The organism is Cohnella sp. SGD-V74, from assembly GCF_003001675.1.
Classification (GTDB): domain Bacteria; phylum Bacillota; class Bacilli; order Paenibacillales; family Paenibacillaceae; genus Cohnella.
In genome coordinates this window covers 346,029-401,271 of the sequence record NZ_PVYW01000002.1, presented here as the reverse complement: position 1 = coordinate 401,271, position 55,243 = coordinate 346,029, and the positions used below count along the sequence as shown (strand labels likewise).

The 55,243-nt window shown below is 59.2% G+C and carries 58 protein-coding genes and 2 riboswitches (2 of these 60 only partly in view); of the genes, 40 read left to right on the top strand and 18 right to left on the bottom strand.

All coding sequences use genetic code 11. The features are described from left to right. From B0G52_RS04330 to rnz, 8 genes are all read left to right on the top strand, one after another. Nucleotides 1-1,373: the 3' portion of a response regulator transcription factor gene (locus B0G52_RS04330; protein ID WP_094042282.1), read on the top strand. Its footprint begins 244 nt before the window's first position; only the last 1,373 of its 1,617 coding nucleotides appear in the window; the start codon falls outside the window, past its left edge; the stop codon is at nt 1,371-1,373. Between the two features lie 156 nt (nt 1,374-1,529). After that, nucleotides 1,530-3,200: a methyl-accepting chemotaxis protein gene (locus B0G52_RS04325; protein WP_233162385.1), complete on the top strand. Its 1,671-nt coding sequence runs from the start codon at nt 1,530-1,532 to the stop codon at nt 3,198-3,200. A gap of 241 nt (nt 3,201-3,441) precedes the next feature. Continuing rightward, nucleotides 3,442-4,299 carry a hypothetical protein gene (locus B0G52_RS04320; protein ID WP_094042280.1) on the top strand — a complete coding sequence of 286 codons (858 nt, stop codon included), beginning with the start codon at nt 3,442-3,444 and terminating at the stop codon, nt 4,297-4,299. Then, nucleotides 4,296-4,919: a hypothetical protein gene (locus B0G52_RS04315; protein WP_094042279.1), complete on the top strand. Its 624-nt coding sequence runs from the start codon at nt 4,296-4,298 to the stop codon at nt 4,917-4,919. Before B0G52_RS04320 ends, B0G52_RS04315 begins: the two co-directional genes overlap by 4 nt. 44 nt (nt 4,920-4,963) lie before the next feature. Then, nucleotides 4,964-5,602 carry a ThuA domain-containing protein gene (locus B0G52_RS04310; protein WP_233162355.1) on the top strand — a complete coding sequence of 213 codons (639 nt, stop codon included), beginning with the start codon at nt 4,964-4,966 and terminating at the stop codon, nt 5,600-5,602. Between the two features lie 179 nt (nt 5,603-5,781). After that, nucleotides 5,782-6,042, top strand: a complete 261-nt coding sequence (locus tag B0G52_RS04305; protein WP_094042278.1) for a hypothetical protein — start codon at nt 5,782-5,784, stop codon at nt 6,040-6,042. Between the two features lie 238 nt (nt 6,043-6,280). Further along, nucleotides 6,281-6,859, top strand: a complete 579-nt coding sequence (locus B0G52_RS04300) for a DoxX family membrane protein (RefSeq protein WP_233162354.1) — start codon at nt 6,281-6,283, stop codon at nt 6,857-6,859. 967 nt (nt 6,860-7,826) lie between these two features. Then, entirely contained in the window at nt 7,827-8,786 is a 960-nt protein-coding gene (gene rnz, locus B0G52_RS04295; protein WP_094042417.1) for a ribonuclease Z, read from the top strand. Between the two features lie 86 nt (nt 8,787-8,872). Here rnz and B0G52_RS04290 read toward each other — a convergent pair whose 3' ends face one another. After that, nucleotides 8,873-9,757 carry an AraC family transcriptional regulator gene (locus B0G52_RS04290; protein WP_094042276.1) on the bottom strand — a complete coding sequence of 295 codons (885 nt, stop codon included), beginning with the start codon at nt 9,755-9,757 and terminating at the stop codon, nt 8,873-8,875. 143 nt (nt 9,758-9,900) lie between these two features. Here B0G52_RS04290 and B0G52_RS04285 point away from each other — a divergent pair, with 143 nt between their 5' ends. From B0G52_RS04285 to B0G52_RS04270, 4 genes are all read left to right on the top strand, one after another. Further along, nucleotides 9,901-10,677 (top strand): phytanoyl-CoA dioxygenase family protein, encoded by a 777-nt coding sequence (locus B0G52_RS04285; RefSeq protein WP_094042275.1) that lies wholly within the window; start codon nt 9,901-9,903, stop codon nt 10,675-10,677. 122 nt (nt 10,678-10,799) lie between these two features. Next, nucleotides 10,800-11,642, top strand: a complete 843-nt coding sequence (locus B0G52_RS04280; RefSeq protein WP_094042274.1) for a phytanoyl-CoA dioxygenase family protein — start codon at nt 10,800-10,802, stop codon at nt 11,640-11,642. A 110-nt stretch (nt 11,643-11,752) separates the two neighbouring features. Further along, complete coding sequence (locus B0G52_RS04275; RefSeq protein ID WP_094042273.1) at nt 11,753-12,700, top strand: AraC family transcriptional regulator; 948 nt, start codon at nt 11,753-11,755, stop codon at nt 12,698-12,700. 88 nt (nt 12,701-12,788) lie between these two features. Next, nucleotides 12,789-13,793, top strand: a complete 1,005-nt coding sequence (locus B0G52_RS04270) for a phytanoyl-CoA dioxygenase family protein (protein WP_094042272.1) — start codon at nt 12,789-12,791, stop codon at nt 13,791-13,793. Nucleotides 13,794-13,869: 76 nt separating this feature from the next. Here the strand turns inward: B0G52_RS04270 and B0G52_RS04265 are convergent, their stop codons facing one another. After that, the gene (locus tag B0G52_RS04265) at nt 13,870-14,709 is read right to left on the bottom strand and encodes a phytanoyl-CoA dioxygenase family protein (protein ID WP_094042271.1); all 840 of its coding nucleotides are present in this window, start codon (nt 14,707-14,709) and stop codon (nt 13,870-13,872) included. A 153-nt stretch (nt 14,710-14,862) separates the two neighbouring features. On the opposite strand from B0G52_RS04265, the gene B0G52_RS04260 reads away from it, so the two are divergent. Then, nucleotides 14,863-15,750: an AraC family transcriptional regulator gene (locus B0G52_RS04260; protein ID WP_094042270.1), complete on the top strand. Its 888-nt coding sequence runs from the start codon at nt 14,863-14,865 to the stop codon at nt 15,748-15,750. Nucleotides 15,751-15,761: 11 nt separating this feature from the next. Here B0G52_RS04260 and B0G52_RS04255 read toward each other — a convergent pair whose 3' ends face one another. Then, nucleotides 15,762-16,634, bottom strand: coding sequence for an AraC family transcriptional regulator (locus B0G52_RS04255; RefSeq protein ID WP_094042269.1), 873 nt, complete (start codon nt 16,632-16,634; stop codon nt 15,762-15,764). A 68-nt stretch (nt 16,635-16,702) separates the two neighbouring features. Further along, entirely contained in the window at nt 16,703-17,458 is a 756-nt protein-coding gene (locus B0G52_RS04250; protein WP_158223578.1) for an RNA polymerase sigma factor, read from the bottom strand. A gap of 204 nt (nt 17,459-17,662) precedes the next feature. Here B0G52_RS04250 and clpP point away from each other — a divergent pair, with 204 nt between their 5' ends. From clpP to B0G52_RS04225, 5 genes are all read left to right on the top strand, one after another. Further along, nucleotides 17,663-18,295 carry an ATP-dependent Clp endopeptidase proteolytic subunit ClpP gene (gene clpP, locus B0G52_RS04245; RefSeq protein WP_255407489.1) on the top strand — a complete coding sequence of 211 codons (633 nt, stop codon included), beginning with the start codon at nt 17,663-17,665 and terminating at the stop codon, nt 18,293-18,295. Between the two features lie 161 nt (nt 18,296-18,456). After that, on the top strand, nt 18,457-19,461 hold the full coding sequence (locus B0G52_RS04240; protein ID WP_158223577.1) for an ABC transporter permease: 1,005 nt from the start codon (nt 18,457-18,459) through the stop codon (nt 19,459-19,461). Continuing rightward, the gene (locus tag B0G52_RS04235; protein WP_094042265.1) at nt 19,455-20,255 is read left to right on the top strand and encodes an ABC transporter ATP-binding protein; all 801 of its coding nucleotides are present in this window, start codon (nt 19,455-19,457) and stop codon (nt 20,253-20,255) included. Before B0G52_RS04240 ends, B0G52_RS04235 begins: the two co-directional genes overlap by 7 nt. A 19-nt stretch (nt 20,256-20,274) precedes the next feature. Next, a complete protein-coding gene (locus B0G52_RS04230; protein ID WP_094042264.1) occupies nt 20,275-20,685 on the top strand; it encodes a FixH family protein in 411 nt (136 codons plus the stop codon). 18 nt (nt 20,686-20,703) lie between these two features. After that, a complete protein-coding gene (locus B0G52_RS04225; protein WP_094042263.1) occupies nt 20,704-21,030 on the top strand; it encodes a hypothetical protein in 327 nt (108 codons plus the stop codon). Here the strand turns inward: B0G52_RS04225 and B0G52_RS04220 are convergent. Then, nucleotides 20,995-21,594 (bottom strand): TlpA family protein disulfide reductase, encoded by a 600-nt coding sequence (locus tag B0G52_RS04220; protein ID WP_094042262.1) that lies wholly within the window; start codon nt 21,592-21,594, stop codon nt 20,995-20,997. The two genes, B0G52_RS04225 and B0G52_RS04220, sit on opposite strands and share 36 nt — an antisense overlap. Nucleotides 21,595-21,877: 283 nt before the next feature. On the opposite strand from B0G52_RS04220, the gene B0G52_RS04215 reads away from it, so the two are divergent. The 4 genes from B0G52_RS04215 (at nt 21,878) to B0G52_RS04200 (ending at nt 26,188) form a co-directional block, all read left to right on the top strand. After that, nucleotides 21,878-23,218 carry an O-acetylhomoserine aminocarboxypropyltransferase/cysteine synthase family protein gene (locus B0G52_RS04215; RefSeq protein WP_094042261.1) on the top strand — a complete coding sequence of 447 codons (1,341 nt, stop codon included), beginning with the start codon at nt 21,878-21,880 and terminating at the stop codon, nt 23,216-23,218. A 97-nt stretch (nt 23,219-23,315) separates the two neighbouring features. Next, nucleotides 23,316-24,365 (top strand): ABC transporter substrate-binding protein, encoded by a 1,050-nt coding sequence (locus tag B0G52_RS04210; protein WP_143762515.1) that lies wholly within the window; start codon nt 23,316-23,318, stop codon nt 24,363-24,365. 85 nt (nt 24,366-24,450) lie between these two features. Continuing rightward, nucleotides 24,451-24,975: a carboxymuconolactone decarboxylase family protein gene (locus tag B0G52_RS04205; RefSeq protein ID WP_094042259.1), complete on the top strand. Its 525-nt coding sequence runs from the start codon at nt 24,451-24,453 to the stop codon at nt 24,973-24,975. Nucleotides 24,976-25,153: 178 nt separating this feature from the next. Continuing rightward, nucleotides 25,154-26,188 carry an LLM class flavin-dependent oxidoreductase gene (locus tag B0G52_RS04200; RefSeq protein WP_094042258.1) on the top strand — a complete coding sequence of 345 codons (1,035 nt, stop codon included), beginning with the start codon at nt 25,154-25,156 and terminating at the stop codon, nt 26,186-26,188. Between the two features lies 1 nt (nt 26,189). Here the strand turns inward: B0G52_RS04200 and B0G52_RS04195 are convergent, their stop codons facing one another. The 4 genes from B0G52_RS04195 to B0G52_RS04180 all read right to left on the bottom strand — a co-directional run bounded on the left by B0G52_RS04195 (nt 26,190) and on the right by B0G52_RS04180 (nt 29,021). Beyond that, a complete protein-coding gene (locus tag B0G52_RS04195) occupies nt 26,190-26,522 on the bottom strand; it encodes a DMT family transporter (protein ID WP_094042257.1) in 333 nt (110 codons plus the stop codon). Beyond that, on the bottom strand, nt 26,519-27,097 hold the full coding sequence (locus B0G52_RS04190; RefSeq protein ID WP_094042256.1) for a TetR/AcrR family transcriptional regulator: 579 nt from the start codon (nt 27,095-27,097) through the stop codon (nt 26,519-26,521). The genes B0G52_RS04195 and B0G52_RS04190 overlap by 4 nt, the downstream gene beginning before the upstream one ends. Then, complete coding sequence (locus B0G52_RS04185) at nt 27,094-27,507, bottom strand: DUF5360 family protein (protein ID WP_094042255.1); 414 nt, start codon at nt 27,505-27,507, stop codon at nt 27,094-27,096. Before B0G52_RS04185 ends, B0G52_RS04190 begins: the two co-directional genes overlap by 4 nt. 179 nt (nt 27,508-27,686) lie before the next feature. Further along, a complete protein-coding gene (locus B0G52_RS04180) occupies nt 27,687-29,021 on the bottom strand; it encodes an LLM class flavin-dependent oxidoreductase (RefSeq protein WP_094042254.1) in 1,335 nt (444 codons plus the stop codon). A gap of 174 nt (nt 29,022-29,195) precedes the next feature. Between B0G52_RS04180 and B0G52_RS04175 the strand changes: the two genes are divergently transcribed. The 4 genes from B0G52_RS04175 to B0G52_RS04160 all read left to right on the top strand — a co-directional run bounded on the left by B0G52_RS04175 (nt 29,196) and on the right by B0G52_RS04160 (nt 33,154). After that, nucleotides 29,196-30,233, top strand: a complete 1,038-nt coding sequence (locus B0G52_RS04175) for a LacI family DNA-binding transcriptional regulator (RefSeq protein ID WP_094042253.1) — start codon at nt 29,196-29,198, stop codon at nt 30,231-30,233. Nucleotides 30,234-30,252: 19 nt separating this feature from the next. Then, nucleotides 30,253-30,972 carry a ThuA domain-containing protein gene (locus B0G52_RS04170; RefSeq protein ID WP_094042252.1) on the top strand — a complete coding sequence of 240 codons (720 nt, stop codon included), beginning with the start codon at nt 30,253-30,255 and terminating at the stop codon, nt 30,970-30,972. A 22-nt stretch (nt 30,973-30,994) separates the two neighbouring features. Beyond that, entirely contained in the window at nt 30,995-32,095 is a 1,101-nt protein-coding gene (locus B0G52_RS04165; RefSeq protein WP_094042251.1) for a Gfo/Idh/MocA family protein, read from the top strand. A gap of 117 nt (nt 32,096-32,212) precedes the next feature. Continuing rightward, nucleotides 32,213-33,154: a DMT family transporter gene (locus B0G52_RS04160; RefSeq protein ID WP_094042250.1), complete on the top strand. Its 942-nt coding sequence runs from the start codon at nt 32,213-32,215 to the stop codon at nt 33,152-33,154. 20 nt (nt 33,155-33,174) lie between these two features. Here B0G52_RS04160 and B0G52_RS04155 read toward each other — a convergent pair whose 3' ends face one another. The 5 genes from B0G52_RS04155 to B0G52_RS04135 all read right to left on the bottom strand — a co-directional run bounded on the left by B0G52_RS04155 (nt 33,175) and on the right by B0G52_RS04135 (nt 38,678). Further along, nucleotides 33,175-34,728: a M23/M56 family metallopeptidase gene (locus B0G52_RS04155; RefSeq protein ID WP_158223576.1), complete on the bottom strand. Its 1,554-nt coding sequence runs from the start codon at nt 34,726-34,728 to the stop codon at nt 33,175-33,177. Between the two features lie 2 nt (nt 34,729-34,730). Continuing rightward, nucleotides 34,731-35,105, bottom strand: a complete 375-nt coding sequence (locus B0G52_RS04150) for a BlaI/MecI/CopY family transcriptional regulator (protein ID WP_094042248.1) — start codon at nt 35,103-35,105, stop codon at nt 34,731-34,733. A gap of 117 nt (nt 35,106-35,222) precedes the next feature. Then, entirely contained in the window at nt 35,223-36,398 is a 1,176-nt protein-coding gene (locus B0G52_RS04145) for a mannitol-1-phosphate 5-dehydrogenase (RefSeq protein WP_094042247.1), read from the bottom strand. 337 nt (nt 36,399-36,735) lie between these two features. Then, nucleotides 36,736-37,398 (bottom strand): HAD family hydrolase, encoded by a 663-nt coding sequence (locus tag B0G52_RS04140; RefSeq protein ID WP_094042246.1) that lies wholly within the window; start codon nt 37,396-37,398, stop codon nt 36,736-36,738. Between the two features lie 124 nt (nt 37,399-37,522). Next, nucleotides 37,523-37,665, bottom strand: a riboswitch (cyclic di-AMP (ydaO/yuaA leader). A gap of 113 nt (nt 37,666-37,778) precedes the next feature. Continuing rightward, on the bottom strand, nt 37,779-38,678 hold the full coding sequence (locus B0G52_RS04135) for a helix-turn-helix transcriptional regulator (protein ID WP_094042416.1): 900 nt from the start codon (nt 38,676-38,678) through the stop codon (nt 37,779-37,781). 148 nt (nt 38,679-38,826) lie between these two features. Here B0G52_RS04135 and melA point away from each other — a divergent pair, with 148 nt between their 5' ends. The 3 genes from melA (at nt 38,827) to B0G52_RS04120 (ending at nt 41,664) form a co-directional block, all read left to right on the top strand. After that, nucleotides 38,827-40,134, top strand: a complete 1,308-nt coding sequence (gene melA, locus B0G52_RS04130) for an alpha-glucosidase/alpha-galactosidase (RefSeq protein WP_094042245.1) — start codon at nt 38,827-38,829, stop codon at nt 40,132-40,134. A gap of 56 nt (nt 40,135-40,190) precedes the next feature. After that, nucleotides 40,191-40,234, top strand: a riboswitch (PreQ1 riboswitch). 384 nt (nt 40,235-40,618) lie between these two features. Beyond that, nucleotides 40,619-41,110 (top strand): preQ(1) synthase, encoded by a 492-nt coding sequence (gene queF / locus B0G52_RS04125; protein WP_094042244.1) that lies wholly within the window; start codon nt 40,619-40,621, stop codon nt 41,108-41,110. Then, on the top strand, nt 41,107-41,664 hold the full coding sequence (locus tag B0G52_RS04120) for a VUT family protein (RefSeq protein WP_094042243.1): 558 nt from the start codon (nt 41,107-41,109) through the stop codon (nt 41,662-41,664). The genes queF and B0G52_RS04120 overlap by 4 nt, the downstream gene beginning before the upstream one ends. Before the next feature lie 74 nt (nt 41,665-41,738). Here B0G52_RS04120 and B0G52_RS04115 read toward each other — a convergent pair whose 3' ends face one another. Next, a complete protein-coding gene (locus B0G52_RS04115) occupies nt 41,739-42,512 on the bottom strand; it encodes a Crp/Fnr family transcriptional regulator (RefSeq protein WP_158223575.1) in 774 nt (257 codons plus the stop codon). Nucleotides 42,513-42,813: 301 nt separating this feature from the next. Here B0G52_RS04115 and B0G52_RS04110 point away from each other — a divergent pair, with 301 nt between their 5' ends. The 3 genes from B0G52_RS04110 to B0G52_RS04100 are packed head-to-tail and all read left to right on the top strand — an operon-like array spanning nt 42,814 to nt 44,974. After that, nucleotides 42,814-43,242: a GAF domain-containing protein gene (locus tag B0G52_RS04110; protein WP_094042241.1), complete on the top strand. Its 429-nt coding sequence runs from the start codon at nt 42,814-42,816 to the stop codon at nt 43,240-43,242. 30 nt (nt 43,243-43,272) lie between these two features. Further along, nucleotides 43,273-43,932, top strand: coding sequence for a response regulator (locus B0G52_RS04105; RefSeq protein WP_094042240.1), 660 nt, complete (start codon nt 43,273-43,275; stop codon nt 43,930-43,932). 43 nt (nt 43,933-43,975) lie between these two features. Further along, on the top strand, nt 43,976-44,974 hold the full coding sequence (locus tag B0G52_RS04100) for a PAS domain-containing sensor histidine kinase (RefSeq protein ID WP_094042415.1): 999 nt from the start codon (nt 43,976-43,978) through the stop codon (nt 44,972-44,974). A 33-nt stretch (nt 44,975-45,007) separates the two neighbouring features. Here the strand turns inward: B0G52_RS04100 and B0G52_RS04095 are convergent, their stop codons facing one another. Further along, nucleotides 45,008-46,024, bottom strand: coding sequence for a YpdA family putative bacillithiol disulfide reductase (locus B0G52_RS04095; protein WP_094042239.1), 1,017 nt, complete (start codon nt 46,022-46,024; stop codon nt 45,008-45,010). 215 nt (nt 46,025-46,239) lie between these two features. On the opposite strand from B0G52_RS04095, the gene B0G52_RS04090 reads away from it, so the two are divergent. Next, nucleotides 46,240-46,773 (top strand): TQO small subunit DoxD, encoded by a 534-nt coding sequence (locus tag B0G52_RS04090; protein WP_094042238.1) that lies wholly within the window; start codon nt 46,240-46,242, stop codon nt 46,771-46,773. A gap of 81 nt (nt 46,774-46,854) precedes the next feature. On the opposite strand, the gene B0G52_RS04085 is transcribed toward B0G52_RS04090, so the two are convergent. Then, nucleotides 46,855-47,424: a PadR family transcriptional regulator gene (locus tag B0G52_RS04085; protein ID WP_158223574.1), complete on the bottom strand. Its 570-nt coding sequence runs from the start codon at nt 47,422-47,424 to the stop codon at nt 46,855-46,857. A gap of 118 nt (nt 47,425-47,542) precedes the next feature. On the opposite strand from B0G52_RS04085, the gene B0G52_RS04080 reads away from it, so the two are divergent. Together B0G52_RS04080 and B0G52_RS04075 are read left to right on the top strand one after the other, a co-directional pair. After that, complete coding sequence (locus B0G52_RS04080; RefSeq protein ID WP_094042236.1) at nt 47,543-49,000, top strand: DHA2 family efflux MFS transporter permease subunit; 1,458 nt, start codon at nt 47,543-47,545, stop codon at nt 48,998-49,000. Between the two features lie 148 nt (nt 49,001-49,148). Further along, nucleotides 49,149-49,829, top strand: a complete 681-nt coding sequence (locus tag B0G52_RS04075; RefSeq protein ID WP_094042235.1) for a queuosine precursor transporter — start codon at nt 49,149-49,151, stop codon at nt 49,827-49,829. 182 nt (nt 49,830-50,011) lie between these two features. On the opposite strand, the gene B0G52_RS04070 is transcribed toward B0G52_RS04075, so the two are convergent. Next, nucleotides 50,012-50,794, bottom strand: coding sequence for an MBL fold metallo-hydrolase (locus B0G52_RS04070; protein ID WP_094042234.1), 783 nt, complete (start codon nt 50,792-50,794; stop codon nt 50,012-50,014). A 128-nt stretch (nt 50,795-50,922) separates the two neighbouring features. Between B0G52_RS04070 and B0G52_RS04065 the strand changes: the two genes are divergently transcribed. The 5 genes from B0G52_RS04065 to B0G52_RS04045 all read left to right on the top strand — a co-directional run. Beyond that, nucleotides 50,923-51,354, top strand: a complete 432-nt coding sequence (locus B0G52_RS04065; RefSeq protein WP_094042233.1) for an Lrp/AsnC family transcriptional regulator — start codon at nt 50,923-50,925, stop codon at nt 51,352-51,354. Nucleotides 51,355-51,396: 42 nt separating this feature from the next. Next, on the top strand, nt 51,397-52,026 hold the full coding sequence (locus B0G52_RS04060) for a sigma-70 family RNA polymerase sigma factor (protein WP_369827007.1): 630 nt from the start codon (nt 51,397-51,399) through the stop codon (nt 52,024-52,026). Further along, complete coding sequence (locus tag B0G52_RS04055) at nt 52,004-52,342, top strand: hypothetical protein (RefSeq protein WP_094042232.1); 339 nt, start codon at nt 52,004-52,006, stop codon at nt 52,340-52,342. The genes B0G52_RS04060 and B0G52_RS04055 overlap by 23 nt, the downstream gene beginning before the upstream one ends. Then, nucleotides 52,326-54,557: a carboxypeptidase-like regulatory domain-containing protein gene (locus B0G52_RS04050; protein ID WP_233162379.1), complete on the top strand. Its 2,232-nt coding sequence runs from the start codon at nt 52,326-52,328 to the stop codon at nt 54,555-54,557. The genes B0G52_RS04055 and B0G52_RS04050 overlap by 17 nt, the downstream gene beginning before the upstream one ends. A 173-nt stretch (nt 54,558-54,730) precedes the next feature. After that, nucleotides 54,731-55,243 carry the start of an MFS transporter gene (locus tag B0G52_RS04045; RefSeq protein WP_233162351.1) on the top strand. It continues 747 nt past the right edge of the window, so only the first 513 of its 1,260 coding nucleotides appear in the window; it begins with the start codon at nt 54,731-54,733; its stop codon lies off the right edge, out of view.

The following is a 55,243-nucleotide window of genomic DNA, read 5'->3' as shown; positions in this document are numbered from 1 at the left end:
TGACGTGCCATTCCGAATTCGCGTACGCGAAGGAGGCGGTCCGCCTCGGCAGCCTGCAATACTTGCTGAAGCCGGTCGTCTACTCGGAGCTGGAGCAGGCGCTGCTGGCGGCGATCGGGAAGGTGAACGAGCGAAGAAGGCTGAACGAAGCCGACGAGCAGTACGGCAAAATCGTCGAGCTGTGGAACAGCCGCAAGCCGCTTCTGATCGAGCGCTTCTGGCAGGATGTGCTCGAACGCAGAATTTCTCCTTCTCCCGTATCGGTCGAGCGGGCTCTATCCGCTTACGGCATGAATTTGAACGAGTTGAGCGTGGTCAGGCTCATTCTGATCAGCGTCGAAGGCTGGGACAAACCGCTGAACGAGCGGGACGAGCTGATTATGGAGTTCGCCTTGCGCAAGGCCGCGGAGGAGGTGCTGCTGCCGGGGGTGGCGGGCAACGTGATTGAGGATCACCGGGGCAACATTCTCGTCGTGCTGTACGAGGGGGAGCAGGAGGTTTCGGTGGAGGAGCTCGAAGCTCGCTGCCGCGAATATTTGGAGGCTTGCAGGCGGTATTTCTTCTGCCGGGTATCCTGTTATGTCGGAGAGACGACCGCGCTGGCTGATGTCCTGAACGGCTATTTGAGCCTGCTGGACCGGGAATACCGCAACGTCGGCGTCGCCAATGCCGTCATTCGGGGCGCTGCCCCCGAAGACGCGGCACAGCCGGGAGTCGTGCCTAGCCTGACCGAGCCGATGCTGGATTGGGCGGATCTGCTTGAGCAGGGCTTAACCCGCGAATTCGCGCTTGGGCTGGACGAATGGCTGGGGCGTCTGGACGCCGGCACGGCGACGGTCGATACGCTGATCTCGTCTTACCATTCTTTGCTTCAGGTCATCTACTACGCGATGCACCGCAAAGGGCTCCAGGCCAAGCAGCTGTACGAGATCGCCGACTGTCCGGGAGCGGACGAGGCGACCCGGTCGGTAGCCCGGTTCAAGGAATGGGCCGGTTGCATCGCCGGGGCCGCGGGCAAGCTGTTCTCCCATTTGCAGGCCGAAAGCCCCGTCATCCAGAAGGTCAAGGCGTATATCGCCGACCATCTTGAGGAGGATTTGACGCGCGAGCAGCTCGCTTCGGTCGCTTTCGTCAATCCGGCGTACTTGTCCCGGCTGTTCCGCAAGGAGACGGGCACCGTGCTGACCGATTTCATCCTGCGGGAAAAAATGCGCAAAGCGGCCGAACTGCTCGCCGCAACGGACGACAGCGTCAGCGAAATCGCGGACCGGCTCCATTACGGCAACTTCTCGTATTTCGCCAGATTGTTCCGCAAAGTTCACGGCGTCACTCCCCACGATTACCGGAAGTCTTTTCGCAGAGCGGGATTGTGAATGGGGGTGGCTTCTCTCGCTTAACGATATAGTCACGATTTTATCGGAACGGGTCACAAAAAGAGCAGAGCGCGCAGCGCCTTCGGCAGTACAATGATGGCGGGCACTTAGGTGCGAACGAACGTCATTGGACGGGGGGCTGCCACTTTGGCGCATATGACGATCATCCGCAAATTAACGTTGCTCTTGCTCGCGCTGTTGCTGATCAGCACGCTGACGGGGGCTGCGATTCTGCGCGCGAACGGCCAAATCCGCTCGCAGGCCAAGGAGAGCGAGACGCTCGGCCGGTTGGAGCGGGAGTATGAGAGCTTGATGATGACGTATCATGAACTGAATACGATCTCCTATCGCTTCCTGAGCGAAGGGTACGAGAAGAAGCAGGCCCAGGCTTATACGGACAAGCTCGAGAGCCTGCGGACGACGGCCGGCAAGCTGTCCGCCGAACTGGAGGGCAGCGCCGAGCTGGGCTCCTATCTGAACTGGTTCGCCAAGCTGAACACCGATTACGAAGCGCTCTACGCCGACCATTTTACCGGGACGTTTCTTCCCGAATCTCTGAACTCGGCCGCGATCCTTCAGTCGCTGACGAATCAGACGACTGCTGCCGGAAGAATTGATCGGGAGCTGAAGGATATATTCGGCGGGCTGAGAGAGGAGCGCGCGACACAATTAGGCGATACGCTGGCGAACAGCTCAAGAACCGCGATCTGGCTGACGATAGGCACCGTCGTTCTGTCTGTCGCGCTGGCTTATCTATTCGGGCGGTCCGTCAACCGGGGCGTGGGGATGCTCATCAGGCGCATCGAGGCCTACCGGGAAGGCCGTCTCGACTACAACTCAAGCGTCGTTCGCAGCGACGAGTTCGGCCGCGTCGATCTTATCCTGGCGCAGATGGGCGAGAGAATTCGCGAGATGCTGGAAGCCAACCGGGACACGGGGCGCAAGGTGGTAAGCTGGACAGGCAGTCTTCTCGAGAAGTCCCGAGATAACCGGGAAGCTTCCGACTCCATCCAACGGCTGGCGGAAAGCTGCCAAGTCCGGATCGAATCGCTGCACGAGGCGACCGCGTCGATATCTGCGGTCGTGCAGCAGGCGTCGGCGGGTTCGGAGCAGCTGCGGGAAGCGGCGGGAACGCTAAGAAACTCCGTAGAGAAAACGAACGGCTATGCTCAAGAGGGCAAACAGGCGGTGCTGGAATTGGCCGCTTCCTTCGAGCGGACGAGCGAGGAACTGGTTCGGCTGGGCGGCCAAGTCGGTTCGATCGCCGAGCGGATGGACGACGCCCTGCGGTTCATGTCGGGTATCGGAGATCTCGCTTACCGGACGAATCTGCTCTCTCTGAACGCTTCTATTGAAGCGTCGAGAGCCGGAGCCCAAGGCGGCGGTTTCTCGGTCATTGCTCGGGAAATCCGTAAGCTTGCGGGGCAGACGGAGAGCTTCGCGAAGCAGACGAGGACGCTGATGGACGCGATGAGAAGCGATATGGAAGGCATGTCCGGCGGCTTCACCCAATTTACCGTCCGATTGGAGGAGACCAAGCATAAGTCCGAATTGGCTGTCGGTTCGTTCCTCGACATTGCCGGAGAGAGTCAGACGCTGGCGGTCGGGACGGAGGAATGGAGCAGGGCGGCTGCCGAGGTCGCCGCCGGACTGGACGAGATCGTCGTGTCCGTCGCCCGGCTGGTCGATTCCTCCGCCGATTTGCGCGACGGCGTGGTACGCGTGTCCGGTATAGCCCTTCGGCAGGCTGATCTGTCCGGGCATCTGCTTCAGGCCGCGGACGAGCTGGCGGAAGTATCCGCGGCATTGCAGAGGGATGAACAATAACGCGAAAACCGTTTACCGTTTCCTCCGAGGAAACGGTTTTTCTTTGACTGCCAGGCCCTCGACTGATGCCGATGCACGATTCTTTAGAACAACGCCTCTCGTGAAGAGCTCAAAAGCATGTGTCCATGGGCGCGAATGGGGCAGTCGCAGTTTTTTTCGCCTGTCCGAGGAACTCTGAACCGATTGTCGCGTTATATGTATAGCTGATGATATAGAGGGAAGATTCGGGAAGGAGAAACCGATGAGAGCCAGAGCCGTTTACCTGATCGCTGCGGCGCTGATTGTGGCCAGTTGGCTGGCTAATTACGGTTATTACCGGTACTACCGGCTGCCTGAGCCGGGATTTCTCCGACATTATATCGAGACGACGTATACGCCTTCGGTCGCCTTCGACCTGCTGTACGTCGCCAACAAGGACGACAAGCGTAAACCGGTGTCCGCGACGGCCGAAGGGCTGGAGGCGCTGAGGTTCTACCCTGTGCAGGTGCATCAGGAGCTGCGCCGTCAGACGATCTACGCCTTGCGCGGATATTTCGACGAGAACAGGATGCAGGAACGCCAAGAGGGCGAGCCTCTCCGGTTAAACGCATTGAAGGTACAGTATAGCGACGGCAGCGTGCGGGAGGAGAACGTGGGAGAAATTATCGCGTACCGCCCGGCCTGGCCGCCGGATAAGACCAAGGAGCCGCCGGTTCGTTTCAGTTCCGGGAGGGGTTCGAGCGACAACAGCGGATCGGCCGCCGTGACGGCGGTCCGGCCGGCGACGCTCTCCGGCGTCTCTTCCGCGTGGCTGGAGAAGCTTGGAGGGGCGTTCCGGTACGAGATCAAGGCGAACGATACGCACGGAATGCCGCAGCAGCCGAGCAGTGCGACCGTTCCTCTGGAGATGGACACAGGTCAGATGCTGTCGCTCGATTACCGTTTTCAACTGAAGGAAGCGGCAGACGTCTTGTCCGTCTATAACGTGCAGTTAAGAGAGCATTTCACAGAGCCGGACGGCAGCAAGTACGACTATATCGTGTTCGCGAACTATACGCCATATCCGACCGACGCGCAAATGCGGGCCTACGTCCGAGAGATGAGGGGGAGGGCGGAATGAAGATAGCGTTTTCCCGGATCGCTTGGGGGCTGGGGCTGGCGCTGATCGACATTACGATTAACGGGTTCGATCTGCTGCCCGATGTCGTCGGGTACGGATTGCTGATGGCGGGCTTAGCGAAGCTTGTTTCTAGGAATCGCATGTACAAGCTCGCCTGGAACGCGGCGGCCGTGCAGCTCGTTCTGTCCGTTCTTGCGCTGCTGGGACTGACGCGATCGGGTTTCTCGCTGACGGGCGGCATAGAGCCCTCGCTTAACGCGCTTGCGCTGACCGCGGCGGGACTTGCGATCGAATTGGCGATGCTGTACGGCTTGTGCGAGGGAATCCGTCTGGATGCGCTGGAGAGGAACAAGGAACGGCTGGCCCAATCCGCGAGGAACCGCCGGCATTTCGCCTTCGCCTCCGGAGCCGGAATGCTGTTCCAGCTTCCTTTTCAACTTAACCAATCTTTGCAGGAGATGCTTCCTTTCGTGATTGTGCTGGCCTTGTGCGTGCTGTTTGCTTGGCTGTCGATTCTGGCGCTGGCGCGGCAAGCCGGAAGGGAAATCGCGGGCAACCCGGGCAGCGGTGGCGGGGGGCTCGACGGCGGAGAAGGTTCGTTGATGGATGTGCGGGTGTAAGGGAGCCTGGCTTTCTTAATAGGTACACAAGAGGAGCGATGTTCATGGGAAATGAAATACAAGCTTTGGCGCTGGGCAATTATTCGGACGCGATCTACCATCCGTTCGCAGGAGTGGACGAGGAGCTGCGGCAAATTTTCCGGGAACGGATAGACGTCAGGTGCACCGGGGATTACGGGATGCTGAAGGAGGAATATTTGGCTCCTTACCGGCTGTTCATATCGTATACGGAGTTTCTGGAGGAGAAGCTGCCGGCCGAGCGTACCGCGGCTCTGCTGTCGTACGTGGCGAGAGGCGGCGGCTTGCTGGCCATTCACAACGGCATTTCCTTGCAGAGAAATCAGGAGCTGGCGGCGCTGCTGGGCGGCAAGTTCATGAGCCATCCCGAATTTACCGCGCTTCCGATCCGGATTCGCGAACCGAACCACCGAATCATGGACCGCGTCGAGCCGTTCACCGTGGAGGACGAGCCTTACCGCTTCGAATTCAATCCGCATATCCGCACGACGATTCTGGCCGAATACGAGCATGACGGCGCGTACTGGCCCGCTGCCTGGACCCACGATTACGGACTTGGCAGAGTCGTCTATCTGATGCCCGGCCATCGGGTGGACGCGTTTCGGACGGAGAGCTATCGCAAGCTGATTCTGAACGCCGGCCTGTGGGCCGCCAAGGCGATGTAGCCCGGAGCCGACGGACCCGGGAATCGAACAACCGCACACCCTGAACCCGCCGAAAGTTCCGTCCCGCTCTGTCACTCGAGTCATGCATGACGCGGCACGTGTCCGCCGTCACTAAAAGACGCTCCCTTTTTCGGATACACTGGGGTTAAGATTTCACGTATGCAAAAGGAGAGGTTCGAATGAAGGGTTATCGGACAGCGGGTCGGGACGGCGTATTTAAAGCTTTGTTGACGGGGGCGGCCTTGCTGATTTTGATCGGAATCTGGTCGGTGTTCGTCGCGTGGAGGGCGGATGTGACGCCTTCTCCCTCGACGGAGTCCCCCGTTATGAGCGCGGGGAGTTCCTCCGCCGATGGGGAGCAAGAGGGCATTCAACTGGCGAGACGGATCATCGTTTACGTGACGAACGCGGATTCGGAAGGGGATACCGCAGAGGGTTAAGCAGGGAGCAACGGCCGCCGATACGGGCGGCCGTTTGTGTGTGTACGCATGTTTTGAGCTTCGGTCAGGGCGGCGGCGAACTAAAGCCCCGCTTGGCACTGATTCGAGGAAAATTGTGGTTTGTTCCTAAAAAATTGTGTATGATTAGGCTGAGTTGCCCAAATGAGAAGTTGTTTACAGTTTACGCAAATCATCTGTGGTAAGGTTTGGAACATAAGCCTAAGAGGAGATGAAGACTGTGACGATCAAAGAAGAATTGAAGGGCAAAAACATCATCATCCCCGATAATCCGGTATCGAACTTTCTGTTCAACAACACGAGGTCGGGACTGCTGTGGCTGGTTATCCGCCTTTACTTGGGTTACGCGTGGCTGATCGCCGGATGGAAAAAGGTGACTAACGAGAAGTGGGTCGGAAGCGAAGCCGGGGCAGGGTTGACCGGGTTCGTGAAGGGAGCGATCGGGAAGGCGGAAGAGGGCAAAGACGTGACCGGCTGGTACGCTTCGTTCCTGGAAAACGCCGTGCTGCCCAACGCCAAGCTGTTCTCGTACGTGGTCGCGTTCGGCGAAGTGCTGGTCGGTCTGGGACTGATTCTCGGTCTGCTTACGGGGATTGCGGCATTCTTCGGAGCATTCATGAACGCGAGCTTCCTGTTCGCGGGCACGCTTAGCACTAATCCGCTGCTGTTCATTCTCGCCACGTGGATCGTGCTCGGCTGGAAAGTAGCGGGCTGGTACGGGCTGGACAGATGGGCGCTGCCGCTGCTCGGTACGCCGTGGAACCGCAAGAAGTCGTCGGATTCGAGCGTATCCGGATAAATAGAAGCAATAGGGAAGAGGCTGCGCAGCGCGCAGCCTCTTTTTAAGTGTCGATACAGAATTTATAAGCTTCGCTCTTCATTTCTTCCAATGAGACGAGAAGGCTGTGCGGTTTGCCGCCGGTTCTGGAACAGGAAAAGATAACTCCAATCGTAATAGAAGCGATGCAGCTCGGAGGAACCCAAACATGTTGTCAGGATAAGCAATTATAGCCCCAACTGCCCCAGGTATGTACTGCCAAGGCACTTTATTGGCTTTCGCGTAATCGAGGCCGCTGCTCCGAGGCACCTTTTTGGCCTTGGCATTCTCCGCTCACTCCCGACCTCTCAACGTCAAGGTACTTTCTTGGCCCTCACGGAATCGGGGCCGCTGCTCCGAGGCACCTTTTTGGCCTTGGCATTCTCCGCTTACTCCCGACCTCTCAACGTCAAGGCACTTTATTGGCCTTCACGTAATCGAGGCCGCTGCTCCGAGGCACCTTTTTGGCTTTGGCATTCTCCGCTCACTCCCGACCTCTCAACGTCAAGGCACTTTATTGGCCTTCACGTAATCGAGGCCGCTGCTCCGAGGCACCTTTTTGGCCTTGACACTCTCCGCTCACTCCCGACCTCTCAACGTCAAGGCACTTTCTTGGCCCTCACGGAATCGGGGCCGCTGCTCCGAGGCACCTTTTTGGCCTTGGGGCCTCCCGGCGCTTAACCTGACAACATCCTTTTTTTGTTTCAGGCACTCCGGAGCACGATGGAGATCTTCGTGATCAATGCGCAAGTTTCGTGTAAATGCGTCTGAACGTTTCGTTGCATGATCGCGATACAAATGAATCACTTGAAATGGCGCGCATTGCAGTGTCGTAAAGAACACTTGCGCTTCAACACTTGGCTGTCTATATAGGTTGAACCAAAGATCAACAAACGCCGGTTAAACGGGGAACAACCCGTCAATGCTGACTGAGGAAGGAGGCGAGCGCGTGGAAATCTGGTTTATGGGAACGAGCGCCGGCATGCCGATCGCGGAGAGGAACGTGACGTCCGTCTTGCTGAACCTGACCCGGGCCAAGGGGACGTTCTGGATGTTCGACTGCGGGGAAGGGACGCAGCATCAGCTGCTCAAAGCTCCGCTGAAGCTGAGCCGGCTGACGAAGCTGTTTATTACGCATCTGCACGGCGACCATCTGTTCGGCGTACCCGGCTTGCTGAGCAGCAGATCGTCGCTGGGAGGCTACGAGCCGCTTGACGTATACGGTCCTCCGGGCTTGCGCGAATTTATCGATGCCGCGATGAACCTGTCCGGCACCCATCTCGATTATTCGCTTAATGTGCACGAGATCGAGAAGGAAGGCCCGCTGTTGAATTGCGAAGGATATACCGTCGAATGCGCCATGCTGGATCACCGAATCGCCTGCTTCGGATATCGGGTCGCGGAGAAGCCGCGCTCCGGCGCTCTTCGCGTCGACGCTCTCGCGGCGGCGGGAGTTCCTCCGGGACCGGCGTACGGCAGGCTGAAGGCCGGGGAAGACATCGAGCTGGAGGACGGTACGATCATTCGCGCCGTCGATGTGCTGCATGACCCGATTCCGGGCCGCGTCGTCGCCGTGATGGGAGACACCCGGCCTTGCGAGGGGGCGATACGTCTGGCAAGAGGAGCCGACGCCCTTGTCTACGAGGCGACGTTCGGCGCCGATCTGGCGGAGAAGGCCGACATGTACGGCCACTCCACCTCGGTGCAGGCGGCTGAAATCGCCAAAGCCGCGGGCGTCTCCCGGCTGCTGATGACGCATTTCAGCTCGCGATACGGAAGAGAAGACCTCATCTTGCTGGAGGAACAGGCCCGAAGCGTGTTTCCCCGATCGGACGCGGCGTTGGAGCTGGTGCCGTATCCGGTGCCCGCCTCTTCGAGAGGAGAACGCAGCCCCTCCTCCGGCGCATAGCCTCAGCCGGGCGCTGGCTGCCGCGGCGAATCGCCCAACCGAGCGCCGTCGCAGAGGCGAACAGCTCGGGTCCTCGGCTTCCGCGGCTAATTCGGCGAAGCTCCGGCGTGTTTGCGCCGGAACTGGCCTGGAGCCACCCCCTTCTCGCGAATAAATACGCGCGTAAAGTAGTGAACGGACGAGAAGCCCGTCGCCTCGGCGATTTCCTTGATCGCAAGATCGCTTCCGGCGAGCAGCTCGGCCGCCCTTCGAACGCGCTCGCTGCGAACGTAGTTCGTGAAGTTTTCCCAGATGCCTCCCGAGAACAGGCGGGAGAGATGGCGCTCCGAGACGTTCAGGTTGCCGGCAATCTCCCGCAGGCTCAGATCGCGGGACAGATTGTCCCGGATGTACAGCTTGGCCTGGCGCAGCAGGACGTCCGAGCTTCCCGACGAACGTGCCGGGGAGGAGGCTTCGCTGCCGAAGAGGCCGGGGAAGCTCAGCAGCAGAGCGCCGGCGGCTGCCCGCAGGGCATCCGGAGACAGACGGCCTCTGCCTTCCTCGCGCAGCAGCAAGCTCTTCCATAACAGCGAAGACGGCAGATTTCCTTCGTCGTCGTGAACGCACGCTTCCCCGTATCCGGCCAGGGCGTGGAACGGTTCGATCGCCGCGTCCCGCGAACCGCGCTCATCCGCCTCGAATGCGACGTACAGCAAATACATGCCTTCCAGCGAACGGATCTGATGGTCGATGCCGGGCCTGGAGCAGAAATGGGTTCCCGCCCGTAAGGGATAGTCGACTCCCCTCTCCGAATACTCGCCTTCTCCTTCCAGAACGTAGCAAATTTCGAAAAAGGAATGCCTGTGCACCGAATTGCTTAAATGGCGGGGGTTGACTCCCCAGTAATGAATTTTCAAATCCGTCCCGTTCCCCGTCCGCACGTTCGCCGCCAGCTCGTTCAACAGCGCCTGCGTCTCATTGCCGAGCTCCATTTTTCTCCCCCGTTCCGATCTTTATGTCCTTATTGTGCAAAAAACGGTCGCCTGCGGTCAAAGACCGTATCTGTCCGATAGCTATACAATAAAGCCGAAACACCAAACAATTCAAGCTCATCGTTGCCTAGGGAGGAATCGGCATGATACGTGCGGAGGATGCGGAATTTTACAAAGATAACGGGTATTTGCTGGTCAAGGGCGTCTTCAATTCGGAAGAGGTCGCGCTGATGCGCAAAGCGGTGGACGGCATTATTCAAAGGGCGGCCGAGGCCAACCGGGACGAGAACGCGGCCTGGCAGGGCGACTTCCTGCCTCCGGAGCAGCTGAAGAAGCTCGTGCTGAAAGGCTTCCATGACGTTCATTATCACGATGCGGCGTTTATGCGCGCGGCGATCCATCCGAACATGGCGTCGGTTCTGACGAAGCTGATCGGTCCGAATGTGCAGCTGCACCATTCCAAAATGCTCGTGAAGCCGCCGGAGAACGGCGCGGCTTTCCCGATGCACCAGGACCAGCCTTATTTCCCGCATGAGAAGCATACGATGCTGGCCGCCAGCATCCATCTGGACGACGCGGACGAAGAGAACGGCTGCCTCAGGGTCGTCCCGGGATCGCACAAGCAAGGCCCGCTGCCGCACGTCGGCAGGCACTATCTCGATCACAAGACGTATCCGATCTCGGACGGTACGATGTGCCAGGCTGAAGCCGGAGACGTGCTGTTCTTCAACTACTTGACGATTCACGGCTCGGCGGCCAACCGGAGCGAGCGGACGAGAAGGAACGTGCTGTTCCAGTACCGCGATCCGGCCGATTTTCCGACTGAGAACGTGCACTTCGATTGGGGCATGGGCTTGATGATCAGCGGAGAAAATCCCAACTTCGACAAGGTGAAGCCGGACTATCGAATTGTCGGCTAGCCGGCCGAAGAGACAAGAAAAACGCAAATGAAACTTGGTTTATCGGAAATACATCGGAACCCGAAACTCTTATGATGAAGCCATGGATCACAAATCCGAATAGAGCTGGGGAGTTGAGTCCGATGTTGAACGATAGCCAATTGGCCGAATTCGAACGCAACGGTTTTCTGAAAGGCGGAGTTGTGTTAAACGACGACGAGGTGGAAGCGCTTCGCGAAGAGCTGGAGCTGGTCATGGCGGGGAAATCGGTGAAAAAGCCCGTTCTGGCCCACAACATGCTGGCCGACGGAGAAGAGGGAGCGACTCCCTACGACGGAATGAAAATGATCGTGAACGAGAAAGTCATTCAGATCGTCAACATCTGGATGGCCAGCGACGCGTTCTTCCAGCATGCCGCGAACAAGACGATCGTCGAGGAGATCGCCCAGCTGTGCAACACCGATACGGTGCGCATCTGGCACGACCAGATCCAATATAAGCCTCCGGTGACGGGCGGACCGACCGCCTGGCATCAGGATCATCCGCTCTGGCCGATCATTCAGCCGGCCGATCTCGTCAGCGCCTGGGTCGCCCTTGACGACGCGGTCGTCGAGAACGGCTGCATGTGGATGGTGCCGGGCAGCCACAAGTGGGGCGATCAGCAGAAATATTTGGCGAGCGACAAGGATTTCATGCCGTACCATCGCCGCCCGGAGCTGCTGCCGGAAGGCGCGGAGGTCAAGGCGGTGCCGTTCGAGATCAAGAAAGGGCAGGTCGGCTACCACCACAGCCTGACCTGGCACGGCAGCCCGAACAACCGGTCCGAGAAGAAGCGGCGGGCGATCGCCGTCCACTACATGCCGGGCCATACGAGGTACGTGCCGTCGAACGACCATGTCATGCTGTCTTATGTCGGCGTGAACAAAGGCGATATTTTGCAAGGGCAGCACTTCCCGGTCGTCTATTCGGCCGTCGGCGCGAGCTGATTGCAGCCAGGAGCCCCCTCCTCCCGCTCGGGACGGAGGGGGTTTGCCGTTGCGGGAACAAGCTGCATTCCTTACGATAGAGAAAATAGAGAGAAAGGGGCGCTGGCGGGATGGCGGAGGAAAACGGGAACGGTAACGGGGAAAACAGCCGGGAGCGGGAGGAGACGATGCCGGGCGGATGGCCTTTCGTGCACAGCGTGGGAGACGTATGGGCCGCGGCGGGGTCAGTCCTCGGAGAAAGATGGCTGACCGACTACGAGCTCGTCTACTTTCCGGACGGCTCGGCGACGATTTACGAAACGGGCGGCGAGACTTACAGGCTCGACAAGCCGTGCTTTATTTTTACCCGGCCGGGCGAGCGGCACCGGTATCGCTTCGATCCGGACAAGAACGTTCGACATCTGTTCGTTCACTTCGATTACGGGGAACTTCGGCAGGGCGACGCGCGCTTCGAGTCGCTGCTCGCCGGCTCTCCGCTGCTTCCGGTGAGCGGCAACAGCTTGCTGCCCGCGCTGCTGGGGCAGATGATGAGAATCGCCGACTTCCGGTTGGCGCATTGGAAACGGAGGCTCGCCGTGCTCCTGTCGTCGGCGCTGGAGGAGCTGTGCGCTTCCGCGGACAACGCGCTGGAGGAGCTCGCCCGGCCGCTGCCGCTGCCGATATCGCAGGCGCTGACGTATATGGAGGAGCATCTCGAAGAGCCGATTACGATCGAAGCGATCGCCCGGCAGTCGGGGTGGTCCCACGAGCATTTCACGCGCATGTTCGTCGCTTCCGTCGGCCTATCGCCGAAGCGGGCATTGCTCGAACGGAGATTGCGGCGGGCGGAGCTGCTGATGCTGAGCGGCCGGTGGACCGTCAAGCAGATCGCGTACCGGGTCGGCTTTCGGGACGAGCACCATTTCTCCAAAATGTACAAGCGTCTGCGGGGGATGACGGCCTCGTCCTATATCGAGCGCTGCGAGAATTCTCTGGCCCGGCATGCACTGCCGGCTCCCGATACGGTCGCTTCCGTATCCGCCAACCGGCATGTCCTCGTGAACGAACAGATCAAATAAACACCCCGAAATCGAGGTTCCGTCCATTGAGGGTCCGTGCGCCATATTGCACAATAAAGGCAACGACGATCATGGAGGGTTTGGGAAAATGGGGATTCCTTATACGCCGAAGTCGCGCGAGCACGACAACCGGCATTTGGTCAGCGTGGACGATTACGTTCATTATCATCGCAACGGCTACTTGATCGTAAGGGGCTTGCTGTCAAAAGAAGACATCGCGGAGCTGTACGACTTGGCGGAACGCACGCGGCTCGGTTCGGCGAAGGCGGAGGCGGAGGCGGAGGGAGCGGCCGCCAGGGACGACGATCCGCTGAAACAAGAGTTCGCCGAGCAGACCCGGGTTCACATGGTGTCGAGACGGGACGCCGCGGCCGAGAGAGGGATGCTGCACCCGCGCATCCTCGACGTGACCGAAGCGCTGATCGGGCCGGACGTGTACGCGCTGCAATCGATGATGTTCCTGAATCCTCCCGGACGGGGAGGGCAGGGCTGGCACCAGGATTCGTACTACATCAAGACGCATCCCGACACGATGCTGGGGGCATGGATCGCCCTGGAGGACGCCGACGAGGAGAACGGCTGCCTGTGGGTCGTGCCGGGTTCCAACCACGAGCCGATCTATCCCCCGGAAGGGCAATATTCGGGCAGCGTTCACGCCGTCGATGCGTTCAAGGATCTGCACGGCGTGGAGAACGTCAGCCATCTCGACGACGAGGCGAATACGCTGTCGCGCGTCGTGGCGAAGTACCCGCCTCCGATTCCGGTGCCGCTGAGTCCCGGCGACGTGCTGTTTTTCCACTCGCACTTGCTGCACCGCTCGTACCCGAACCGGACGGCCGATCGGTTCCGCCGCTCTTACGTATGCCACTATTGCAACGCCCGTTCCTGGATTCCTTGGGACCACGACGGCTATGAGGGCGAGTCGGGCAACTACCGGCACATTCTGGCCCGCGGCCGCACGCACTTGCCCTGCGCGGAGCCGGCCTTCGGCACGGAAGTGTTCTTATCCGAGGGCGAGGAGGAAGGAGACAGCGTCCGCATGATGGGCATGGAGGACGGCATGATGATGCCAGTCGTTCAGAAGAAGGAGTAACGAAGAGAGCCCCGGACCTGCCGAATTGGACGGCGGTCTCGGGGCTTCAAAGGTTTTAAATAAGGTGAGGATTCGGTCAGGTTCGGGTTGCAGATTTGTAGACGAGCGGATTGAGGGGACTGGAGACGAGGTCTCCGGGTTGCAAGCCTGGCAGCCATTGCCCCAGATCGCTCCTGCGCGCGTTGCTGTCCGGTTCGGCTACCGTCGTTCCATCCGCGACGTAGATGATCGTCATCACTTTGCGCATCAGCTCCGTAGGATTGCCCGGCGCGCTATGGATCGTCCAGCCGCTGTGGAAGGTTGCGTCGCCCGCTGCCAGCGCTCCGTAAGATACTTTCTCAAACCCCCGCCCGTCGATGAATTGTCCGAGAGTGCGATGAGATTCGTCGGATATTTGCATTTTGTTGATGTAACCGAGTTTGTGGGACCCGGAGGCGAACGTCATGGAGCCGACCTGTTCGGGCACCGGAACGAGCGGCATCCACATCGTAATCGTCTTATCGGTATCGAGAGGCCAGTAGATTTGATCCTGATGCCACGGCGTATGTCCGCCTCCCGGTTCCTTGTACAGAGCTTGATCGTGGTAGATTCTAACCCCGTCTACGCCCATCAACTCCGCAGCGACTCTTGCGAATCTTCTCGCGAGCGTGAAGCGGGCAAGCTCATCGTGTTTCTCCCACAGATTTCCGATTTGTATAAAAGCTTTCCCGTAAGTGTCCCTCTCCTCCAGCGGTTTATCGTGGTTGTTGAGCCGTCTGACCCAGTCGCTGATAAGCGGCTCGTAGATCGAGACCTCCGCTTCGCTAGCAAGCCCGCGGACGACAGCGTGCCCCCGTTCTTCATACTGCTCCCGCTGTTCTTGGGAAATTTCATAATCATCGTTCAAAGACGGATAAACGGAAGTGGATTCGGCCATGCGGTTGCCTCCCGACAGATGAAATGCGATACAGGAACATCTTATCGGCTAAACGATGTTTCGGTCATTGTCAATCTTTCTTTTGTTTTTGTATAAATCAATTGATAAGCTGAAAGGCAGGATGATTTCTTCTGTTGAAGGGAGAGAGCGACGATGGCGGATCTGGAGGAGCTTCTGGAGAAGAACCCGATCGTCCCTTATATTCGCGAGAGCGATTTTGCCGTACGCAAGCCATGGAGGTCGGCTGCGCGCCGGTTGCTGGACTATCTGTTCATCGGCGTAAGGGAAGGGGTATTGCAGGTTGAAGCGGATGGCCGCGAGTATCGGTTCGAATCGGGCCAGTTCTGCCTGATTCAACCGGGAAGCGTTGTCGTTCTGGAAGGAGTGACGGACACGATTACTCCTTTCGCGCATTTCGATATGTTCTATCGGCCCGACAGGGCGGACAGCTTCCCCACCAAACCCGGTCAATTGGACTTGACTCCCTATGGGCATCTCCTGCAGCCGAGCTTGCTGGAGGCGTTCGGGCTATCCGTGCCGGTTCGGATCGAAGCAGCCCAGCCCGCCAAATTGATGGATACGCTGATCATGACCGTCGAACGATGGCAGCAGCGCGATCCGATCATGCAATTGAGGGCGTGTCTGTCGATGCACGAACTGATCGTCACGATTCTGGAAGCGTACCTGCACAGCGGGGGTTCGATGAGGGCCGGACGGGATCCTTTGAAGTGGATCGTTGCTCATTTCTCGGCGAATCTGAGCGAGCCGCTATCGCTCGAAGCGATGGCGAAACGCGCGAACCTATCGGTATCGAGATTCAGCGTTCTGTTCAAATCGAGGTACGCCGTTACGCCGCATCGGTACTTGTTGAACATGCGGCTGGAGCATGCGAAGGAACTGTTGGGCAACACGGATCTGTCCCAGGAGCAGATCGCGCAATATTGCGGATTCTCCGACGTTCACCATTTCTCTAAGGCTTTCCGGGGCACTTACGGACTTACCCCGGGCGAATGGAGAAAAGGTTTCCCGCAAGGCAGTTGATCCTGCAAGCGTCAAATAAGAAGATTCCCTTGCATCCGGAACTCGGTCGGAGTCAGCCCGGTCAACTTCTTGAACTGGTGGCTGAAATAGTGGATGCTCGTGAACCCGAGGCGTTCGGCCAGCGACTCGATTTTCTCGCCTTGAAGCAGCGCCCGCTTGGCCTGCTTGACCCGCTCTCCGATGACGTACTGCTTCGGGAGCAGGCCGATTTCTTCCTTGAACAGCTTGGAGAAATGAATCGGGTGGTAGCCGCACAGGGCCGCCAGCTCGGCCACCGTCCAGTTTCTGCCCGGCTGCTCCTGCATCGCCGCGATGGCGGGTTCGATCTTGCCGCCGGCGGTAGACGCGGCGCGGACGTTCAGCAGCTGTCTGAAGACGTGCGTCAATGCCTGGGTCATGAGCCCCCGCAGGGCGGCTCCGTATCCCGGCTGCTCCAGCTCGTACTCCTTGACGATCCTCGTCAAGATCGGCTCCAGCCCCGAGACGGTAAAATGCGTCGGCAGCGCCGAGGGACCGTAAGGCGGAATGTCGGGAGCCGGCTGGATCGGCTGTCCGTCCGGGTCCTCCTCACTGGCGTAACGAATCGACAGCCCCGGATGGACCGGAGCCGTCGATTCGTGCCGCCAATGGAAATGAATGCTGTAGTAGTCGGTCCGTTCCGCCGCGAACAGCTCGTGGGGACATTCCGGGCCGTAATGCACGCACTCCCCGTTTCTGACCTCGTACGTTTTTCCTCCGACAGACAGCTCCGCGTAGCCGGAGACGACGTAGAAGAGCTGGCTGTCCGGAATAATGCGCCTGCCCCACTTCGAATCGGCGGACGTCGTCGCCCTGCTGGCGAAATTAACGGTAGGCATAAGCTCGTCAAGCGACCGGATCGTCATGGCGTTTCCTCTTTCGTTGTCGATAATTATCCTTATAGCAAGGAAGAAAGGAGCCGTCCGGCATCGGATTACGCAGCGAACGACATGAGAGACGGCATAGGAGCGTTCCCTCGAGGAGCTTCCGCCCGGCGAGAGACGGCCGACCGAAGCCGTCGCGAATGCAGCAGGCCAATGGCCGGTGCCGGCTCGGAGTCGATCGCGGCGAACGACGCCAGCATCGCCTCGACGTCGCCGGCCTCGTAGGCGGCCGCGATCGCCCGCGCATAGGCGGCCAGTCCGGATTGATCGGCGGCAGTCCCGCCTTCTCCGCTCTCCAATTCCTCCCGTACCCGCGGAAGATTCCGCCTTGCCCGGTGCAGGGCGGCTTTCGCCGCTCCTTCCGTCACCCGCAGCAGCTCTGCCGTCTCCGCGCTCGAATAGCCGAGTACGTCGCGCAGCAGGAACGCCGCTCTCTGCAGAGGCGGCAGATGTTCGGCCAACGCACGGAAGGCGGCTTCCATCTCCAGGGCGCCGTCGCCGGCCGCTTCTCCCTCCGGCGGACGCACGGTCTTCAGAATGCGCGACAGCTTGACGCCGCGGCGGGCGCGGTCGATCCAGGCGTTCTTCGCGATCCGCAGCAAGTAGGCTTCCGGATTCGGATGCGCGTCGAAGCGGGGACCGCCGAGCGCCTTGAGCCAGGCGTCTTGGGCCAGATCCTCCGCCTCCCAGGCGGATTCGGCCAAGGACAGGCAATATTTTCGCAGCGCGGCGTGAAGCTCGGCGACGTCCCGTATTGCCGTCGACGCCTCCGTCTCGCGCGCGCTTTCGGTGTGGTTTGCGTACATGGTATTCCCTCCTCGCATGCACAGGCGGAATTCGTCTTGCTATCGTAAACGAACGAAGCGCGCCAAAGGATACGCGCCAGCGCCGAAAAATCGAACTTTCTTTTTTCCTTACAGTGTATTCGATTTTCGCCGCGGAGCAAAGACGAATTCGCCGGACCGCCCGTATCTTTCCGAAGCTTTCGTTCGTCTACGGGGTGAATTGCGATTCCCAATACGAACAGGAAAACGGAGGAACGAACAATGACGAATTACGTGCCGTACGTCGTGGAGCAGACGAACCGGGGGGAGAGATCGTACGATATTTATTCCCGTCTGCTGAAGGACCGCATCATCTTCCTGGGCTCGGCGATCGACGATCAGGTGGCCAACAGCGTCGTCGCCCAGCTGCTGTTCCTGGCGGCGGAGGACCCGGACAAAGAGATCAGCATGTACATCAACTCGCCGGGAGGCTCGATCTCGTCGGCGTTCGCCATGTACGATACGATGCGGTTCATCAAGCCGGAGGTTCATACGATCTGCATGGGAATGGCCGCGTCCGCGGGAGCTTTCCTGCTGCTGTCGGGCGCCCAGGGCAAACGGTTCGCGCTGCCGAACAGCGAGGTCATGATTCATCAGCCGAGCGGAGGAGCGCAGGGACAGGCGAGCGACATCGCGATCACCGCCAAAAGGATTTTGCGGACGAGGGATAAGCTGAACCGGATTTTCGCGGATCATACCGGCCAACCGCTCGAGCGGATCGAGAGGGACGTGGAGCGGGATCATTACATGTCCGCCGAAGAGGCGCTGGAATACGGCATAATCGACCGCATCATCTCGGCCGCCGATCTTCCCGGTTGACAGCTTCGCCCATCCATGTTAATGTTTAACCAATAAAACCTACCTATATAGTTGGTTTATTGGAAAAATCAAACATGGATGTCCACCGGATTTACCGGAGACCCCTGCTCCTGCCATGGAGAGGGGTCTTTTGTATTCCGCGGACCAGGAGGCTGAACGACTTGGAAGTTGCGGAACGAATCGGGGTATCTGCGGACGCCAAAGCGTCGATCAAACTTTCGCCCGCCGACATCGCGAAGCTGGCGCTGCCGGCCGCCGCGCTCATTATTTCGCTGCTCGTGCACGCGTTCGTCCCCGACGTGCAGATCGTCGCGTCGAAGAGCGAGTACACGGTGATCCTCCTCATCGCCTTGGGGCTGTTCGCGGCATGGGCGATCGCCGGGCTTTATCGCCGGAAGCTGCTCGCGTCCCTGCTCTATTTCTCCAACATTATCACGCTTATCATCGGCTTGCTCGTCGTGTGGGAATTACTGACGCTGAAGTCGGGCGCGCTTCCGCTTCCTTATTTTCCGTCTCAGGTCAAAATACTGGACGCGCTGATCGGCGACCGCGAGAAGCTTCTCGTCTGCATTCTGTACTCCGTGCGGCTGCTCTTCATCGGCTACGTGATCGGGGCTGTCTTCGGTCTGGCGACGGGCGTGCTGATGGGCTGGTATAAGCATTTTCAGTACTGGATCAACCCGTTCCTCCGCTTCATCGGCCCGATACCGGCCACCGCTTGGATTCCCGTCGTGCTCATCGTGTTTCCGAGCAGCTTCACGGCGAGCATTTTCCTGATCGCGCTCGGGACATGGTTTCCGGTGACGGTCATGACCTGGTCCGGCATCGCCGGCGTGAACAAGTCGTTCTTCGAGGTTGCGCGGACGCTTGGGGCAAGCGAACGGTATCTCGTGCTTCGCGTGGCGTTCCCCGCCGCGTTCCCGCTCATTTTCATCGGATTGTTCATGGGGCTCGGAACTTCGTTCGTCACGCTGATCGTCGCCGAAATGATCGGAGTGAAAGCCGGTCTCGGCTTCTATATCACCTGGGCGCAGGCCTGGGCGGAGTATTACAAGGTGTACGCGGCGCTCTTCATTATGGCGGTGCTGTTCTCGACGATCATTACGATTTTGTTCAAAATTCGCGACCGGGTGCTGATCTGGCAGAAGGGGTTGATCAAATGGTAAAAACGGCGGAAGGCGGGCGGATCGCGATCAACGGCGTGTCACGCGTGTTCGAGGACCGGACGGACGGGGACCAGGCCGTTATCGCGTTGAGCAAAGTCGATCTGGACATTCGAGAGGGAGAGTTCGTCTCGCTGATCGGGCCGAGCGGCTGCGGCAAGTCGACTCTGCTGAGGTTGATCGCGGGCATCGACAAGCCGACGGGCGGGCAGCTGAAGCTGGACGGGGAGCCGATCGACGACGCGCATCCGAGCCGGGGGCTCGTCTTCCAGGACCCGACGCTGTTTCCTTGGAAGACGATCTGGAAGAACGTAGCGACGGGGCTCGAAGCGCAAGGGGTGCTGAAAGAACGGAAGGAAGAAGTGGACAAATTCATCGAGCTGGTCGGGTTAAAAGGGTTCGAGAAGGCGTATCCGCATCAGTTGTCCGGGGGAATGGCGCAGAGGGCCGCATTGGCGCGGGCGCTGATCAACCATCCGAAGGTGCTGCTGCTCGACGAGCCGCTCGGCGCGCTCGACGCCTTCACGCGGATGAATCTGCAGGATGAGCTGCTGCGCATCTGGCAGGAGCGGGGCACGACGATGGTGTTCGTCACCCACGACATCGACGAGGCGGTCTACCTGAGCGACCGCGTCGTGATTATGACGCCGCGGCCGGCCCGGATCAAGGAGACGATCCGCATCGATCTGCCGCGGCCCAGAGTGCGCAACAGTCCTTCGTTCTTCGAATATCGTTCGCGCATTCTGGAGTCGCTTCAGCTTGTGCCGGAGATCGGCCAGCCGGAGTATATCGTCTAAGGAAGGAAGGGGGCGAACGATGAGAAGACGCAAACCTTGGCTGGGAGGAGCGATGCTGCTGCTTGCGGCGATTGCGCTGGGCGGCTGTTCGGACGGCGGAGACCGCTTGCCGGAGGCCGGTTCGGGCATCGGGACGCTGGAGCTTCGGTTTTCCACGGAGCCGGCGAAGCTGAGCGGCAGCGGGAGCTCCACGCTGAATCTGAACGTGAAGCACGGTTCCAAGCCGGTGAAAGGCGCCTCGGTCGTCTTCGAGATTTGGCCGAAGGGAGAGCAGCAGCACGCTCAGCTATCCGCCAAGTCGGAGGAAGACGGCAAGTACTTCGTCAGGGGAGAGTTCTCCCAGGCGGGCGATTACTATTTGCTGGCGCACGTCACGACCGCGGAAGGCTTGCATGATATGAAAACGTTCGAGTTCAGCGTGCATTCGTAAGAGAGAGGAGGGAGAGCGATGAGAAGCTTGTTCGCAATCGGGGCGGCGGCGCTGCTGCTGGCCGGGATGGTCTGGGGGGCCGGGTCCGCAGCGGCGGAAGGCGCCAAGGAGGAGACGCCGGCTTCGTTCGCGAGCGGGTTTCCGGCTTGCCATGCGATGCCCGGGGACGATGGCAAGCCGATCAAGCTCGCGTCGGTATCCGGCGGGGGTGCGGCCGGGAGCGGAGAAGGGCCGGGAGGCTTGTCCGGCCTGGGCATCGCCGCGGGCGCGGCGGCGGTCGTCGGCTCTATTGCGCTATTCGCGGGATATTTAACTTTCCGAATCGGTCGCAGACGGTTCCAGTAGCGGGAGGACTCGTTCGTGCAGCAGATCCCAATTCAGCGCGCCGAGAACGCCGTCGGTGATGACTCCCCGGGAATCGACGAAGATCGTCGTCGGAATCGGTCGAATCTCGTACTTGGCCGCGACCGCGCCGTCCGAATCGAGCGGAATCGGGAACGTGAATCCATAGCTCTCCGCGAACTCGCGCGCCGCTTCCGCGCTGTCGGTCGCGGTCAGATTCACGGCGAGGATGCTCAGCCGCTCTCCGTACTGCTTGTGCAGCTTCGTGAACAAGGGAGCTTCGTCCCGGCACGGCCCGCACCACGAAGCCCAGAAATTCAGCACGACCGGTTTGCCTCTCAGCGCTTCGAGAGAGTAAGTGCCGCCGTCCAATCCGGTCAGCGAGAAGGAAGGGGCGAGATAGCCGATCTCCGCCTTCTCGGGAAGAGCCGCTGCATTGCCGTTGCCGGTCAGTCTGGCCGCCTGCCGCTCCGGTTGTCCGCGATCGGAGAACGATTGCTGGAACAGAATGATTCCGCATAACAATGCGGCCGCCGCCACGATTATCCAATTGCGCCATTTGCTCATCCGCGATTCCTGCTTTCTGCTTCAAGGTTAATTCCAATAATTCCAATTGGTTTTAATAAAATTAACTTGTTGATTTCCGATTTGTCAATAGTTGAGAGTAAAATAAAAATTTGGAACGAGGATTGACAACGGCGAACATTCGGAGGTATCATAACCTTATAATTCCGGTAATGTTACTATGAATTAATGGAATTAGCCTGACAAAGTTGACCAGACCTCTGGAGACTGGCTTTCCCTCGGGAAAGCGCGGTCTCTTTTTTGATTCGAGACGGGAGGAACGAAGATGAGCGAGCAACAGGCATCCACAGAAGGCAACGGTTCGAAGAAATGGCGTTTCGACACGCTGCAGGTGCACGCCGGTCAGCAGCCCGATCCGGTTACCGGAGCGCGGGCGGTGCCGATCTATCAGACGGCCTCGTACGTGTTCAAGAATACGGAGCATGCGCGCTCGGTCATCAACTTCGAGGAATTCGGCCACACTTACACCCGCGTCGGCAATCCGACGAGCGACGCGCTGGAGCAGCGGATCGCCGCGCTCGAGGGCGGCGTCGGGGCGCTGGCCGTGGCGTCGGGTTCGGCCGCAGTCACTTACGCGATCTTTAATCTGGCGGGCTCCGGAGACGAGATCGTCTCGGCGAGCGCGCTGTACGGCGGTACGTACAATCTGTTCGACGTCACTTTGCCGAAGCTGGGAATCACGACGAGGTTCGTCGATTCGGACGATCCGGAGAACTTCAGGCGCGCGATCACGGACAGGACGAAGGCGCTGTTCCTCGAATCGATCGGTAACCCCGGGCTGAACATTCCGGATATCGAGCGTATAGCCGACATTGCGCACGAGAACGGCATCCCTCTCATTGTTGACAATACGTTCGGCACTCCATACCTGATTCGGCCGCTCGAATACGGGGCGGACATCGTCGTGCACTCCGCGACGAAGTTCATCGGCGGACACGGCAATTCGATCGGCGGGCTGATCGTCGACGGGGGCCGATTCGATTGGACGAACGGCAAGTTCCCCGGATTTACCGAGCCGGACAAGAGCTACAACGGACTTGTCTACGTGGAGAAGTTCGCCGAGCTGGCTTTCATCACGAAGGTGCGGGTGCAGTATTTGCGGGACATCGGCGCTTCGATCAGCCCGTTTAACAGCTTCCTGCTGTTGCAGGGACTGGAGACGCTCTCGCTCAGGGTGGAGAAGCATCTGGCCAATACGGCGCGCGTCGTGGAGTACTTGAGCCGGCACCCCGACGTAGCCTGGGTGAATTATCCGACGCTGGAGGGCAGCCCGTATCGGGCGCTGGCGGCCAAATATTTTCCTAAAGGGCCGGGCTCCATTTTCTCGTTCGGTCTGAAGGGCGATCCGGAGACGGCGAACCGATTCATCGACGGCCTGGAGCTGTTCTCCCATCTGGCGAACGTGGCGGACGCGAAGTCGCTCGTGATCCATCCGGGCAGCACGACGCATGCGCAGCTTACGCCGGAGGCGCAGCTCGCGGCGGGAGTGAGGCCGGATCTGATCCGTCTGTCCATCGGCATCGAGGATGCCCAGGATCTGATCGACGATCTGGAGCAGGCGATCCGCAGAGCCGTCGCGGCGGCAGCCGAGCCCAGCGGCGTCTAAGCGAAAGGAGACGCCGTTTCGGAAGGAGGGGGCGCTGAGGAGAAGCGAATCGTTGCGGGACAGAGCGATCATTCATTCGGAAGGATGGAAAGCGGAAATGAAAAATCATTTGGCCAAGAGCAAGTGGATCTTATCGGCTGTCGCCGTCACGATGGCGATCGCCGTCTTGAACGGATGCGGGAAAAACGACAACGAGGCAAGCCCGGCGGCGGTATCCCCGTCTTCGTCGAATGCGGGTTCGGGCGACAAGTCGTTGAAGAAGGTGACGTTCGCCTATGCCGGGGGTACGTGCGAAGCGCCGATCTATACGGCGATCGAGAAGGGCTTTTTCAAGGAAGAGGGGCTCGACGTCGAATTGGTGCAGATGGACTTCGAGACGCTGAAGTCCGGCATCTCTTCCGGCAAAGTAGACGGAACGGTCGGCAACTTCGCCTGGTTCAAGCCGATCGAGCAAGGACTCGACGTCAAGGTGACGGGCGGCCTTCACGCGGGATGCATCCAGTTGGTCGCGCCTAAAGGCAAGGGCATCTCGACCCTGCAAGACTTGAAGGGCAAGAAGATCGGCGTAGACGTCATTGGCGGCGGACCGCAAATTACGCTGTCGATCGCGCTGAAGCAGAATGGAATCGAGCCGACCGACATCGACTGGAGAGCGTATCCTTCCCAGCAGCTGTCGACGGCCGCCGACAAGGGCGATATCGACGCGTTCATCGTATGGGACCCTGCGGCGCAGCAAGCGCTCGACACGGGCAACTTCGTCCGACTGCTCAGCAACGGGCATGACGAGCCGTTCAAATCCGGCTACTGCTGCTACTCCGTTGTAAGCGGAGCCGTCACGAAGAAAGACCCGGAGAAGGCTGCGGCGATCACGCGCGCGCTGTTGAAATCGGCGGAATGGGTCGGCAACAACGCGGCCGAGACGGCTCAGATCGAGACGGACAAGAAGTACGTGCCGGCCGACGCGGCGACGAACGAGAAGCTGCTCAAGTCCTACCACTGGAAGCCGGGCGTGATCAACGCCAAGAAGAACGCGGAGTTCTTCATCAAGGAACAGAAGGCGCAAGGCATTCTCGATGCTTCCACCGACGAGAAGGAACTGCTGGATCGCCTGTTCTTCGAAGCGATTCCGGACTATAACGGCAATTAATACATTTCGGCAATACGGACTGAAGCGCCGGACCCTGAACGGGTCCCGGCCCTTCAGTCGTTTCCATATGAACGGAGGGACGATGATGATCGCGGTCATTAAACCGATTGCGTACGAGAACGCTTCGCCCGAAGCGCGCGCCGAATACGAACGCCAATACCGGATCAACGGCACGGTGACGAACGCGAAGAAGACGCTGCTGCACCATCTGCCTTCGTACCATGCGTACGAGGAGTGGCACAGACTGCGCGAAGCATTGCTTCAATTTATTAGCCATAGGGCGTTTATCGTGTTCTGCTACGCCATTTCCCTGGAAGGGGGCAGCTTGCTGAACTCGACGTACTTCCGCAAGTCGCTCACCGATCGGGGAGAGAATCCCGACGAGCTTCTGCTGGACGACGAGGAATTGGCGCTGGAGCAGTACGGAAGGCATCTGGCGAGCAAGCCGAACGCCGTGCCGAACGCGCTGTTCTCCCATCTGGGCCAGTATTATACGCCCGAGCAGATCGTCGCTCTGACCGCGTTCGGCGGGCAGATGATCGCGACGAACGTATTCAACAGCGCGCTTCGCATCGAACTGGACGAATATTTGCTGCATTTTACGACTTAGGGCGTGTATGCAAACCCGCTCAGAGGCATCTATCACCGCCTTTTCGCCCCCTGCTGCGTCACTTTTGCTTGACGTACCCCCGGTACGCCTTCACAAAAGTTCCTTGCATGGAACGAAAATTCGGCCATATCTGCGATCCTCGGAGTATGCATACACGACCTAGAGGAGGCTGGATTTCATGGGAATTCGACTGAGCATACTGGACCAAACTTTGATTAACAAAGGGGAAGATCCGACGGAGGCGTTCGAGCATACGGTAGAGCTGGCGAGGAAGGCGGAAGCGTGGGGGTACTATAGATTCTGGGTATCGGAGCATCACGATTCCGACCTGGTGGCGGGTTCTTCGCCCGAGGTGCTGATCGCCCATTTGCTGGCCAAGACGGAGCGCATCCGCGTCGGCTCCGGCGGCGTCATGCTGCAGCACTACAGCCCGTACAAGGTAGCCGAGAACTTTAACGTGCTCGCGTCGCTGAACCCCGGCCGGGTCGACCTGGGCATCGGCCGCGCGCCGGGAGGACTGCCGCATTCGATCCGGGCGCTGCAGGCAGGCAAAGCCGATCAGGCGACGCTTCCGGAGAAAATCGCCGAAGTGCTTGCCTACACGCGTGACCGGTTGCCTCTGGATCATCCGCTCGCCGGACTGAAGGCCAGTCCGGTGCCTCGCGTGCCCGCGGACGTGCTGCTTCTCGGGGCGAGCGCATCCAGCGCGGCGACTGCCGCGGAGCTGGGATTGCCTTACGTGTACGCGCTGTTCATCAACAACGACGAAGAGGAGGCGGCGAGGGCGTTCGAGGCTTACCGCTCCGTCTTCCGTTCGGCAGAGGGGAGGGGGCCCGAAGCTTTGCTGGCCGTTCCCGTCATCGTCGCCGACACTGACGAGGAAGCGAGGAGCATCGCCGAGCAATGCCGGATCGTCAAGATCCACCTGAAGAGCGGGCGAACGATCACGGTGGCGACGGTGGAGCATGCGGAGGAATACGGCAGGCAGGCGGAGGAAGAGTATACGATCGACGCCCGGCAAGCTTACGTTGTCCATGGCTCCAAGGAGACCGTGCGCGCGCAGCTGCTGGAGGCGGCGGCCAAATACGGCGTGGAGGAATTTATCGTCATCTCTACGATTCGCGATGCGGCGAAACGGCTGCGTTCCTACGAACTGTTGAAGGAGGCGTTCGCCGAGACGCCGGTCGCGGGGAAAGCCGTTCAGACCCCGTGAGTCAATGCGCTCCGGAGCCCTTCAGGTTCAAGACGACGACGCCCGCGACGATGAGGACGAGGCCGAGCGCCGTCGTCAGGCTGGCCGTCTCTTTCCAGACGACGATGCCGATGACGGCGGTCAAGGCGGTGCCGACGCCCGACCAGATCGCGTAAGCGACGCCCAGCGGAATTTGCTGCAGGCTGAGCGACAGCGAATAGAACGCCAGCGAGAATGCCGCGATCGTAGCGATGCTGGGGTACAGCCTGGAGAAGCCTTCGGACGCTTTGAGCATCGAAGTGCCGAAGAGCTCGCTGACGATGGCGAGCGCAAGGAACAGATAGGCTTTGGTCATCGGAGTTTCTCCTCTCTGTCGTTCGCGATGCCATAGAGCAGCAGTTCGACCGTGCTTGCGAGCGTCTCGCCCAGCGAGCGGTCGCCCTGCCCGGCATCGGCGGCTTCGCGGTCCATTAATCGATAGATCGCGCCTACGTACGCGTTAATGAACAGATCGACGTCGAAGGGGCGCAGCGCGCCTTCTTCGATGCCTTGCCGGATAAGCTGGCGGATATTGTCCCAGCCCTCGTTCATATACTCGTCGATCACGCGCCATTGCGCCGGGTAGGCGTTCTTAAGCTCGTTCAGAAGCCGGGTGTCGCTGAAAGCGAATGATCGGGGCACGATGATCAGCGTCTCGTACAGCTTGCGGAGCAACGGCGTTCCCGCATCCTTCATCACCTCGGCTTCGTGATCCCTCATGCCGGCGATGGACAGCTCGACGAGATCGGCGATGAGCAGCTCTTTGGACGCATAATGCTGGTACAGCGTCTTCGTGCTGATTCCCAACCGGCTCGCAAGCTCTCTTACCGAGAACTTTAAACCTCTCTGCCGAATTTCTTGAACGGCCGCTTCCCGAATTCTGTTTCTCATGGCGTTCTCCCTTCCGCGCCGGATTGCGAGGCCTGAATCAAGGCGGGCAAGAAAAACAACGGATAGAGCAGCAAAAACAGATTAGGCGCCCACCACATCCAATCGAAGTCGGACCGGATCGACCAGAAGGCGATTGCCTGCAGTCCCGAGCAGAAAGTCAGGACGAGGGAGACGATGCACAAGGGGCGCCAAACCGGGTTCCGCGCGCGAAAGTACCTTAGGCTCATCAGACCGGTTGCGGAGATGAGCAGATCCAGCGGCGCGAAGGAGACGTTCCATGCGGCGAGAATCTCGTTGTCGTAGTCTTTGTACCGGTATTCCGGAGGAATGAGTTCCATCCAGATGACGAACCAATAAAGGATAAAACCGATGTCGGTCAGCCACATCATCGCTTTGAGCGTACGGCTCATATCCGGCCTCCATTGTCTCAAGATGAAGAAAACATGGAAAACGTAATGATTTCTTTGTTTTCCAGATTATAAACCGAAGAAGAGTCAAGGTCAATGGGCGGTTGTCACCGGGCGGATGCAGGAAAAAGCCTTCGGACCCCGGGACGTTTTCCCGTAGGCCCGAAGGCGGTGAAGAGGCGTTATTCCGTCTGGGCGAAACGGTTCGGCGGCATCGGCAAGCCGATGTGCTCCCGAAGCGTGCTGCCTTCGTAGTCCTCGCGGAACAGTCCGCGTCGCTGAAGCAGGGGGACGACATGCTCGACGAAGTCCTCCAGGCCGTCCGGCAAGACGGGCGACATCAGCATGAAGCCGTCCGCGGCGCCTTCCGTGAACCAGCGCTCCAGCGTGTCGGCGATCTTGTCCGGCGTGCCGACGAAGCCGTCCCCGCTGAAGGAGCCGGTGAGCAGGGAGTAGACCTGGCGCAGCGTCGGGTTCTCCCGGGCGATGACAAGCTGGTGCTTCTTGTAATCGGACTTGCCCTCGTCGAGCTGGCCGAGTCCGAAATCGTTCGCCCGGTGGTCGAGCGTGTATCCGGTGAAGTCGACGCTCTTGAAGTAGTCCGAGAGAAAGCCGATTCCCGTCTCTTCCGTAATCAGGGATTCGAGCCGCTTCTGCTTCTCGCGCGCTTCCTCCTCGGTCCGCCCGATAATCGGGGAGATGCCCTGCAGCACGTACACGTCGTCGGGGTTTCGGCCCGCTTCGGCGACTTTGGCCTTATAGGAACGGTAGAAGTCTTGCGCATCCTCGATATTGTACTTGATGGAGAAGATGACCTCTCCGACCTTGGCGGAGAAATTCTGTCCGGATTCCGAATTGCCGGCCTGCACGAGCACCGGATGGCCTTGCGGGGAACGGCCGATGTTGAGCGGTCCCTCCACCGAGAAGAAGCGGCCCTGATGACGGATGCGGTGCAGCTTATCGCGGTCGAAGAAGCGTCCGCTCTCTTTGTCCTGGACGAAGGCGTCATCCTCCCATGAGTCCCACAAACCCCGGACGACTTGCAGAAACTCCTCGGCCCGTTCGTATCGGAACGAATGGTCCAGATGCTCCTCGGCGTTGAAGTTGCGGGCGGTATTGCCCGACAAGTCCCTTGTCGTGACGATGTTCCAGCCGACTCTCCCTTTGCTGATATGATCCGCCGACATGAACAGCCGCGCCAGATTAAAAGGTTCGATATACGAAGTGGACGCCGTGGCGACGAGTCCGATCTTCGAGGAGGAGCCGGCCAGCGCGGAGATGAGCGTAATCGGCTCGAAGCGGTTCAGAATGTTCGGGTGGGACTGCTCGTTGATCGCCAGGCTGTCCGCCAGGAAGGCAATGTCGAACTTGCCCCGTTCCGCGGTTTGGACGAGCTTCCGATAATAATCGATATCGTGGCTGGCGTCGATGGGCGCTTGCGGCAGACGCCACGAAGCGACATGCATGCCCGTGCCGACCAGATAGGCGGACAGCTTGATTTGTCTTCTTTGGGTCATCCTCTCTCCACTCCGTTCAATTACAAGTATTTAAATGAGAATAGTGTGAATAAAATGTAACATTTTAGAAAGAGGCGGTCAATGGCCCGGTATCGCGCTGCGAATTTCACTTGACGCTCCCGTCTTGTCGTGCCATAATGTACACGCGTACATTAATTGTTTTCAGACAGGAAGATGACTTTGACGAATCGTAAAGAAGTCGCCAAGCTGGCCGGCGTGTCCGAGGCGACCGTGTCCCGGGTGCTGAACGGAATCGGGCCGATGAAGGAGTCGACCAGAGAGCGGGTGCTGCAGGCGGCCAAGCAGTTGAACTACGAGCTGAACGCGGTGGCGTCGAGCTTCGCGAGAGGGCGAAGCGGCAACCTCGGCGTCGTGCTGCCGCATGTGCCGAAAGTTCACTTGTTCTCGACGTACTACTTTTCCGAGCTGCTTGGAGGCATCGGGGAGGCCGTTCACTCGCGCGGATACGGGCTGCTGCTGCTGTTCAGAGATCCGACCTCCGTATACGACTATGTCTCTCTGTATCGGACGCAGCGCGTGGACGCCTGCATCATTCTCGGCTCCAGCGCCGCCGAAGAGGAGAAGCAAGCCGTCCATCGGCTGGCGGACGAGCGGCTGCCGTTCTGCGTCATGGACCAGAGATTCGACCATCCGCTGCTGAACATCGTAGCCGCGGACCATGAACAGGGGAGCTACGACGCGGTCAAGCATCTTATCGGCAAAGGTTACAGAAGAATCGGTTTTCTCAACGGCGCTCCGCAGTATTCGAACAGCCGCGACAGAATGGCGGGATACCGGAGAGCGCTGCTGGAGGCCGGCATCGCCGAGGACGACACGCTCGTCTACGAGGGCAATTACAGCCGGACGAGCGGCCGGAGGGCGGCAAGCCTGGTGCATCGCGATCTCGGCCGGCTCGACGCGATCTTCGTCGGCAACGACCGGATGGCCATCGGGTTGATGCAGGGACTCAGAGAGCTGGGCTGCAGCCTGCCGGACGATCTGAAGATCGTCGCCTACGACGATTCCGACGCGGCCAGCTTTACGGAGCCTCCGCTGACGACGGTGAGGGTTCCTTTTTACGAGATGGGCAGACTGGCGGCGGACCGCCTGCTGACGCAGCTTGCGGACAAGGATAAGTCCGACGCTCCGGCGGCGCTCATTCGCGAGAAGCTGCCGACCGAGCTCGTCATCCGCAAATCGAGCGGCAACTAATTCAACGGGAGGAAGACGGATGAAAAAGGCATTGATCGTATGGGGAGGCTGGGACGGGCATCAGCCGAAGGAAGTGGCGGAGATTTTCCGCGGCCAGCTGGTTGAGGAAGGCTTCGAGGTCGAGGTGTCGGACACGCTGGAAGCTTTCGCCGACGGGGAGAAGCTGAAGGGGCTGGACCTGATTGTGCCGGTATGGACGATGGGGCGCATCTCCCAGGAATGGGTGAACAACGTGTCTGCGGCCGTGCAGAGCGGAGTCGGACTTGCCGGCTGTCATGGCGGGATGTGCGACGCGTTCCGCGAAAATACGGACTGGCAGTTCATGACCGGGGGACAGTGGATAGCGCACCCGGGCAACGACGGCACGGAGTACACGGTGGAGATCAAGGCGGGCTCCAGTCCGCTGGTCGATGGCATCGAAGATTTCACAGTGTCGACGGAGCAGTATTATCTTCACGTCGATCCGGCGAACGAAGTGCTTGCCACGACGCGTTTTCCGGTGGCGCCGGGGCCGCATTCGCCTAACAAAGCCGTCGATATGCCGGTCGTCTGGACGAAGCGCTGGGGACACGGGCGCGTGTATTACAATTCGCTCGGACATCAAGCGAACATCATGGGAATTCCGGTCGTCAAGGAGCTGATGCGCCGGGGCTTCAACTGGTGCGCGGAGGGCAAAGCCCTCGCTCCGGCGGACGAATCGGCTCAGGCATACACGGGCATGCAGGACAACCAACTTTAATTCCGGGAAAAGAGGAAACCTCGTGGAGAAAATCAAAGTCGGCATTATCGGCACCGGGAACATCAGCGGCATTTATTTTCAGAACGGCAAGAGGTTCGAATCGATGGAAGTCGTCGCTTGCGCCGATCTGGACGTGGAGAGGGCCAAGGCGAGGGCGGCGGAATTCGGCGTCCGCGGCTGTTCGGTCGAGGAATTGCTGGCCGATCCCGACATTCAGATGGTGATCAATCTGACGATTCCGCTCGCGCATGCTTCGGTCTGCTTGCAGGCGCTGGAGGCGGGCAAGCACGTCTACGTGGAGAAGCCGCTGGCGGCAACCCGCGAGGAAGGGCAGCAGGTGCTGGAACTGGCCCGGCGCAAGGGGCTGCTCGTCGGCAGCGCGCCGGATACGTTCCTCGGCGGCGGCATTCAGACCGCAATCAAGCTGATCCGGGACGGATGGATCGGCACTCCGATCGGCGCGACCGCGTTTATGACGAGCGGCGGCCACGAGAGCTGGCATCCCGCGCCTGAATTTTATTACCAAAAGGGCGGCGGACCGATGTTCGACATGGGACCGTACTATTTGACTGCCTTGATCGCGATGCTGGGACCGATCACGCGGGTGACCGGTTCGGCTCGCATCTCGTACCCGGAGAGAACGATTACGAGCCAGCCTAAGTTCGGACAGAAGGTGAAGGTCGAAGTGCCGACGCATGTCGCCGGCATTATGGACTTCGCTTCGGGGCCGATCGGCACGCTGCTGACGAGCTTCGATACGAAGGGCGGCTCCACGCTGCCGCGCATCGAGGTGTACGGGAGCGGCGGCACGCTGCTCGTGCCGGACCCGAACGGTTTCGGGGGTACGGTCAGCATCTGGCGCGCGGGCTCCAAGGAATGGTCGGACATTCCGCTTACGCACGGCAAAGCCGAGAACGCGCGGGGCGTAGGCGCCGCGGATATGGCCCGCGCGATTCAGACGGGACGCAAGCATCGCGCGAGCGGCGAGTTGGCCTTCCACGTGCTGGAAGTGATGCACGGTTTCCATGACGCGTCGGAACAAGGCGCTCACTACATCCTGAAGAGCTCGTGCGACACTCCTGCTCCGCTGCCGCTCGGATTGGCCGATTTCGAATTGGACTGATCCGTTCGGGTTGCGGATGTGGTACAATCGATGCGGAATGAGGGAGGCGGCGAATTCGGCCGCCTCGCTTGCGCATCATGACGCCTTGGCGTGAGAACGGAGACGAGACACCACCAGATGGACAGTAAATGGAAGTATTATGCCGGACTCGTTGCGGTATCCGTAATATGGGGAGCGAACTTCGGCGTTTCCCGGAGCGCGATGGAGACGTTTGACCCGGCGCTGTTTGCCTTTTTGCGGTTCGGCTTGGCCGTTCCGTGTTTTTTTCTGCTGCTGAAATGGAAGGAAGGCAGCGTTGGCCTGCCGTGGAAAGCCGTGCTTCAGCTTGCGGGGATCGGGCTGGTCGGGGTGACCGGCTTGGAGATCGCGGTTATGTATTCGATCAAATACACGACGCTGGCGAACGCGTCCTTGCTGAACGTGGCTCCGTGGCCGATCTTCGCCGCCTTGTTCGCGCCGTTGTTCGTGAAGGAGAGCTTTACCCGACGTCTGGCGGTCGGAGGGGCGGCCGCGATCGTGGGCGTTACCTTCATCATTCTGGGCGGCAAGGAAGGCTTCGACTTGTCTTCCGACCATATGATCGGCAATTTGCTCGCGTTCGGAGTCAGCGTGGTCGGCGCGCTGTTTAACCTGAGCTGCATGTCGCTGATGAAGCGTTATTCTTCCTTGCGCGTAAGCGCCTGGTTTATTCTGTTCGGCAGCTTGTTCATGATTCCGTTTACGCTGGGCGGCTGGGGCAAGGTGGATTGGAGCGGTCTGGGAGCGGGACATTACGCGGCGATCGCTTATAACGTGATCGTCTGCACAGTCGTCGCGTTCGTCGTCTGGAACGCCAGCATGTTCAAGATCGGCGCGGCTCGCGCCAACTTCTTCCGCTACGTCGTGCCCGCGGCGGCCGTCATTGCCGGGCTGCTCTTCTTCGACGAGTCCATCTCGGGCTGGCAGATCGTCGGAGCCGTCTGCATGGCGGCGGGGCTCGTCTGGATCAGCATGGAGAAGAGGCGCGAACCCGCCCCCGTTCTGACCCGCATGGAAACGAGAGAAGGAGTTGTCCCTTGACGGGGGCAACTCCTTCTCTGTCATTTCGCTTCGGTGCCGATTACGGTTACGGACAAGGGATCGACGTATTCTCCTTCTTTAAGCGTCGAGTAATGCAGATGGGGACCGGTGGATTCCCCGGTGCTGCCCATCTGTCCGATCACATCGCCGGACTTCACTTCGTCCCCGGCTTCGACCGCGAGCTTGTCCAGGTGTCGGTATTCGGTGACCCACGCTTCGCCGTGCTCGATCTTCACCGTCAAGCCTTTGGCGGAGTCGTATTCGGACAGCGCGACTTTACCTGCGCCGGCCGCGAAAATATCCGATCCGGCTTTGCCGGCGATGTCGATGCCGTCGTGCAGCGATTTTTCGGACGTTACCGGATGGATGCGGTAGCCGTAGCGCGAGCTGATTTTAGCGTCTTTCGGTATTTTGAGCCGCAATTGGATTTCCTTTGCGCTGTCGTTGTTTGTTTCGGCGGCTTGAGCGGCGGGCTGCGGATTCGTCCGCGGCTCGTTCTTGTCCGCCGCAAGAGCGGACGGCAGCAGTAAAGCTCCGGCCAGAATGAAGATGACGGCCCCGGTATAAGCGGCTTTCTTGCGGCCGGGTTTGTAGTCTCGTATCATCACGATTCTCCTCGCGATCAGTTTTTTGCTTCCGAAGAAACCGACTCCCGATAACGCGATTTTCCGCGCAGCTCCGATTTCCAGCAGCTTGATCATGCAGGACGCATACGCTTCCTTGGAGGTAATGACGTTCAGCACGTTCGCGTCGCAGGCGCTTTCCTGATCGATGCGCATTCTCCTCAGCCCGTACCACGCCAGCGGATTGAACCAATGCGCGGAGACGAGCGAATACGCCAGCAAGTTGACCCAAATGTCCTTCCTTCGGGAATGGGTCAGCTCATGTCTGAAGATGCACTCCCATTCGGCTTCGTCCAGTCGTCCGGCCAAATCCCGCGGAATCAGCACGACCGGGGAGAAAATGCCGAACAGTGCCGGTCCGGACACAAGACGGGTCAGACGAAGCTGTACGGCGGGGCGGATGCCGATGTCCGCGCGGATTCGCGCGAACTGCTCCTCCAGCTCGCGCGGGACGACCAAGCGGGTTTCCCGCCGAAGCGCCCGGGACATGGCGAGATGTCCGGCGAGCGGGAACAGCAGTGCCAGAGCGATGCCGGATAACCATACGAACGCCGCGATTTGCAGAAGAAGGTTGTCTGAAGTCCGACTGAGGCTCGCCGGCTGTGAGGCTGCTTCTCCTCCTTCGAATACGGTTCCGCCGCTTGTCCGCTCTGAAGCTTCCGCTGCTGCGGCGGCCGAGAGGTTTGCGGCGCGAGATTGAATCGCTTCGAAGACCGGCAAGCGTGTTTCCAGCGTATCGGGCACGGGCAGCCATCTCAGCTGGTTTCCTGCGTCCCCGGGCAGCAATGGGATCAGCAGCTTCGCGAGCAGCAGGAACCACAGGGCGTACTTCCAGCCCGGGGACAACGTCTTGCGACACAGCCGCAGCGTCCCTGCGATCAACAGTACGAGGACGGCGGCTTCCAACGAGCCGACGAGCGCTTGCCCGAACATTCGGATCGCAAGCTCCATCGTCATTTCTCCTTTTCCCGGAGCAGGTCTTTCAACTCCTTGATATCGTCGGGAGAGAGCTTGCCGGATTCCAGGAAGTGCACCATCATCGGTTTAAGAGCGCCTCCGTAAATTCGGTCGAGGAACGATCGGCTTGCTTCGCGAACGCATTCCTCTTCATTGACGAGCGGGAAGTAGGCGTACTCGCGCCCGTCCTTGCTGAAGCCGAGAGCTCCCTTCTGAACAAGTCTGCCGATGAGTGTCTTCACCGTCTTCGGCTTCCACGATTTCGTCCCGCTGAGGCGGGAAATGATGTCGGCGGCCGTCAACGGCGAGGCCTGCCAGACGATTCGCATAATATCCCATTCCGCGTCCGAAATGGGTGGGGATTCGGGCATGTCGGTTCCTCCGTTCGTTCATCGCCGGCGATGAATACGCCAAAGATTACAACTGTAGTCTACGGGAATAGATTACAGTTGTAATCGAATTGTGTCAAGCTATCCGCTTCGGGAATTTTACGGCGTACGGGCGGAGCGGGCCGGGGATGCCGCTTTGAAGCGATGGTAGCGGAGCAGGATTTCCTGGTGGAGGGCGTGATCTTCGGGGATTCCCATATGCTTGCGGATGACGTGTCCGACGCCTCTCTGGCGAATGGAAGTTTGCAGAATGACCGCCTCCAGATCCCCGTCATCGTCGTACAGCAGAGCAGAGGCCATGGCGGACGCCAGATGCGGAACCGGAATGCCGTTGTCGAAGGCTTGCAGCGCCGGACGCACCAGCCTTTCGTTGCTGGAAAGCTTGCGGAGCGGAGAGCGTCCGACGCGGGCGATCTTGTCGACGATGGCGGCGTTCTCGAATCTGCGCAGCGTGCCGCTTACGTATTGGCTGTGTTCGGCCTGACTGAAGCCGTGCTTGGAGACGAGCAGGCGGGATGTCTCCTCCAGCGTCCGCTCGACGCTTCGCCGCAGCTCCGGGTCGCGCATCGATTCCTGGATCGTCCGGTAGCCTTGCCGGTATCCGTAATAAGCGGCGACGGAATGCCCCGTATTGACGGTAAACAGCTTTCTCTCGACGTACGGCTCGAGCGAGTCCACGTATTGGGCGCCTTCGATGACGGGGAAGAGATCGAGCGAAGGGACGCGTTCGATGATCCATTCGCAGTAGGGCTCGACTTTGACGGCGAGCGGGTCGGCGTGCTGCTGCGGAGGGACGATGCGGTCTACGGCCGCGTTCGGGCAGACGAGCATGCGGTCCGCGAGCGGCTTCCATTCCGGCGCCAGATGACGCATGATCCATTTGCGCAGCAAGGCGCTTCCGTTCATCGCGTTCTCGCATGCGATCACAAGCAAAGGGCGGGGCCGCTCGGCCAAGCGCGCTTCGATTCCCCGGGCAATCGGCTCCGCGATCTCGGGAAGCGCGGACGCCCCGACCGCCGTCGTAATCACGTCCGCTTCCGCGACCCGTCTGACGACGGCATCCCGGTCTTTGAGGCTGACGGCAGTCACGTTGCTGACAAGGGTGCTGCGCTGCGGCTCTCCGGCGTAGGTGACGGTGTACTGCTTCTTTAGCTGCAAGGCTTTGACCTGGCCGGCGTTGCGGGCGGCGAAGCACACTTCATAGCCCGAACGGGACAGCATCAACCCGATAAAGCCTCTTCCGATATTTCCCGCTCCGAACTGAACAGCTTTCATAATCGGTTCCTCCTCTTCGCGTGATGAAGGTTGCTCTTCCGTGTGTGCTCGATCGTTCGTTAGCAAAGGCTTGCTTGGGTTCCGTCAGGCAGCTACCGATTATAATTTTCTGATTAATCAGAAAATTTTGGGTGGAGATGGGCGGGGACGGCGCGGCTTCGTGTGAGGTGTATGCCTGGATAGCGAACCTCAACTCCGCGCAGTGCCACGAGGGCCAAAAAAGCGCCTCGAAGCAGTGAGCCTCACCCCCGTGCGGTATCAAGCCTCGACTTAGGGTAGGGAGCTGGGGGGGAGGCTGGAATCCTCTCACATCCCACCCCAACTGGCGTCGTCCATCTCAAGACGCTTCCGAACGACCGGCCAGATGGCGGAAGTCCAGCTCGGCGAGAGAGCTTGCCCGGTAAGGGGATTTCGGGAAGCTCAGCGTTTCGGTCAGCACGTTCGGAACGATGACGCACACCGTTCCGGCGGCAATGGCAGCTTTGGCTCCGTTGGGGGAATCTTCCACCGAGATCGTCTCTTCGCCGCGAACGCCGAGGGCGCTCATTGCTTGCAAATACAGCTCGGGATCGGGCTTCACTTTGCTGACGTGGTCGGAAGTGCGGATGCACTCGAAATAGTCGGTCAGCTTCAGCCGATCCAGATGCGTGCGAACCCAATGCTCGGAGGAACTGGAAGCAAGGCCGATCTTAAGCCCGAGCGTTGTGGCAGACTCAAGGTAGCCGAGAACTCCGGGACGCACCGTTTCCTGCTCCATCAGTTCGGCGTGCTTGTCGTGAACGGACCGGCGGAAAGCCTCCTTGTCGATCGGCAGGCCAAGCTCGGTCATGAGATATTCGTAGGGGTTAAAGGTGTGCAAGCTCGTGCCGATGCATTGCGAATATTGCTCCAGCGTCAGCTCGACGCCGTGGGAGCGGTACGCTTCGCGGAACGCCCGGTACCAGGCGGTCTCCGTATCGATGATTGTTCCGTCGAAGTCGAAAATAATGGCTTTGATCATGAACAGTCTCCTTTCGCGCTTTCCGCGCCCGATAGAATGTTCCGGATGATCCATCCGGAAAGAGAAAACGGCAAAAAGGACCCTTTCTCAGGGCCCGGCTTCCGAAAGAAACTGAAGAAGCAAAATATAGACCCATCTTCCGCAGACGAGGTTAGCTGACGGACTCGGGAAGATGGTCTCCCTACGTTCGATATGCGAACGATTCGCCCCAAAAGTGGTTCCCCCGCTTTTCGACGACGAGCGCCGAAAACTAAGCGTGTTATAACTGTAACTCAAGGTTATGTTTATGTCAATATACGTAACATAATATACGAGGGGGGAAGTGGAGTTGGTGCAATAACTAACGTGAATATGACGCAATCGGGCTGGGAAAATCTAAATCACAAATCCTCCCCAATCTCCCCAGCCTCACCCGCCGGAACCTTCCGAAGCTCTTTGCGATACTCCGAAGGGGAGAGGCCGCTCCACGAGCGGAACTTCTTGGAGAAATAAAGCGCATCGCCGTAGCCGACCGAAGAAGCGACCTGCTCGATCGTCATGTCCGAGGCCAGCAGCAGCTCGGCCCGCTGCATGCGCATTTGCAGCAAATACTGCATCGGCGACATGCCGGTCGATTGCCTGAACAGCTTGCACAGATGGGTGCGATGATAGCCGAGCATTGCAGACATGCCCGAGACGGAGATGGGCTGGGCGTATTGCAGCGTCAAATACTGCAAAGCCTGCTTCACGACGTGATCCGAATCCGACGTCGATACGCCCGCGGAAACAGAGAGACGCTTCTTGGCGCGGGCGGCGCCGATCTGGTGCAGCAGGAGGCGAAGCCAGCCTTCGGCTTCCAGGTTGGACAGCTCCGCACCGAGCGAAGCCTCGAAGCAGCGGCGGAGCTGTTCGTAAGCGTTGCGGAGATGCGGATTCAAGCTGCCGGAGACGACGGGGGATTCGGGAGTAACGCCGATTGCGTCCATGGCCGCGGCCGCGCCGGGGCCGTTGAAGGCGAACCAGGCGTACCGCCACGGCGCGCGCTCGTCGGCCTGGTATGAGAACAGCTCCCCTGGAAAGATGGCGAAAGAGTCCCCCGCGCCGCAGCGGTATCCGATGCCGCCGATTGTAAAATCCCCGTGCCCGGACAGAACGGTGTGGATCAAATAGTAGTCGTGGATGGCCGGCCCCATTTTGTGCAGGGGAACCGGTTGGGCTTCCCCGCTGAACAGCACGGCAAGCTCCCCGCCCGAAGGGGATGGATTGATGCTGACAACGTATTCGTCGTGATCTGGAGTCATCGTGTCCACCTGCCTGTTTCCTTTTCTCCCACTATAGCAAACAAACGACAAATGTCCATATAGATGCGCGATGCCTCCATACTCTTATGAGTGCGCTTGCATTACATTGAGAGTAGCCAATCATTTTATTCAGCCGGAGGTTATGAACTTGTCCAAAATTACTTTTATCGGCGCGGGAAGTACGGTTTTCGCCAAAAACGTGCTCGGGGACGTCATGCACACGCCTGCGCTGCAAGGTTTCGAGATCGCTCTGTTCGACATCGATCCGGTTCGTCTGAAAGATTCCGAGAACATTCTCAATAACATCAAAAAGACATCCGGAAGCAGCTGCGTCATCAAGTCCTACAGCGACCGCAAAGAGGCGCTTCGCGGAGCGAAATACGTCGTTAACGCGATTCAGGTAGGCGGCTACGACCCTTGTACGATCACCGACTTCGAGGTCCCGAAAAAATACGGCCTGCGCCAGACGATCGCCGATACGATCGGCATCGGGGGCATTTTCCGCAACTTGCGCACGATTCCGGTCATGCTCGACTTCGCGAAGGACATTCGAGAGGTTTGCCCGGACGCTCTGTTCCTGAACTATACGAACCCGATGGCCGTACTGACGAACGTTATGAACACCTACGGCGGCGTCAACACGGTCGGCCTGTGCCACAGCGTTCAAGTGTGCGTGCGCGACTTGTTCGACAACCTCGGCATGGACGCGACGGGCGTCAAGTCGAAGATTGCCGGCATCAACCACATGGCTTGGCTGCTTGAAGTGTCCAAGGACGGCGTCGACCTCTACCCAGAGATCAAGCGCCGCGCGGCGGAGAAACAGAAGGAGAAGCACCACGACATGGTCCGCCTGGAGCTGATGCTCAAGTTCGGTTACTATATCACGGAGTCGTCCGAGCACAACGCCGAGTATCACCCGTACTTCATCAAGCGCAATTACCCGGAACTGATCGAACGCTTCAACATTCCGTTGGATGAGTATCCGCGCCGCTGCGTCGAGCAGATCAGCAGATGGGAGAAAATGCGCGAAGAGCTGCTGCACGATTCCAACCTGACGCACGAGCGCTCCCACGAATACGCCTCCTACATTTTCGAGGCGATCGAGACGGACGTGCCGTTCAAGATCGGCGGCAACGTTATGAACACCGGCGGCTTGATCGCCAACCTGCCGCGCGAAGCTTGCGTCGAAGTTCCGTGCCTGGTCGACCGCTCCGGCATCAACCCGACATACGTCGGCAACCTGCCGCCGCAGCTCGCCGCGCTCAACCGCACGAACATCAACACGCAGCTGCTGACGATCGAAGCCGCGATTACGGGCAAGAGAGAGCACATTTACCATGCGGCTATGCTGGACCCGCACACTTCCGCGGAGCTGTCGCTGGACGACATCGTTTCCTTGTGCGACGACCTGATCGAAGCGCATGGGGATTGGCTGCCGAAGTTCTCTGTGGTATAGTACGTAGGTAACTTCATAACCGAAGAAGAAAATCCGGAACGCCCCGTAACGGCGGGCCGGGAGAGGTTCGCGAACTCCCTCTATAAAAAACTAAGGAAAACGAACGCCAGTTTGCCGGCCCAGGGCTTGTATGCAACCTCCGAGGGTAGCAGATATTGCCGAATTTTCGTTCCATGCAAGGAACTTTTGTGAAGGCGTACCGGGGGTGCGTCAAGCAAAAGTGACGAAGCAGGGGGGCGAACAGGCGGTGAAAGATGCCCCCGAGCGGGTTTGCATACATGCCCTAGCAAGGCTGTCCCTCGAGCGGAGCGTTCCGGATGACCAGATCGCCGAACCGAATCGGCCGATTCTCGTCCGGAGCGCCCTGCGACCGCGATGCGGGATAGCCTTCGGCCGTTAATGGAGCGCCGTTTTTTTCATGTTTATTTAGCGGAACAGTTAACCAGCGAATTCTCTTTCTTCATACAAGGAAGGGGATTTTTTTATGCGCAAGCCGGAAGAAATGCAAGACCTCACGCTGCTCGGCAATCAGGGGACCAAGTATGCGTTCGAGTACGATCCGGGCATTCTGGAGTCGTTCGATAACAAGCACCCGGGCAGGGACTATTTCGTCAAGTTTAACTGCCCTGAATTTACCAGCCTGTGCCCGATCACGGGTCAGCCCGATTTCGCGACGCTGTACATCTCGTACATTCCCGACCGGAAAATGGTGGAGAGCAAGTCGCTCAAGCTGTATTTGTTCAGTTTTCGGAATCATGGCGATTTTCACGAGGATTGCATGAACATCATCATGAACGATCTGATCGCCTTGATGAATCCGCGTTATATCGAAGTGTGGGGCAAGTTTACGCCGCGCGGAGGCATTTCGATCGATCCTTATTGCAACTGGGGGCAGCCGGGCGCCAAGTACGAGCGGATGGCCGAGCATCGACTGTTGAACCACGACCTATACCCGGAGAAGGTGGATAACCGATGAAGAGAGGCTACGGGGTAAAAATAGCGCTGATCGCGCTGTATCTGCTCGCCATTGTCGCCGCCAACGTCGTAACCGCCGCTTATGCGCCCGTTCGGCTGGGTTATCTGATTATTCCCGCGGGGTCGTTTCTGATCGGGGCGACGTTTATTTTCCGCGATCTCGTGCAGAACGCGATCGGACGCCGCAACACGTACATCGTCATCGTGACGGCGATGGCGATCTCCGCTCTCACCTCGTTCCTGCTGGACGATACGCTGTGGATCGTGGGCGCTTCGGCCCTCACCTTCCTGTTCTCGGAAACGGCGGACACCGAAATTTACTCCCGCTTGAAGCTGCCGATGTCGCTGCGGGTGCTGTACAGCGGCATCGTCGGAGGGGCGGTCGACAGCGTCGTCTTCGTCATCGTCGGCCTGTCCCCGCTCGGAGCCGGATTCCTGCCGTGGAGCTTGGTCGGCTACGCCATCGCCGGACAGATCGCCGTCAAAGTCGGCATGCAGCTGCTGGGCGCGATCGTCATTCAGCTATTGCCGCAGTCTCGAACGAGGATGGCTTAAGCTCCCCAACTACACTAAAGAGGCCGATGTTTTCCCTTCAAGGGAGCATCGGCCTCTTCTTCGCGTGGAGGGGGTTATATGCGGCAGATTTCCTCCGGACAGGTCGGGCAGGTGTTGCAGCGGCATATTTGCTGCAGAGCGCTGAGGCTGCGGATAATGATTTTGCCGTAGCGGAAATCTAGAATGTCCTTTTCCTTAAACTCGTTCAGCATCCGGTTGACGCTCTCGCGCGTCGCTCCGATAAAATCGGCCAGCTCCGCGTGAGTCAGCTTCATGTCGATACGGATTCCGTAAGGCTCGACCACGCCGAACGAATTGCTCAGGCGAATCAAGGTCGAAGCCAGAGCGCCCGGTTTGCCGAAGAGCAGCAGATCGCGGAATTTCGATTGCGTAACCCGGTGATTGTAAGCCATCCAGCCCATAAATCCGAACGCCAGCTCTCCGTCTTGGCGCATGGCCGCCTCCAGGTCGAACCGATGGATGACGCCGATCTCGGCGTTCTCCGTCACTTCCGCGGTGAAGGCGTATTGAAGACCCATCTGACCAGCCGCGAACTCGCAGATCATGTCGCCCGCCTGCAGAATCGACAGGATGTATTCCTTGCCGTCCTCGGTCGACTTGCGCAGCTTTACTCTTCCGCTGCGAACGTAGTACGCATGCTCCGCTTCGTCGCCTTCCCAGAACAGGAAACCGCCAGCGGGCACCCGCATGGGAACCATCAGGCTTTCCAGACGTTCGAACTGCTTAGGTTCGCAGAAGTTCGCGATACCCATATGTCCGGGACACGCCCGAACCCCCGTCGTCCGTTCATTTGTCATCGCTACTGCCAGCCCGTTGCCGCTGCCCATCGCTGCCATCTCCCCTCGTTCTGTTATCTCTATCGTACCTTGAGCAGGAAATGAATGTTATCCGGGAATACGCTGAAATGCGAAGGGGAATTCCCCTATTTTTCTGTGAGGAATATCACATTTTGAACGGGGGAAACGGCGAAATTTTGAGCCCCGATGCCCTGTAATGCGGCTGTGCGGCCATTCTCTGCGCAAAGATGGGGGATTCTCCCGCGGTCTTTCAGGGGATTCCCTGACTTACAAGCGGAGGTGGTCTAGCTACAATAGAAGAAGGACCAGGATCTGAACGGGGGAATGCCTTATGCAAACGAGGGATACACAGATTCAGGGAGTGCTCGACGGGGTTAGGGGAGCGGTCGAAAGCGATCTGGCGGCGCTTGCCGTCATCGATCGGAGAGAGCGCAGCGCGCGCTGGAAATGGGCGTCCGGCAATTTGAACGATCGGTATTCCTATATAAGCGTAGGTTACGGCCAGGGGATCGAAGGCGAAGTGATCAAGGTGGGGCGCGGGCTCGTCTGGGACAGCGGGGAAGCCAAGAAGCGCGCCGATTCCATATTGCTGACCGAGCGGCTGCAATCCGCTTATGCGGCTCCGGTCATGGCCGGACCGGACATCGTCGGCATCCTGCTCGCGGGAAACCGAACGAAGCGCGCTTACGGTCCGCCGGAACGCGAGACGGTAACGAAAGCCGCCGCGGAGATAGCCGAATGGATCGGGGATTTGTTATGATAGCAGCATAACAAGGAAGGAGGCCGGATAATGATCCGAATATTGCTGGTCGACGATCACGCCGTCGTTCGATCCGGTTTGGCGATGCTGCTAAGCGCCAAGGAGGACATGGAAGTGGTCGGGGAAGCGGCCGAAGGGGAAGAGGCGATCGCCAAGGCGATGCAGTGCCGTCCTCACGTCGTGCTGATGGACCTCAGCATGCCGCACGGCAAGGACGGGCTGAGCACGACCGCCGAGCTGAAGAAGCAGCTTCCGGATACGGCCGTCTTGATTTTGACGATGCACGACGACGAGGAATATTTGTTCCGGGCAATTCATCTGGGAGCTTCCGGGTACTTGCTCAAGAGCGCCCCGCACGAAGAGATGATCAGCGCCATCCGCCATGTCGCCCAGGGCAACGCGTATTTGCACCCGACGGCGACCAAGCGGCTGATGAGCGAATATTTGGATAAACTGAAAAACGGCGGAGGCGACGCGGGAACGTACGAATCGCTGTCCGAGAGGGAACGCGAGATTCTCGCCAAGGTGGCTCAGGGCTACACGAACAAGGATATCGCCGAGCAGTTGATCATTAGCGTCAAAACGGTCGAATCCCACAAAAGCAATCTGATGGAGAAGCTCAATCTCAAAACGAGGCCCGATCTGGTCAAATTCGCGATGAAGAAGGGACTGCTGAATTTTGACGCATGATTACGGTAAATACGGCTCGACGGAGAGCGGCTCGCACGAGGATATGCTCAAGCAGTTGTCCGATCTCAAGTACGCGCTGGACGAGGCGTCGATTGTGGCGGTAACCGACCGCACGGGAAAAATCCATTACGTCAACGACAGGTTCTGCGACATTTCCGGCTATTCGCGAGAGGAATTGATGGGGCAGGATCACCGGATTATCAACTCGGGCCATCACGGCAAGGAGTTCATGAAAGAGCTGTGGCGGACGATCGGATCGGGCAACGTATGGAGAGGCGAGATTAAAAATCGCGCCAAAAACGGAAGCTACTACTGGGTCGACACGACGATCGTGCCTTTCCTGAACGAAGACGGCAAGCCGTATCAGTATTTATCCATCCGTCACGAAGTGACGGCGCGCAAGCAAGCCGAGGAGGAGCTGCAGCTGCTGCTCTCGCAGATGATGCGAATTCAGGAGGAGGAGAGGCGGCGGTTCTCGCGCGACCTGCACGACGGAATCGGCCAAAGCCTGTTCTCGCTGCTGATTTCCGTCGACGCGATCCTCTCCAGCGGCGCTCACGACCACCTGAACAAGGTCAGGGAGCAGATCGCCAATCTGATGGCGGACGTTCGCGGCCTGGCTTGGGAGCTGCGGCCTTCGGTGCTGGACGATCTCGGCGTCATTCCCGCTCTTCGCACGTATCTGGATACGTACTCCAAGCATTACGGCATTCAGGTCGCCTTCTCCTCCAACCTGAAGAAAAGGCTCAACATTCAAGAGGAGACGACCATCTATCGCGTCATCCAGGAGGCGCTGACGAACGTCGGACGGTATGCCGACGTATCCGAAGCGTCAGTCGACGTCCGGGACAACGGCTCCCATGTGCAGATCGTCATCCAGGATAAAGGCAAAGGCTTCGTCAGGGACGGCAGCAAGGAAGGCGTTGGCCTCTTCAGCATGGAAGAACGCGCGAGGGCGATCGGCGGCGAGCTTCAGATCCGCTCCGTTCCGGGCGAAGGCACGCTCGTCTCCTTAATCATTCCCCAGCAGCCAAGCGAATAACATCCGGCTCGCCCTCGCGGCGGGCTTTTTATTTTAACGCGGTCCCTGAAGCGCCAGGATTCGCCGAGCGATCAGCTTGCCGTGATGCCGGCCGCTCTCGATGAAAATCTCGTTCGCCTCGCGACCCGCGGCGATAACGCCGGCGATGAACAGTCCCGGCACGTTCGTCTCCATCGTCTCGGGGTCGAAGGAGGGCACCGTCGTCTCCGGATCTACCGTCGCTCCCGCGTCGGTGAGCAGCGTCCGCTCCGGCCGGAAGCCGGTCAATGCCAGCACGAAGTCGTTGTCGATCCGGTAAGGGTCGGCCCCCTGCTCCGACGGCTGAACCGTAACGCTGTCCGGATCGATGCGCACGACGCGGGAGGAGAACAGCATCCGGATATTACCCTTGTTCACGCTGCCCTCGAACAGCGGCCGCACCCAAGGCTTGATGCTGGACGAATAGTGCTCGCCCCGGTACACGACCGTAATGTCCGCCCCCACTCGGAGCAGCTCCATCGCCGCATCCACCGCGGAGTTGTTGCCTCCGATAATGGCGACTTTCATTCCGGTATACGGGTGCGCCTCGCCGAAGAAATGGGACACCTTCGGCAGCTCTTCGCCGGGGATGCCCAGCATGTTCGGATGGTCGAAGTAGCCGGTGGCCACGGTAACGCAGCGCGTCTCGTACGTGCGAACGACGCCGAAGCGATCGGAGGTCTCGACGAGGAACGAGCCGTCCGGCCGAGGCCGGATCAAGGTCGCTTCCTCGTAGGCGCGAATGCGCAGCTTCCGCCGCAGCGCCACGTCCCGGTAGTATTGCAGCGCTTCGCGCCGGGACGGCTTGTCGTTCGGACTCGTGAACGGAATGCCTCCGATCTCGAGCAGCTCGGCGGTGCTGAAGAAGTTCATATAGGTCGGGTATTGATAGATGGAATGAACGATGGCATGCTTCTCGATCAGCAGCGGCTCGATGCCCGCGGCTTGCAGCTCCAGCGCCGCTGACAAGCCGCAGGGGCCGGCTCCGATAATAATGGCTTGCTCTGTCTGTACCTGCTCTTGTGCGCTCATAACGAATCTCCAATTCAGTGCTTTTGCCTCCTATTGTACCACGTCGAACGCTTCCCTCCGAACCGTATCGTCGCACCGCCGCCGCGGTTGTCACCATTTGTTCATGATTCGGCTTGATCCGGGCGAAAGTTTGTGATTATTTTCACATTAATGGGAGTGAAAAGAAGACATAATGAAGGCGTAGGGAGAAGAGAAAACGATGGGAGATGGCGGCAATGGTGATCAAGTTTCTTAGGGAAAACGTCTGGGCGGCAGCAGCGTTCACTTTGCTTAGGATTTATCTCGGCTGGCAATGGCTTGATGCGGGTTGGCATAAAATGACCGGAGAAGGCTTCAACGCGACGGGCTTCCTCAACAAGGCAGTTGAAAGTCCGGTTCTGGACAAAGCGACGAACACGGCGATCTATCCGACGTATACGGCATTCTTGGAGCACTTCGCCCTGCCGAACGTCAAGCTGATCAACTTCCTGATTCCGGTCGGAGAGTTCCTCGTCGGCTTGGGACTGATCGTCGGGGGATTGACGGCGGCGGCCGCGTTCTTCGGACTGATGATGAACTTCCTGTTCCTGTTCGCCGGAACGGTATCGACTAACCCGTGGCTGACGCTGCTCGGCATCCTCGTCTTCATCGGCGGAGCGAACGCCGGCAAATTCGGACTCGACTACTACCTGCTCCCGTGGATTCGCCTCGGCTGGAAGAAGCTGACCGGAGGCAAAGGAGGCGCTCCGACGGATGTTCCCACGGCATAATCCGACAACGCCGCAGCGAAGGCTGCCCGTCCCGAGAGGGAGCAGGGCAGCCTTCGCTGCGGCTTTATTATTTTCTCCTAGCTAATCCTCCCGGCTTGCCGCGGCTCCGTCCGGAATGATCGACAGCACCCACTCGCACCATTCGATGTTCGTCCGGCACACCATCAGCCCTTTGTTCAACATAATGTAAGGTCCGAAGAAGAGCGAGTTGTACGGGGGAATTTCCGTTTCGCCCGCGTTCGCCATCTGGCGCACGGACTGGATTTTGTCCTGCAGCCGCCCCAGTTTGGCCCGGTAATGCTCCAGACGGGCTGCGAACAGATCGCGCGATACCGTCGGATCCACGTGAGACACGCAGAACGCCTTCAGCATCAACTCGTCGCGCATGACCGGATCGGAGGCCGGCACGGTCAGCCATTCCCGCAGCGCTTCGAATCCTTTTTCCTGAATGGAGTATACTTTCTTGTCGGGCTTGTCGCTCTGCTGGATCAGCTCGCAGGATACCATGCCGTACTTCTCGAGACGGGCGAGCAGCGGGTAGATTTGACTGTGCTTCGCCGGCCAGAATGGCTGTATCCTCTGCGTCAGATCGTATCCGGACAGGGGGGAGTGAGTGAGCAGGCTTAGCAAGCCATAGGCCAACGTATTCATGACGAATCCTCCAGATAACATACTTTGACAGATCGGGGGTTTGGCGTTATTATTATTTCCTTGCCAGCAATTATGTAAATACATACATAAGGATGATCGGAGGCACGGAGATCGCATCATGGAAGAGCGCAATAATCAAGAAATACGTTTCATGCCGATAATGGTTGCAATATTTATAGGATCGTTTCTGTGCATTCTGGCCTCCAGCACGATCAATATCGCCTTGGAAATTTTGAAGGATCATTTTCAGACGAGTTTGGACACTGTCACCTGGACGTTGACCGGCTTCATGCTGGCCATGGGCACGACGGCTCCGATCGTGGGTTATTTGGGAGAAAGGTTCAGCTACAAACGGTTGTATCTGTTTTCGTTGATCGGCTTTACGCTGGCCTCGGCCTTGTGCGCCGCCGCATGGGACGCATCGGCGCTGATCGGCTTCCGCGTTCTGCAAGGAGCGTTCAGCGGCTTGATCATTCCTTCGACGATGGCCCTTATCTATCAGATCATTCCGCGCGAGAAGCAAGCGATGGCGATGGCGCTCTGGGGACTGGCTTCGATGATGGCGCCGGCCTTCGGCCCGACGCTCAGCGGATGGCTGCTGCAAAACTACGATTGGCAGTGGATGTTTCTCATGAACGTGCCGATCGGCTTGATTGCGATCTGGTGCGTCGCTGCCTATATTCCTTATTATCGGTTAAGCGTGCCCAAGAGTTTCGATGCGATCGGATTCGTAACGGTCATCGTCAGCAGCACGTCGCTGCTGCTCGCGCTGGGCCAGGGGCACAAGTGGGGCTGGGGATCGTGGGAGACGCTGTCGCTGCTGATCGGCGGTGTGCTCGTGCTGGCGCTGTTCGTCTGGAGAGAGCTGACCGCGGATTCGCCGCTGCTGAATTTGCGGGTATTCCGCAACGGGAGATATACGATCAACGTCGTGATCACGAACATTCTGACGATCAGCCTGTACTCCGGCACGTTCCTGACGCCTGTGTTCCTGCAGCGGATCCAGCACGTGTCCGCGATGGATACCGGCTTGATCCTGCTGCCGGCGTCTCTGGCGATGGCGCTCGTGATGCCGATCGTCGGCAAGCTGTACAATTCGATCGGCCCGCGCTGGCTCATGTTCGCCGGCATCGTGCTGCTCTCGATCGGAACGGTGACGCTGAGCTGGCTGAGCCTCGACGTGTCCCATGCCTACATTTTGTTCTGGATGGTCGTCCGCAACCTGGGCATCGCGCTCGTCATGATGCCGTCCAGCAACGCCGGCATGGAACTGCTGCCGCGCGAGCTGTCGGGTCATGCTTCCGCGATCATGAACTGGACCCGCAATGTGTTCGGATCGTTTGCCATCGCGATTTTCACGACGATGCTCGCCACGAGATCCGCGCACCATGGCGCGTCGTTCATTCAGGCCGGGGAGACCGATCAGGCCTTCATCTCGGCCATGTCGTTCACGATGAGCGTGAACGATGTCTACCTGGTCGCGACCTTCATCGCGGCTGCCGCGCTGCCGTTTAGCCTGTTCGTCGGCAAAGTCAAGCCGCTCAAGGACGGGCAGCCGGAGAAGAAAGCCGCCTAATCATTCTTAAAGCCGGATGCAGGAGGGGAAATATTCCGCCCTGCATCCGGTTTTTTCGTGCTATAATGAGTCGTTTGACGCATGCTCCGGCGAATGGGGCCGCGGTTCGAAAACTCCCGCGTTATCAAAACTAGGAGGATGGTTTTCTATGTTCAATTTCGGTTGGGGCGTTCTGTTCGTCCTGGTCAACTTCGCGCTGTTCCTGCTCTGTTACCGGATGCTCGGCAAGACCGGCCTGTACGCTTGGGTCGCGGCCGCCGTCATTCTGGCCAACATTCAGGTCGTGAAGACGATCGGCATGTTCGGATTCGTCATGACGCTGGGCAACACGATGTACGGCACGATTTACTTGACGACGGATCTGATCAACGAGAAATACGGAGAGAAGGAAGCGAAGAAGGCGGTATGGTTCGGATTTTTCTTCCTGCTGATGTCGACGGCGATCATGCAGATGGCGCTGGTCTTCCAGCCGCAGGAGACCGACTTCGGCGATCCCGCGCTGCAGACGATCTTCGGTCTGGCTCCGCGCATCGCGCTGGGCAGTCTGGCCGCTTACTTCGTCAGCCAGTTTCTCGACGTGAAAATATTCAGCAAGCTAAGGGCGAAGTTCCCTTCCCGCAACCAGCTGTGGATTCGCATTAACGGCAGCATCGGCGTCAGCCAGATGGTCGATACGCTCATCTTCTGCACGATCGCGTTCGCCGGGGAATACACCTGGGGCGTCTGGTGGGACATCGTTATCACGACCTACGTGCTCAAATTCATCATCGCGATCGCGTCCACCCCGGTCATCTACTGGGCTCGCAACTTTAAGTTCAAGGAAGCGTAGACTCAAGGGCTGTCCCGTAAGCAACCGAGTCGTACCGAACGATTATCGATGGATGCAGGGTAATGGGCATCTATTTCCTTCTGATGCTATACGCTCCTAAAACCTGAATGGGTAAACCCGTGATAAGGTGGTTTTAGGACCGTATGAGGCAGTCTCCAGGAGATAGATGCCCTTCTTTTTTTTCATCGATAATCTTGTAAGCCCCTGCCTATGGTATAGTTTACCTGCTCGCCGTCTTCCGGAATCAGCACGCGATCCGCATAGGGAGTCGCGGCCAGCGCCGAGCGCAGATGCTCTCTCGTTACGACGCAGTGATTGATCGCCTCCATATGCACAGCGACGACGGTCGCGTCCGGAGCTTTCCGGCAGACGCTCAGCACGTCTTCGGGCGTCATCGTAATCGGGTCTCCGGCAAGGAAACGGGCGCCGCCCGCATTCACGACGACGACTTCCGGCTTGAAGCCGTCAAGCGCTTGCTCGACTTCCTCGCAGTAGATCGTATCCCCCGCCAAGTACAGCGTCGGCTCTCCTTTCGCCTGCAGCACGAATCCCCATACCCGTCCCATCGCTTTGCCGATCTCCCCAGTGCCGTGACGGCCTCCCGTCAAGCTTACTTCGACATTCCGAAACTCGGTCGACGTTCCGATCGGCCGCGCCGCCGCAAAGCCAGCGTCATTAAAGGTCGCTTCGTCCCCGGGCTGGCACAGGATCGGCATCGTTTTCGGCAGCAGGGCTGCCGCCGCATCGTCCCAATGATCCTTGTGCAGATGAGTGACCAGGACAAGGTCGGATTCCGCCAAAGCGCCTGCCGGCAGCGGCAGTCCGACCGTCGGATTGCGCCGCTCGTTCGGGGTGCCCGGAATCGGAGGGCTCGCGCCCTGATCGCTCAGCATCGGGTCCACGAGAATGCGCAAGCCGCCGTATTCCAGCAGCAGCGTGGCGTGACGAATCAGTTGAAGCTTCATTTTCCATTTCCCCTATCTTCGTGAAATCCGCGTCTGTTACAATTATAGAAAGAGGTTGGCGGTGCGGGGAACGATCCCGTGAAACGAAAAAAGGCCGATTGGTTTCCCGATGAAAGGAGTTGGCGCGATTGGCGGGCTTAGCGGTAGACGAGACGGATTTGCGCATTTTGCGGTGCTTGGCGGAGAACGCCATGCTGTCGCATAAGGAGCTCGGAGAGCTCGTCCATATGACCGGACAGGCGGTCGGAGCCCGGATTCGGAAGCTGGAGGACGCCGGGGTGATCGAAGGGTACGCCGCGCGCATCGATCGGACGAAGCTCGGCCTTGCGCTGACTGCATTCGTGACGGTGTTCTTGAAATCCGGCTCTGCTCACGAGAAGTTTCTGGCGTTCGCGGCCGGCGAGGAGAACGTGGAGGAAGTGCATCGGGTCAGCGGGGAAGGCTGCTACTGGCTGCGCGCGAGAGCGGCGGGGCACGACGATTTGAACGGGTTTCTGGATCGGCTGCTCGAATACGGCAATTACAAGCTCAGCTTGTCCATCGGCAAATTAAAAGGATAAAGGCGCGGCGTGCGGCCCTCCGGAGCGTATCCGGAGGTTTTTTTGCTTTATTCGGCCTTCGCCGTGCAACCTGAACGGGGCGGGACGCATCTTATTCGTGTAGGGAGGGAAGCCGGTCTGGATGTCGTGAGAAGATTGATCGCCAAGGACGAATCCGCGCTGCGGGAGCTGATGGCCGAATACGGCGACGAGCTGATGCGCACCGCGTATTTGCTCGTCAAGGATCGGCAGACCGCGGAGGAGGCGGTTATGGATACGTTCGCGCAGGCGTACGCCAAGATCGCTCAGCTCAAGCAGCCCGACAAGCTGCGAAGCTGGCTGCTGCGCATCGTCGCCAACCGCTGCCGGATGAGAATGCGGACGTGGAGCTGGAGAAGCCTGTTCCCGTTCGAGCGCATAGAGAGCTTGGCCGAGGGAGAGGAGCCGGGGCCGGAAGAGCTGCTGCTGGCGCAGTGGCGCGGCGAGCGGTTAAGCGAGGCGATCCATGCGCTGGATTACAAGTACCGGGAAGTCATCGCGCTATATTATTTCAATGAATTAAGCGTGGCGGAAATCGCGGAGCAGCTGGGCGGCAACGAGAATACGGTGAAAGCTCGGCTGTTCAGAGGAAGGGCGAAGCTGAAGTCGCTGTTGGAGGAGGGGAACGGAGATGGAGCGGGAGTCTATGAATAAAAGGCTGCGGGAGGAGCTGGACGGACTGCGGTTCGGCGGACAGGAGGACGTAGTGCGGCGGACTCATCCCCGATCCTGGCGCGATCGACTTCGGGCGCTGTGGAACAAGGAGCTAGAGATTCCGGTCGTGCCGCTTGGGCTGAGCTTTGCCGTCATTCTGGCCGTTGTCGCCGCTTCCCAGCTGCGGAGCCCGGAAGACGACGGCGACGCGGCTTCGGGGGATCCGAGGCAACTGATCGAAGTGGGAGGCAACACGTATTGGAAGGACGATTACGAGAGGGCGGTGGCATCGATTGAAAGTGACGGTCAAGGTTAAGCATCTCGTCATCGCCGCCCTGCTCATAGGCACGGCGTTGTCTTTGCTGCAATTCGTCGTTATCCCGAAGCTTCAGGTCCGGGCGGCGGTCAACGATTACGTAGCCGGGGCTCCCGGGGGCAAGAAAGCGATGCTGGCGGCCATCGACCGGGCAGCTCCCTCCCAAAGACTGGAGCTGATCCGCGAATATATGGTCTTCTACGGGGACGCTACCGCGCTGCGCAGCTTCGACGTGTACGTCGGACCCGGATCGACGTACGCCTTCGGGCAAGGCGACGGAGAGAGCCGGGTCTGGAGCTGGGAGGAGAAGCTGCCTTATTTGCTGGAATACGTATCGGAAGGGCCGGCGGACAGTTCTCGGTACAGCGCGGCGACTCAGTTGGCGCAATATTACATGAGCGAGGGTCTCTCCGCAGAGGCGCTGGCCGTGCTGGAGAAGGCGGAGGAGCGCGGAGGGAACTGGCGGACGAAGCTGGCGTTGGAGCGCGCGAAGCTGTACGCAAGGCTGGGCGATTCGGGCGATGCGATGCGGTTGGTTGAACGGTTGGAAGCGGAACCGCCGTCCGTCAACCTCGATTTCTCCGGCGAGGTCGCCCAGCTCAAGGCGCAGCTTCTGGTCGGGGAAGGCAAGGCGGATGCCGCCCTTCAAGCCGTCGACCGGGAGCTAAAGTCACTGGAGGAGCGGATCGCGGAGGAGAAAAAGAAGTTTCCCGAGATGGGCGAGCTGACGCCGGCCGTGATGGAGGAGCTGAAGCGGCTGCGCGAGCAGTTGGAGAAGACGCTGGACGGAACCGGAGCGACCGTATCCGGAACGGTCAAGCGAAGCGACGGTCAGCCGTTGGCGCGCGTCGGGGTGTTCCTTCGTCGAGAAAGCGACGTCTATCACAGTATCGTGGACGGCGAGCCGTACCAGATTCTTACGGATGCCCAGGGACGTTATGAATTCAACAACGTCGTCCCGGGCAGCTATCAGCTGTACCTCGGACTGCCGTTCGAACAGATCGACGGCTGGACATGGCCGACGATGAAAGACGATTGGATCGAGGTCGGAAGCGGCGATACGTTGACCGAGAACGTCACGATGCGGCCCCTTATCGATATCCAGGAACCGGTAAACGGAGCCGAGCTGACGGGATCGACGGTCAAATTCTCCTGGGAGCCGGTCGAAGGGGCTTCGACCTATACGCTGTACGGAACGATCCCGATCGAGAGCGGGACGTCCAGCATGGCGATTCGGGAACGAGTCGCGCAGAGCGAGATCGAGTTGTACGCCGAGGATCTATATGAGACGGGGACCTCCTATTCCTTCCGGGATGTAGACGGCAAGCACGAGCTCGATTCCGCCTCCCTCCTCGGCTTCTCGAATCCGGAGCTTCGTTACTTGTGGTACGTGGAGGCGTACGATAAAGACGGCAGGCTGATTACCAGAAGCAACGGTTATCGATTGAACGAGGACACGATAGGCGCGCTGCCTTTCTTCTATTTGAAGGAGCGGGCGGCGACCGCCGCCGATCGTCTCATGCTGGACGGCCGGCTGGACGAGGCGTTGGCCGAGTATAAGCGGGCGCACGAAGCCGATCCGCTCGACCGCCACAGTCTGAATATGATCGCTCGCATTTACAGCGCGAAGGCTTCCTTAGCCGGATCGGACGAATTGCGAGCACAGGCGATTCCTTATCTGGAGGCGCTGCTCCGGCTTGCTCCCGCCAACCGGAACGTTCTCTTCAATCTGTTCGACCATTACGACAAACGCAACGAATGGTTCAAGGCCGAGGCGTATTACGAGCGGTATGTGGCGGCGGGTGGAGGGCAGACGGACGGTTACATTCAGTCCCTGTACGCGACCTCCCTGATGAAGCAGAGAAGAATGGACGAAGCGATCGTCCAGTTCCGCGAAGCGTTGGAGCGCGATCGATCGCATCGCTTCGTCGGCCGCTATTTGGCGGCTGAGCTGTATGCCGGCGCTTCGTTCGGGAAGGTCGCCGAGCTGGCGGCGGCGTATCCGGAGAGAGGGCCTTACGAGAGCGGACCGCCCGATTGGAGGAAGCTGGTCGAGGCTTTGGCGGCGGAGAGCGAAGCGGGCGACAAGAACGCTTACGCGGAGCGGCTCGAAGATGCGCTGGAAGCCAGCTTCGACGGGGATTGGCAGGCGGCGGACGCTGCCGGGAAGCCGGCTCTCCGGGCGTTTATAGCCGCATTGCGCAAAGTCGATTGATACGAATCCCGGGAGTCGGGCAAAAAACTCGTATTCGGCTCCCTGAGAGAAAACGCCCGCCCTAAGCGGGCGTTTTTGCCGTCAAGCTCGCGATTGCTTGTCTTGACTTCCCCGCACCCCGATTCTACACTGGTATAATTCATAAGGTTACAACGCCATCGGAGGGAATAGTTTTGGCTACAGTTGCGGGAGTTAAAGGGGCGGCGAACCCGGGGACGAAGACGGTTTTGCCCGTTCTGCTGGCCATCAGCCTTGTCCATATGCTGAACGACTCGATGCAGGCGGTCGTCCCGGCTTTGTATCCGATCCTGCAGGAATCGCTTAACCTGTCGATGGTGCAGCTCGGGTGGATCGGTTTCATGCTCAATATGACCTCGTCGGTCATGCAGCCCGTCGTCGGCGCGTATTCGGACAAGAGGACGCTGCCGAACATGCTGCCGATCGGCATGGGGCTCAGCCTGATCGGCATGGTCGGGCTGGCGCTGGCCCCGCAGTTCTGGGTGCTGCTGTTTGCGGTCGTGTTCATCGGGCTCGGCTCGGCCATCTTTCACCCGGAAGGGTCGCGCGTCGTCTATTTCGCGGCCGGAGGGCGGAGAGGCTTCGCCCAGTCCGTCTACCAGGTCGGAGGCAACGCGGGAAGCACGCTCGGACCGCTGATGACTGCACTCATCTTCGTTCACTTGGGC

What these genes read in the sequence shown, in the direction of transcription:
- B0G52_RS04190 (WP_094042256.1), bottom strand. Translation starts at nt 27,097, where the DNA reads ATGAGAAACAGAATTCGGGAAGCGGCCGTTCAAGAAATTCGGCAGAGA.
- B0G52_RS04155 (WP_158223576.1), bottom strand. Translation starts at nt 34,728, where the DNA reads ATGGAGCTTGCGATCCGAATGTTCGGGCAAGCGCTCGTCGGCTCGTTG.
- B0G52_RS04075 (WP_094042235.1), top strand. Translation starts at nt 49,149, where the DNA reads ATGTTCAATTTCGGTTGGGGCGTTCTGTTCGTCCTGGTCAACTTCGCG.
- B0G52_RS04260 (WP_094042270.1), top strand. Translation starts at nt 14,863, where the DNA reads ATGGCGGATCTGGAGGAGCTTCTGGAGAAGAACCCGATCGTCCCTTAT.
- B0G52_RS04285 (WP_094042275.1), top strand. Translation starts at nt 9,901, where the DNA reads ATGATACGTGCGGAGGATGCGGAATTTTACAAAGATAACGGGTATTTG.
- B0G52_RS04220 (WP_094042262.1), bottom strand. Translation starts at nt 21,594, where the DNA reads ATGAGCAAATGGCGCAATTGGATAATCGTGGCGGCGGCCGCATTGTTA.
- B0G52_RS04175 (WP_094042253.1), top strand. Translation starts at nt 29,196, where the DNA reads ATGACTTTGACGAATCGTAAAGAAGTCGCCAAGCTGGCCGGCGTGTCC.
- B0G52_RS04265 (WP_094042271.1), bottom strand. Translation starts at nt 14,709, where the DNA reads ATGGCCGAATCCACTTCCGTTTATCCGTCTTTGAACGATGATTATGAA.
- B0G52_RS04315 (WP_094042279.1), top strand. Translation starts at nt 4,296, where the DNA reads ATGAAGATAGCGTTTTCCCGGATCGCTTGGGGGCTGGGGCTGGCGCTG.
- B0G52_RS04215 (WP_094042261.1), top strand. Translation starts at nt 21,878, where the DNA reads ATGAGCGAGCAACAGGCATCCACAGAAGGCAACGGTTCGAAGAAATGG.
- B0G52_RS04145 (WP_094042247.1), bottom strand. Translation starts at nt 36,398, where the DNA reads ATGAAAGCTGTTCAGTTCGGAGCGGGAAATATCGGAAGAGGCTTTATC.
- B0G52_RS04325 (WP_233162385.1), top strand. Translation starts at nt 1,530, where the DNA reads ATGACGATCATCCGCAAATTAACGTTGCTCTTGCTCGCGCTGTTGCTG.
- B0G52_RS04200 (WP_094042258.1), top strand. Translation starts at nt 25,154, where the DNA reads ATGGGAATTCGACTGAGCATACTGGACCAAACTTTGATTAACAAAGGG.
- B0G52_RS04280 (WP_094042274.1), top strand. Translation starts at nt 10,800, where the DNA reads ATGTTGAACGATAGCCAATTGGCCGAATTCGAACGCAACGGTTTTCTG.
- B0G52_RS04230 (WP_094042264.1), top strand. Translation starts at nt 20,275, where the DNA reads ATGAGAAGACGCAAACCTTGGCTGGGAGGAGCGATGCTGCTGCTTGCG.
- B0G52_RS04055 (WP_094042232.1), top strand. Translation starts at nt 52,004, where the DNA reads ATGGAGCGGGAGTCTATGAATAAAAGGCTGCGGGAGGAGCTGGACGGA.
- B0G52_RS04255 (WP_094042269.1), bottom strand. Translation starts at nt 16,634, where the DNA reads ATGACGATCCGGTCGCTTGACGAGCTTATGCCTACCGTTAATTTCGCC.
- B0G52_RS04160 (WP_094042250.1), top strand. Translation starts at nt 32,213, where the DNA reads ATGGACAGTAAATGGAAGTATTATGCCGGACTCGTTGCGGTATCCGTA.
- B0G52_RS04195 (WP_094042257.1), bottom strand. Translation starts at nt 26,522, where the DNA reads ATGACCAAAGCCTATCTGTTCCTTGCGCTCGCCATCGTCAGCGAGCTC.
- B0G52_RS04305 (WP_094042278.1), top strand. Translation starts at nt 5,782, where the DNA reads ATGAAGGGTTATCGGACAGCGGGTCGGGACGGCGTATTTAAAGCTTTG.
- B0G52_RS04080 (WP_094042236.1), top strand. Translation starts at nt 47,543, where the DNA reads ATGGAAGAGCGCAATAATCAAGAAATACGTTTCATGCCGATAATGGTT.
- B0G52_RS04100 (WP_094042415.1), top strand. Translation starts at nt 43,976, where the DNA reads ATGCTCAAGCAGTTGTCCGATCTCAAGTACGCGCTGGACGAGGCGTCG.
- B0G52_RS04120 (WP_094042243.1), top strand. Translation starts at nt 41,107, where the DNA reads ATGAAGAGAGGCTACGGGGTAAAAATAGCGCTGATCGCGCTGTATCTG.
- B0G52_RS04205 (WP_094042259.1), top strand. Translation starts at nt 24,451, where the DNA reads ATGATCGCGGTCATTAAACCGATTGCGTACGAGAACGCTTCGCCCGAA.
- B0G52_RS04320 (WP_094042280.1), top strand. Translation starts at nt 3,442, where the DNA reads ATGAGAGCCAGAGCCGTTTACCTGATCGCTGCGGCGCTGATTGTGGCC.
- B0G52_RS04115 (WP_158223575.1), bottom strand. Translation starts at nt 42,512, where the DNA reads ATGGGCAGCGGCAACGGGCTGGCAGTAGCGATGACAAATGAACGGACG.
- B0G52_RS04185 (WP_094042255.1), bottom strand. Translation starts at nt 27,507, where the DNA reads ATGAGCCGTACGCTCAAAGCGATGATGTGGCTGACCGACATCGGTTTT.
- B0G52_RS04310 (WP_233162355.1), top strand. Translation starts at nt 4,964, where the DNA reads ATGGGAAATGAAATACAAGCTTTGGCGCTGGGCAATTATTCGGACGCG.
- B0G52_RS04170 (WP_094042252.1), top strand. Translation starts at nt 30,253, where the DNA reads ATGAAAAAGGCATTGATCGTATGGGGAGGCTGGGACGGGCATCAGCCG.
- B0G52_RS04235 (WP_094042265.1), top strand. Translation starts at nt 19,455, where the DNA reads ATGGTAAAAACGGCGGAAGGCGGGCGGATCGCGATCAACGGCGTGTCA.
- B0G52_RS04085 (WP_158223574.1), bottom strand. Translation starts at nt 47,424, where the DNA reads ATGAATACGTTGGCCTATGGCTTGCTAAGCCTGCTCACTCACTCCCCC.
- B0G52_RS04225 (WP_094042263.1), top strand. Translation starts at nt 20,704, where the DNA reads ATGAGAAGCTTGTTCGCAATCGGGGCGGCGGCGCTGCTGCTGGCCGGG.
- B0G52_RS04180 (WP_094042254.1), bottom strand. Translation starts at nt 29,021, where the DNA reads ATGACCCAAAGAAGACAAATCAAGCTGTCCGCCTATCTGGTCGGCACG.
- B0G52_RS04210 (WP_143762515.1), top strand. Translation starts at nt 23,316, where the DNA reads ATGAAAAATCATTTGGCCAAGAGCAAGTGGATCTTATCGGCTGTCGCC.
- B0G52_RS04105 (WP_094042240.1), top strand. Translation starts at nt 43,273, where the DNA reads ATGATCCGAATATTGCTGGTCGACGATCACGCCGTCGTTCGATCCGGT.
- B0G52_RS04110 (WP_094042241.1), top strand. Translation starts at nt 42,814, where the DNA reads ATGCAAACGAGGGATACACAGATTCAGGGAGTGCTCGACGGGGTTAGG.
- B0G52_RS04150 (WP_094042248.1), bottom strand. Translation starts at nt 35,105, where the DNA reads ATGCCCGAATCCCCACCCATTTCGGACGCGGAATGGGATATTATGCGA.
- B0G52_RS04095 (WP_094042239.1), bottom strand. Translation starts at nt 46,024, where the DNA reads ATGAGCGCACAAGAGCAGGTACAGACAGAGCAAGCCATTATTATCGGA.
- B0G52_RS04290 (WP_094042276.1), bottom strand. Translation starts at nt 9,757, where the DNA reads ATGGAGCTCGGCAATGAGACGCAGGCGCTGTTGAACGAGCTGGCGGCG.
- B0G52_RS04270 (WP_094042272.1), top strand. Translation starts at nt 12,789, where the DNA reads ATGGGGATTCCTTATACGCCGAAGTCGCGCGAGCACGACAACCGGCAT.
- B0G52_RS04275 (WP_094042273.1), top strand. Translation starts at nt 11,753, where the DNA reads ATGGCGGAGGAAAACGGGAACGGTAACGGGGAAAACAGCCGGGAGCGG.
- B0G52_RS04250 (WP_158223578.1), bottom strand. Translation starts at nt 17,458, where the DNA reads ATGTACGCAAACCACACCGAAAGCGCGCGCGAGACGGAGGCGTCGACG.
- queF (WP_094042244.1), top strand. Translation starts at nt 40,619, where the DNA reads ATGCGCAAGCCGGAAGAAATGCAAGACCTCACGCTGCTCGGCAATCAG.
- B0G52_RS04140 (WP_094042246.1), bottom strand. Translation starts at nt 37,398, where the DNA reads ATGATCAAAGCCATTATTTTCGACTTCGACGGAACAATCATCGATACG.
- B0G52_RS04135 (WP_094042416.1), bottom strand. Translation starts at nt 38,678, where the DNA reads ATGACTCCAGATCACGACGAATACGTTGTCAGCATCAATCCATCCCCT.
- B0G52_RS04070 (WP_094042234.1), bottom strand. Translation starts at nt 50,794, where the DNA reads ATGAAGCTTCAACTGATTCGTCACGCCACGCTGCTGCTGGAATACGGC.
- B0G52_RS04090 (WP_094042238.1), top strand. Translation starts at nt 46,240, where the DNA reads ATGGTGATCAAGTTTCTTAGGGAAAACGTCTGGGCGGCAGCAGCGTTC.